Consider the following 57164-nt stretch of genomic DNA (forward strand, 5'->3'; position numbering starts at 1 on the left):
GAAATGAACACCGACCAGCCAAAGGCCCATTGCGCATCCACCAGCCAGTTGATGCCCCCCGCCCCGGTCCAGTCAAGAAAGGCGTTCAAAACGCCCTCGCGCTGCAAGATCCATTTCCAGATCAAGGCGACGACAACCGGCGACAACAGCACCGGAAAGAAGAACACAGACCGAAAGAACCCCCGCGCCCGGATATCCCGGTTCAGGATCACGGCGGTCAACAGCGAAAAGCCGACCATCACCCCGACCTGAAGCACCACAAACCAACAGGTGTTCCAAACCGCGCGCCAGAACTTGTCCTCGCGACAGGAATTGGGGTCGAGAAAATTCGAGCAATCCATCAGGTTTGCGAAATTCCGCGCGCCCACATATGGCCGGTCCGACAACAGCACGTTGTCGCCGCCGGTTGATGCGTAAAACATGTTCAGGATCACTGGCAGGAACGCAAACAGGCCGAACAACAAAAGGTTGGGAAACAAAAACACCCAAGCCAGTTTGTTGATCCCCAACATGCGCTGTAACGCCAGCATCGGGATTTCGATCACGCGCATGATCGGTGTCAGGATGTGCAGCATCGGCCCCTCCGAATTGGTTGGCCCCGCGCACATGTCGCGCGCAGGGCCCTGTCAAGGAAGAGTGCCGCTTACTTGGTTTCGGCCATCGCCAATTCCAGATCAGAGGCCGCGCGTTCCATCGCCTCGGCCACTGTCAGCTCGCCGACAATTGCCTGGCTCAGACGTTCAACCGTGATGCCGAACATCGCGCGGTTGCCCGCATAGCCCTGATAGGCAAAGGCAATCGGCGACACATCCGGCAGCGCCCCGGCAAAGCCGTTCAGCGCAGCCTGTGCGGCGGGCGATGCATTTTCGAACTCGACACCGGCGGATGCGACACCCAAATGGGCGGGCAGATTGCGGGTGCGTGCCGCAGCTTCGGCATACATTTCTTCCTGCGCAAGGAAGTCGATCACCTTGGCCACGATTTCGGGATGTTCGGTCTGTTCAAACCCGACAACCCCCGCGCCACCCGGCATGCCGGAACAGGCGCCTGCCGGACCACAGGGCGAACCGACGACCTGCCAGTCAAAGAAATCGCCAACCTGTTCGTCCATGCGGCCGACCTGCCAGGAACCGGAGTAGTAGAACACCACTTCGCCGTTGATGAATTCCTGCGCCGCATCGGCATAGGTCGCACCACCCTGGCTGGCCCAGACATCGCGCGCCATGGTGCCGTCTTCGTTCCAGCCGACAAAGGCCTCGGCAAAGGCATCAAAGCCGTCAAAAGATCCGTTGCCTTCGGCGTCAAAGTATTTGGCACCATAGGAAATCGCCGGACCCGCCACGCGGTGGCCCGAACGGTCCATCGCCATCGGGAAATCGGCATCGGTCGCTTCGACAACCGCACGCGATGCGGTGGCCCAATCATCCCATGTCGCGCCTTCGCCCGGCATGTCGACCCCGGCCTGTTCGAACAGGGTGGCGTTCACGAATGGCCCGGTAATGGTCAGCTGGGTGTGCAGGCCATAATATCCCTGACGGTCGCCGACGCGATACCAGTCAAGTGTGCCGCCAAACGAGCTGTCCCAATAGCCGGTGTCGATATACGGCGCGAGATCGAGATAGAATTTGTTCAACCCGCCAAGGTCCGTGACCTTTGCCAGATCCGGGCCGGTTCCAGCGGCCAGCTGCACCGGCAGGTTTTCCAGGATCGCCTGATAGGGCACCACGTCAACCACGACGTCAACGCCTTCGTTTTCGGCTTCAAAACGGCTCAGCAGGTCTTCGTAGACCTCGCATTCATTGCCGTCGGAATAGCACATGAAACGAATTTCCTGGGCCGAAACGGCACCCGCCGCCAGCCCCAGTACCGCCGCTGCGGCGGTTGTTTTCAGGATTGTTGTTTTCTTCATTTTAGGTTCCTCCCATTGGTCCCCGAGCTTGTCGAAATCACTGTCGAAAAATCAAGTGTCACCCTGCGGCATCCACCCCGTATAGCCATCAAAACTTTTGTCCAACGGCAGACGAATAACCTCCTGATTGCGCGCGGATGCATATATCGCGCTCACCAGTTCAATTGAGCTGCGACCCTCGGCCAGGGTCACCGCCCCGGCCCCGTCACCCTGCAACGCATTTGCAATTGCCGCAAGGAATCCTGCGAAGCCTGACGGGCCTTCCCTTACGTCAGACAGCACTTTGTCGACCTGATCCTGGGTCACCGGCGCGCGTGCCGTGAACGTCCAGATGTCCTGGGCCGGTTTATAGGCGGATGTGCCGCTTTCGGCGGTCAGCCCCGCAAAACAGAAGCGCAGGCGCGTGGTGTCATCACCCGCCCCCAAAGTGACCGAACTGGTGGCCAGCGCGCCGTTTTGCATTCGAAAACTCAGCGCGGCGCAATCCTCGGTCTCGATCGGATTCACCCGGGTGTCGGTGGCGGCAAAGACCTCTGCCACTGGGCCAAACACATGACACAACAGATCATGCGCGTGGATCGCATGGCTAAGAAGCGAGCCGCCGGCCTCTCCCTTCCAGGTGCCCCGCCAGGGCACGCCATAATAATCTGCGCCGCGATTCCAGTGGGTCTCCAGGCTGGCGACAAACGGCTTGCCCGTCAGCCCGGCATCCATCAACGCGCGCAGCTGGCGCATGGCCTTGCCGAACCGATATTGAAACACCGGAAACACCTGTTTTCCGGCCGCTTCAGCAGCCGCGCCCAGCGCATCCGCTTCGGCCAGCGACCGCACAATCGGCTTTTCACAGATCACATGTTTGCCCGATTGCAGCACCTTGACCGACACGGGAAAATGCAGATGCGGCGGCAGGCAGACATCCACCAGATCGACCGACGGATCGGCCAGAACATTGTTCAGGTCACCCTCGACCCGGATCGTGGCATCGTCACCGACCACACCCCGCGCCCGGTCCAGATCCATGTCACACAGGGTCACAACCTGAAAGTCCTGCGGCAGGGCGCGATAGCCTTCCAGATGCTCGGCCCCAATCCCGGCGCCGATAATGGCAACCCGGATCAAGTTTGCGCGCCTTCGGCCATCGCCTGGGCCTGAAGGGCAAGATCACAGACGGTAAACACATGGTCCTGCCGGTTGGCGGTTTCCGTTCGATTGCGAATGTCGTCAATCAACCGGCCAAAGAACGGCAACCCCGCGTCCGAGGCATCCATTCGTTCGCAGCGCGTGCCATTGACCAGGATCAAATGATCCGTGCCCTCATGGCCGACATCGACATATTTGCGCAGCTCGATATAGCCTTCGGTGCCAAGGATCGTAAGCCGCCCGTCGCCCCAATTCGGCAAGGCATCCGGCGTGTACCAATCCACGCGGATATAGCCGTGCCCCTTGTCGCTGCGCAGCGCAATTTCGCCAAAATCCTGCATGCCGGGATCATCGGGATTGTTGTAATTGGCGGCGCTGGCCATTGTGACCTCGGCGCTTTCGGAACCGGTGAAAAACAGGAATTGGTCGATCTGGTGGCTGGCGATGTCGGTCAGGATTCCGCCATAGGCGTTGCGATCAAAGAACCAATCCGGCCGCGTGGGCCGGTTGAGCCGATGCGGCCCCATGCCCAGCGTCTGAATCACCCGGCCAATCGCGCCGTCGGCCACCAGTTCGGCAGCACGGGTCACGGCCGGCACTTCGAACCGTTCCGAGAAATTCACCGACCAGATCCGGCCGGTTTCGGCCACCGTGGCGCGCAACTCGGTCAGTTGGTCCCGCGTGGTGCAGCCCGGTTTGTCGCTCAGCACATCCTTGCCCGCCTGCATCGCCTTGACCGCCCAACCGGCACGGTCACAGGGCACGCTGGCCAACAGGATCAGATCAATACTGTCATCAGCCAAAAGATCCTCGCCACGGGCGGCGCGGGGCACATCGGGAAAGCGTTTGACGAACCCGTCTTCGGTCTCGGGGTGGCCTTCTGTGGTCCAGCCGACAAATTCGGCACCAGCCGCAACCATATTGGCCGACATGCCATAGATGTGGCGGTGGTCGATGCCAATGGCGGCAAAACGAAGCGGGGAAGTCATTGGGAAATCTCCTCAATCTGGCCATTGCGGGCCGAACGCAGGGTTGCGTCAATCAGGTCATGTGCGGCAAGCGCCGCCTCACCGGTCACCACGGGCGCACGGCCCTCGGTCAGGGCGGCGGCGAAATCTTCGATAATGGATTGGTGCCATTCATGGGTAAAGGCCATCGGGTCCGCACCACCGCCGGTGCTGCCGGCCGCGCCGACCAGTTCTTCGCGGCCATCCCGCCACCGGATCTGCAATTGCCCAGAAGCAAGATGCAGGCTGGCGGCATCAAAATGCAGGGTGATGGACTCTGCCCCGCCCGGAAAGCTTGCGGTGCTGGCCACCATCGACCCGACCGCGCCATTGGCAAATTGCAGACCGGCGGTCACAAAATCCTCTGACTCCATTTGATGGAACCGGCTTGTCGCGGCCATGGCGCGCACCGATGTGACCGGCCCGGCCAGCGACAACGCAAGGTCAATGGTGTGGATCGCCTGTGAAATCAACACGCCGCCGCCATCGCGGGCATAGGTGCCCCGGCCCGGTTCGTCATAATAGCTTTGATCGCGCCACCACGGCACCGCAATCTCGACCAGACCCAGCGCGCCAAAAGTGCCGGCGGAAATCATCTCTGTCGCCGCGATGGAGGCCGCGCGCATCCGGTGCTGAAACACCACGCCAAGGGTCACACCCGCGGCGCGACAAATGTCGACCACCTCTCGCGATTCGTCGGCGTTTCGGCCCATCGGCTTTTCCAGAAGGATATGTTTGCCCGCCTCGGCCAGCGGGCGAATGACCTCGGCCCGCACATTGGGCGGCGTCAGGATGATGGCGAAATCGACCTCTGGATCCTGTGCCAGCGACATCACATCCGTGGTCGCGGCGACCGGTGTGCCCATCAAACGCTCGGCCTCGCTGGCCAATGACTGGGCCCGTTCCGGTGCACGGCCGCAGATCGCCTTCAGCCGCACCGCGTCACTGTCCGCAATGGCAGCGACATGGGTTCTGGCCACCATCCCGGCACCAATTATCACCGCTGTCTTTTGCATCGCATTCCCCCCAGAAACAATCACCGCATCGGCTAGGGTTCATTTGGTGGCATGTGAGCAGGTCGACTGTCAATCACTTGGTATACCAAACTTTGGCACGGGGTGCGGTCCGGCCATCTCTTTCAAAGGTCCGGGCCAATAAAACACAGGTGTTTGAAAGCTTTGTGACGTTTGTGCCGTCCTAGTTGCGCAGGCCTAGTCGCGCAGGGCCACCCGCAGGAAATCCAGCACGGCGGCGCGCATGGCCGGGGTTTCCTGATGGCCGAAATCCTGTGCCACATGGAACGACAGACGCTCTGGTGCACCCAAATTGTCAAAGGCGTTTTCGACATCCCGGCGGGCCAGCGCAAAGGCCTCTGGCGGGGTCGACCAATCCTGAAGCCCCACCGCAAATTGCAGCGCGCGCGGCGCGACCAACCCGGCGATCTGGCCGCTGCGCGCCACAGACAACAGCCCCGGAACATTCATATAGATGCCATGCCCGTCATGCGCCCCGCTGTCCACCAGCGTGCCAAGATCGGCAAAGGAACACAGGGCCGATGCGGCGCGAATACGCGGGTCCAGCGCCGCCAGCCACCAGGCAAGCGTGCTGCCCATGGAAAAGCCCAAAGCGCCAATCCGATCCTGCGCAATCACGGGCTGCGCTGCGAGGTAATCCACGCCGGCGCGCTGTTCCGCCAGCATTTGCCCGAACAGGGTCTGCCCCCGCCAGAAATGCGCCTTGGCGCGTGCGCCCTCGGCCGGATGCTGCCGCGCGCCGAAACAGGGCATTTCAAGACAGAGCGCCGCAATCCCCAATTGTTGCAGATCCGGCGCATATGGCCCGACCAGCGCCGGGCGCCCCTCGGTCAGCTCGTCCCGGCCCATCTCATAGCGGTTGCCGTGCGCATGGGCATAGATCAGCGCCGGAACCGGCGGATGACCATCGGCGGGACGCAGGAAACGGGCCGGGATGCCCTCGCCTTCTGAATTGGTGAACAACAGATCTTCCAGCAACCAATCCCGAAACCCCAGACGCCCCCGCACCGTGACCGATGTGAACCCTGGCCCCGGATACCCCGGCCCCAACAGGGCGGTGATCTGATCACGCAGTTGATCCGGGTCATGGGTTGTCATGGCGTCACCTTGGCTGGGAACATGCCGCGATGATGGCCCGTGCGCCGGGCAACGGCAAGTGCCGCGCGAACCGGGCAAGGACAAGCGCCGGGCTAACCGGCCATTGCCATGGCGGCGGTCTTCTGGGCCTTTCCGGCGACATAGACCTGATCAATTGCGCGGTCATCGCCCATGATTTGCAGGATGAACAATTCCTCGGAAAGGCTCTCTGCTGCCTCGGCCCGCAGGGCCATTGCATCGGTGGCGCGGCTGTTCAACACCACGACATCGGCCTCGGTCCCGACGTCCAGCGTTCCGATGCGATCCGCCTGCCCCAGCGCCACCGCATTGCCACGGGTGATCCAATGGAACGCCGCCAAGGGGTGCAGTTTCTGACCCTGCAATTGCAGCACCTTGTAGCCTTCGTTCAGGGTTTGCAGCATGGAATAGCTGGTGCCCGCGCCTACATCGGTGGCAATCGCCCCGGCAATGCCGCGTCCGCGCAACCCGACATCATCATAAAGACCACTGCCAAGAAACAGGTTGGACGTGGGACAAAACACCGGCTTGGCCCCGGTTTCGGCCAACACATCAATTTCGCGCGGTTCCAGATGGATGGAATGCCCCAGCAAGGCGCGTTCATGCAACAGCCCGTATTTTTCATACACCCCCAGATAGTCCGGCGCGTCGGGGTAGAGCGATTTGGTAAATGCAATCTCGTCGTGGTTCTCGCTCAGATGGGTCTGAAGGTAGCAGTCGGGGTGTTCAGCCACCAGCGCTCCGGCCATTTCCAATTGCTCCGGGGTCGAGGTGATCGCAAACCGCGGGGTGATCGCATATTGTGCCCGGCCCTGTCCGTGCCATCTGTCGATCAGCGCGCGGCTCTCGTCATAGCCCTGTTGCGGGGTGTCGGTCAGCCCCTCTGGCGCATTGCGGTCCATCATCACCTTGCCACCGATCATCCGCATATCGCGGCGCGCGGCCTCGGCGAAATAGGCTTCTGCCGATGTCGGATGCACCGAACAAAACGCGACGGCGCTGGTGGTGCCATGGGCAATCAGCTGGTCATAGAACCGGGTTGCCATCGCCGCGCTATGGGCGGGATCGGCAAATTTGACCTCTGCCGGAAAGGTGTAATTGTTCAGCCAATCCAGAAGCTGCGCCCCCCAGGAGGCAATGACCTGCACCTGCGGGAAATGGATATGGGTGTCGATGAAGCCGGGCAGCAACAGGTTGGGCCGGTGGTCGGTCACCGCGACGCCGGGGGCTGTGGCCGCGACATCGGCAAAATCGCCCATGGCCTCGATGACGCCGCCCGCCATCAGGATCGCGCCATCGGCAAAATAGCTATAAGCGGCGGTGTCGCTCTCATCCGTTGGGGCGGCGTGAAAGGTCAGAACCCGGCCACGCAAAAGGGTCTTGGTCATGGTTTGAAGCATCGTGATCGTCCGATTGAAACATGGTTGCGCGGGACATGAGGGGAGAAACCAAATGCCCCGCGCCTTGGCGGTCTTGGGGAAAGACCGGTTATTCGGCGGGGGTGCCTTGGCTGTCGCCCAGGGGTAATGCGTCTTCGGCCCGCTTGTTTTTGCCCCGCGTGTCTTCGGCCCCGACGTCGTCGCGGTGAAAGATCGGGTAGATGAACAGAAACGCCGCAACGATCGCATAGCCCATGGACACGCCGTTGAAGTCCGGCCAATGCAGGCTGGCACCGTGGATCACCCCAAAGAGCGACATGATGGCCGCGGCCAGCGCAAAGCCGCCGGCATTGCGGAACCGTCCGTCAATGACGCTGGCCACAATCGCGCCCCAGATCAGCCCGGTCAGGATCGCGCCCTGTGACAGCGCCAGATGCCCCTGATAATGCGCGCCCTGTTGCAGCAAGGCAGCGGTCAGTGCCGGGTCACCCAATTGCGGCAGCCCCTCGGCCCCCGATGCGCCCAGCGCGCCCATCAGCGAATTCCATTTCACCATCAAAAAGGCCGAGACATGCGGCATCATCGCAAAGGTGACGGCCGCCATATGTTCGGTCTTGACCGAATGCGCGGTGTTGGTGATCAGGCTCAGCGCCACAAACACCAGCACCGGCGCGGCGGCGGCCACCGGGATCAGGTTGTTCAGGAACGCCAGCAGGCCAAAGAACGCCGCCAGCGGGATCACCGCGCCCACACCAATGATATACCCGGCATGTGCGCCCATGCGTTTGTACGCCGGGTGGCCGATATAGGCCGTGGTCGGAAAGGGCGAGCCAAAGACTGCGCCGATCATCGTGCCGACGCCATCGGTGATCTGACAGGTGGCAACCGGGTAATGATCGCCTGCGGCCTCGGCGCTTTCGACGTTGTTCATGGTTTCGATGAAATTATAGATCTGCACCGGCACCAGCACGAGGAACAGTTCCGGGTTGTTAAAGAGGTGCTGGATTCCGATGATCAGGTCGCCAAAATAGGGCAGCGGCGGATAAAACCCGACGCCTTCGAAACTGAAGCTCGACTGCCCCAGCGCAATCGCCACCACGGTGCCGATGATCAGCGCCAGAAGACCGGCCGACATATTCCACGGCAAACGAAACTGCCCGACCAGCCCCCAAAGGATGATGATCAAAGAGGCAAATCCGACAAAGGGATTTTCGAAAACCGTGGCCAATGGCACGGTACCGATGAACACCAGCGCAATCCCGCAGAGCGTGCCCAACATGCCCGCGCGCGGTGTCACCCGTTTCAGCCAGGGACCGACAAGCGCGCCCATCCCGGCAACAATACCGCCCATGAACCCCGCGCCAATGCCGACCTGCCAGGCCAGCACCGGATCATTGGTGGCCCAGTAAATCGGCCCGATCACCCCGAAGAGATAGACAAACATCACCGGCGTCGAAATGCCATAAGGCAGCGCCGTGACATCACGACCGGCCTTTTCCGCCGCGCGTTTGGCCAGCAGCACATAGACCGCGATACCGGCCAGAATGGCCACGCCCGCGCCCGGTACGATACGGCCAAACACGATCTCGGCCGGCATCTGAAAGACAAACTGACAGATCCCCGCCAGCACCATCAGGTTGATCAGGTTGTCGGTAAAAAGCGCCCAAAACGCGCTGAAATCGCTGCGGTCAAACAGCCTGTAGGTGTAACTCGCATCCCGCATCGGGATCTCCTCCTTGTTGGCATCTGCCGCACCACTCCTCCCGATGCGTCAGATGTTGTGTTACTCCGCCGCGACCTGTGACATGGGCCGTCCCAAAGACCCGTCTGCGCCGGGCCGTTGCGCCGTCAGCGCCGCAAGCACATCCGCCACCACAAAGGCGGCAATCACCGCCGGTCGCTTGTCACCGCTGCCCCCCGCCCCGATTGGGCAGACCAGGCTGTCGATTTCCAAACCATCACATTGATCACGGCACCAATTGCGAAACTTGACCCGTTTTGTGGCGCTGCCGATCAGCCCCACATAGGCCGCATCGCCGCGCTCCAACGCGGCGGAGGCCAAAAGAAAATCCAGCCCGTGATCATGGGTCAGCACAATGAACGCACTGCCCGGCGCGGCAGTCATGATGTCGACCTCCGGGATGGCACTTTGGCGATGTTCGACTTCGGCCTGGCTTTGCGCCAGCTCCTCGCGCCGTTGGTCGATCAGGATGGGTTTCACCGGCAGGTGTTGAAACAGATTGGCCAACGCGCGACCGACATGCCCCGCCCCCAGAATATAGACCGCAGGCTCTGCTGCCTCCTGTGCCCTGGCCCCGGCAATCGCGTCCTGTTTGTCGGCGGCGGACATGCGGTGCAGCGTGACCTCGACCCGCCCGCCGCAGCATTGGCCAATTTCCGGCCCCAAAGGCACATCCAGCACCTGCGCCAGATCCCCGGCCCGCAACAGATCACGCGCCGCATTGATTGCGATATGTTCCAGCTGGCCGCCGCCCACAGTGCCAAACAGCCCCTGCGCGGTGACAAACATCTCTGTCCCCGTATCGCGTGGCGATGATCCGCGCACCCGGGTCAGCCGAAGGCGCACCGCAGGCTCATTCGCCAGAAAATGCGCAAGCTTTTCCGCCGTCCGCATCAGCCCCGCCCCCGCAGACGCTCTATCGCCATCAACACCCGTTCCGGCGTGGCAGGCGCGTCCAGACGCGGGCATTCGCGGTACTCTGCAACGCTTGCCACCGCCATCGACAGCGCCTCGAACACGGAAATCCCCAGCATGAACGGCGGCTCGCCCACCGCCTTGGACCGTTTGATCGTGCGTTCGCGGTTGACCGACCATTCGGCCAGATCGACATTGAAAATCCGGGGTCGGTCGCTGGCCAGCGGGATTTTATAGGTCGATGGCGCATGGGTGCGCAGCCGCCCGGCATCGTCCCACCAAAGCTCCTCGGTTGTCAGCCACCCCATGCCCTGGATGAACGCGCCTTCGACCTGGCCCTTGTCCAGAACCGGGTTCAGCGAGCGGCCCACGTCATGCAGGATATCCGTCCGCTCGACCCGGTATTCGCCGGTCAGCGTGTCCACCGAAACCTCGGAACAGGCCGCGCCGTAAGCGTAATAGAAAAACGGCCGCCCCTGCCCCTTGGCACGGTCCCAATGAATATCGGGGGTCTTGTAGAACCCGGCCGCAGACAGATGCACCCGCGCCATATAGGCGGCCTTGACCAATGCGGTGAAGCTGACGATTTCCTCGCCGATCTTGACCTCATTCGGCAGGAACACCACCTCGGCCTCGGCGACATCCCAGTGTTCCGCCGCAAAGGCCACCAATCGCGCCTTGATCTGATCCGCGGCGTCCAGCGCCGCCATGCCGTTCAGGTCCGATCCCGAAGAGGCGGCGGTGGCCGAAGTATTCGGCACCTTCTCGGTGGTGGTCTTGGTGATCTTGATCCGGTCGAAATCGACCTGGAATGCATCGGCGACCACTTGTGCGACCTTGGTGTTCAACCCCTGCCCCATCTCGGTGCCGCCATGGTTCAGATGAATCGAGCCGTCGGAATAGACGTGGATCAGCGACCCGGCCTGGTTATAGTGGGTGGCGGTGAACGAGATGCCGAATTTCACCGGCGTCAGCGCGATGCCGCGTTTGATGAACCGGCTCTTGGCGTTGGCCTCAATAATCTCGGCCCGACGCACGCGGTAGTCTGAGGTATCCGTCAGCTCTGTGATCAGCCGGTCGAGGATATTGTCGGTAACCTCCTGATGGTATGGCGTCAGGTTCCGGCCCGCGCCGCCATAGAAATTGGCGATCCGCACATCGAGCGGGTCGCGACCCAGCTTGTAGGCGATTTCTTCGATCATCCGTTCGGCGGCGACCACGCCCTGCGGCCCGCCAAAACCGCGAAAGGCAGTGTTGGAGACGGTGTTGGTCTTCATCGGGCGGGATGTCAGCCGGACATGCGGATAGAAATAGGCGTTGTCGGCATGAAACAGCGCCCGGTCGGTGACCGGCCCGGACAAATCCGAGGACCAGCCACAGCGCGCGGCGAACTCACCTTGAACCGCCTGAATACGGCCCGCGTCGTCGAACGCCACGTCATAGTCGATGACGAAATCATGCCGCTTGCCGGTGGCAGTCATGTCCTGATCGCGGTCGGGGCGAATTTTCACCGCGCGGTTCCATTTCTTGGCTGCCATCGCCGCGACGCAGGCAAAGAGGTTCATCTGGCTTTCCTTGCCGCCAAACCCGCCGCCCATACGCCGCACATTGACCGTGACCGCATTGGACGGCACGCCCAACACATGCGCCACCATATGCTGCGCCTCGCTCGGGTGTTGGGTCGAACAATGGACGATCACATCGTCATCCTCACCCGGAATGGCAAAGGCGATATGACCCTCCAGATACATGTGATCCTGGCCGCCGACGGTCATCCGCCCTTTGATGCGGTTGGGCGCACCGGCAAACCCGGTCGCCACATCGCCGCGTTCCAGCTTCAACGGGTCGGTGACATGCGGATAACCGGCCTCCTGCGCCTTGATCGGGTCAAGCGCGTGGGGCAGCACGGTGCAGTCGATCACCGCCCGTTCCGCCGCACGCCGCGCCGCATCGCGGCTCTCTGCAATAACGGCAAACAGCGGCTGGCCGTGGAATTCGATCTTGTCGGTGGGAAACACAGGTTCGTCGTTGCGGCCCGTGGGGCTGATGTCATTTGCACCGGGAATATCAGCCGCGGTCAGCACGCCAATCACGCCGGGCGCCGCGCGCACCGGGCCCAGGTCGATGCCATTGATCCGCGCATGGGCCACATCCGACACACCAAGATAGGCATGCAATGTGCCAACAGGTTCCGGGATATCGTCGCAATATTCCGCCCGCCCGGTCACATGTTTGATCGCGCTATCGTGGCGCAGGTCAGTATTGACGGCCCCTTGAATTGTCACTTGATCTTTCATGGTCCTACCCTCCCCTTATGCCACGGCCAGCCGCACCGGCGTTTCGCCGGAATGTTCGTGGAAAAACCGGCGCAGCAGGTTGGCGGCGGCGGTCGCGCGGTAATCCGACGTGGCGCGCCAATCCGTGAGCGGTGTGAAATCCTGTGCCATGTGATCGGCGGCGGCGTCGAATGTTGCCTCGCACCAGGGTTGGCCGATCAAGGCCTCTTCGGTCCTTGCGGCCCTCTTCGGCGTCGCAGCCATACCGCCAAAGGCCAGTCGCGCGGCGGTGATGACGCCCCCCTCAACGGTCACGGCGAACCCGGCCGCCACCGAGGAGATATCCTCGTCCCGCCGCTTTGAGATCTTGTAGGCGGCATACATGTCGCCCGGTTTCGGCAGCGGCACGCGGATTTCGGCGACGAATTCACCCGGCGCACGATCCTGCTTGCCATAGTCGATAAAGTAGTCGGCCAGCGGCAGAACCCGTTGCGCGCCCCCCCGGCGCAGCACCACCTCGGCCCCCATGGCAATCAACACCGGCGGCGTGTCACCAATGGGCGAGCCATTGGCGATATTGCCGCCAATCGTGCCCATGTTGCGCACCTGCCAACCGGCAATACGGTTCCAGTATTCGGCCAGATGCGGGAAATGTTCCGCCACCACCGGGCCGAATTCGGAATAGCTGACACCGGCGCCAATCCGCACGTCGGCGTCCAAGACCTCGATCCCCTTCAACCGATCAAGATGGCCGATGAAGATCGCCGGGCCGATGAGTTTCAGGAACTTGGTCACCCAAAGCGCCACATCCGTCGCCCCGGCCACAATGGTGGCATCCGGCATCCCGGCATAGACTTCGGCGAAATCATCGACACTGCCGGGCAGGATGGCGCGGTTGTCCTCTGGCCCTGTCACCACCCGGTTGCCATCCTGCATGGCGGTCAGCGCCGCCGTCACCCGGTCGCGTTCCTGCATCAGCAGATCGGCGCTTGGCGTGCCATACCGGCTGGCGGCCACCGCGGCGCGGATGATCGGCTCATACCCGGTACAGCGGCAAAGATTGCCCTGAAATCGCGGTCTCGACCTGTGCCGGACTTGGCTCCGGCACCTCCATCCACAGCGCATAAAGCGACATGATGAAACCCGGCGTACAAAAGCCGCATTGCGAGCCGTGGAAATCGACCATCGCCTGTTGCACCGGATGTAATCCGCCCCCTGATCCGCGCAGATGTTCAATCGTGACCACGTGACAGCCATCAAGCGTCGCCAGGAACCGAATGCAGGCATTCACCGCCTCATAGCGCAGAACGCCCGCTGCCAACCGACCAACCAGAACGGTGCAAGCGCCGCAATCGCCCTCGGCGCAGCCCTCTTTGCTGCCGGTCAAACGGCGATTGATCCGAAGGAAGTCCAACAGGGTCTGCGACGCGCCCACATCAGGCAGCGAGACCAGTTGGCCGTTCAACAAAAAGTGGATTTCATGGCGTTCCTGCATCTGGCGTCTCCCGCTGGTGTGCTTGGCCTTGCGGTGGTTTTACGCCCATTTTCGTTCAACAAATACGGTCGCAATTGGCAAATACTTTCAACAGATCGTTGATAAACGGCCCGCCTTGGGGGTAGACTTCGGAAACCTTCCGGGAAATTGAGCCACGCAAATGCCTTATGTCGAAAGCCTTCGAGTCTTTGTGCGCGTGGTGGAATTGGGGTCGATCACATCGGGCGGCCGCGATCTTCGCCTGACGCCGGCTGTGGCCAGCAAACGGATCAAGGAACTGGAAAAACACCTGGGCGTGCGGCTGTTCAATCGCACGACAAGATCCCTGACCCCGACCGAGGTGGGCCGGGTGTTCTACGACCACGCGCGCCAGGCGCTGGCCGCGCTGGAAGACGCCGAAGCGGTGGTGGCAAATTTCTCGGACACACCGCGTGGCGTGATCCGGGTAACAGCACCGCTGGGGGTCGGACGTCGGATCATTGCGCCACTGGTGCCAAAATTCACCGACCTCTACCCGGAATGCCAGGTTCAAATGCGCCTGTCGGACCGGCAGGTGGACATTCTGGGTGAACGTCTGGATGTCGCGTTCTTTATCGGCATTCCAAAAGAGAGCAACCTCACCCTGCGCAAAATTGCAGAATGCGACCGGGTCCTATGCGCGGCCCCTGACTATCTGGCGCGCCACGGCACACCGCAAAACGCCGACGCCTTGCTGTCGGCGGATCACAATTGTCTGTTGCTGCGCTATCCCCGCTCACCAGAATATTTCTGGTTGTTGGACACAGCAGACGGACCTCGCAAAATGGATGTAGCCGGTAAATTCGACGCCGACGACACCGATGTGCTGATCAATTGGGCCCTTGCGGGGCAAGGGATTGCAAATGTGCCGCGTTTCCTGATCACGGGCCATCTGACAGCAGGAAATTTATGTGAGGTGCTTCCCGCCACACCGCCACATCCCTCAATTTTCGGCTGTCTCTACCCACACCGCCGCTTGCAGGATCCAAAGATCCGCCGATTTGTCGAATTCATGACCCAGCATTGCAGGTCAGGGATTGCCGATATGGCCCAGACCTACCCGATTTAACCGCCTCAACCCTATATTGTGGTCTCGTCGCGCCGGGGCGCGCCGACAGGCTGGGGGGCTAGCCCCCCAGACCCCCCAGGATATTTTCAAACAGAAGAAGAGACCAACGAGCTACGACTTTCATCTGACCGGAAATATCCCGGGGGTGAGGCCAAAGGCCGAGGGGGCTGGCCCCCTTTTGCAGGTTCAGTGAACATTGCCCCCTGGCGCTTGCCAGGGTCAGCCGGGAATGATCTCGAATTTCACCACATCCACCATACCGCGGTCGGTGATTTTCAAGGCCGGGATAACCGGTAGCGCAAGAAATGCCAGCTGCAGGAAAGGTTCTTCCAGAACCACGCCAAGCGCGCGCGCGGCGTCGCGCAGCGAGATCAAATGCTGATGCACCACTTCGAAGGGTTCAAGGCTCATGAGTTCCGCCACCGGCAGGGCAAGTTCTGCCTGCACCTTGCCCCCTTGCACCACGACGAACCCGCCTTCTATTTCTGACAGGCGGTTTGCCGCGATTGCCATATCGGTATAATCCATGCCAACGCAGGCGATATTGTGGTGATCGTGGCAGACGGTCGAGGCAATAGCCCCGTCCTTCATTCCGAAGCCGCGCACGAAACCCGTGGCGATATTGCCGTTTTTGCCATGGCGTTCGACCACCGCGATGCGCGCCAGATCGCGCGCGGCGTCTGGGCGTTTATCGCCGTCTTCGATTGCTATTTCCTCTGTCAGGTGTTCGGTGATGATCTTGCCTTCGATAATGCCGATCACATCGGTGGCGCTGCGGTTGCCGGTGGCGCGGAAATCGGCGGCGCTGACGCGCGGTGCTTTGACTGAGTTGCGCCCCACAACATCGACATGGCCACGGGCCGCAAATGCCGCATCATCAACGCGTTGCCCGGCACAGAAAACCATCTGCGCATGGCATCCCTCGAGGGTGTCGATTGCAACGATATCCGCGCGCAGGCCCGGCGCGATCATGCCGCGATCCTTCAGGCCGAAGGCTTCGGCGGCAGACAGCGATGCGGCGCGATAGGCGGCCAGTGGCGGCACGCCGCGTTCGATCAGCCGACGGATCATGTAATCCAGATGGCCATGATCCGCGATATCCAGAGGATTGCGGTCATCGGTGCACAGGCACATATAGGCGCTGGTCCGTTCGGTCAGCAGCTCTGCCAGCGCCTCGAGATCCTTGGATACCGAGCCTTCGCGGATCAGCACCCGCATGCCTTTTTGCAGCTTTTCACGCGCCTCTTCCGCCGTGGTTGCCTCATGCTCTGTTCGGATACCTGCCGCGACATAGGCGTTCAGATCCTTGCCAGAGAGCTGCGGGCAATGGCCGTCAATATGGGCGTTCTCAAACAGGCGCAGTTTGGCCATGGCGCGCGGATCGCGAAAGATCACGCCGGGGTAATTCATGAATTCCGCCAATCCGATAGCGGACGGGTGCCCCATCACCTCGGCCAGATCATCGGCTTCGATCCTGGCGCCTGCGGTCTCCATATCGGTTGAGGGCACGCAGGATGACAGCTGCACGCGAATGTCCATCAGCGTGTGCTCGCTGGCTTTCTGGAAATAGCGGATTCCGTCAAGCCCAACGACATTGGCAATTTCATGCGGATCACAAATCGCCGTGGTTACGCCGCGCGGGGCAACACAGCGGTCAAATTCAAAGGGGGTGATCAGCGAGCTTTCGATATGCAGATGCGTGTCGATGAACCCGGGCACCAACGTCAGGCCCGAGACATCGACCACCTCGCGCCCATCATATTCTGCGCCGATGCCCACGATCCGGTCGCCACAGATCGCCACATCCCCGGTGATGAAGTCACCGGTCACAAGGCAGAACACCTGCCCGCCGCGCAGGACCAGATCCGCCGTTTCATCCCCGCGCCCCTGCGCGATGCGTTGTTCCAGATTGCCCATGGCAGCCCCCTAAGTGATCACTTTGCTGCTGATCATAGGGCGGTGCATGACGGTGTCACCCAGGGAAACGACGGCGCGGCGCAGGGGGAGTCCCGGACATGATCCGGGACCTCATGAAATTGGGCGAGAGGTCCCGGATCACGTCCGGGACCGCGTCGCAGTTACTTGACCGGGGCCAGTTCGCCGTTGTCGATCTGTTCCTGTTCGATGCTTTCAAACAAGGCTTTGAAATTGCCTTCGCCAAACCCATCGTCGCCTTTGCGCTGGATGAATTCAAAGAAGATCGGGCCAATCACCGTCTTTGAGAAGATCTGCAACAGAATGCGGGTTTCGCCACCGTCGACCACGCCTTCGCCGTCAATCAGAATGCCATGTGTCTTCATCCGATCCAGCGGCTCATCATGGCCTTTGACCCGATCATAGGACATTTTGTAATAGGTGTCGGGCGGGCCCGGCATGAACTTCACACCTTTGGCCGCAATCGCATCGGTCGCGTCATAGATATCATGTGACCCGACGGCGATATGCTGAATGCCCTCGCCATTGTATTTCTTGAGGTAGGCAACGATCTGGCCGGTTTCGCCGCGATCTTCGTTGATCGGAATGCGGATGCGGCCACAGGGCGATGTCAACGCACGGGAAAACAAGCCGGTGAATTTGCCCTGAATGTCAAAGAACCGGATTTCACGAAAGTTGAACAGATCGCCATAAAAGCCGAACCATTTGTCCATATTGCCCTTGAACACGTTATGGGTCAGGTGATCGAGGTAGTAGAAACCCACGCCGCGCGGCTTGGATTGTGCGATCCAGTTGAAGTCTTCGTTGTAGGGCGAAGTTTCATAATATTGGTCGATGAAATAGATCAGGCTGCCGCCGATGCCCTTGATCGCCGGGACATCCATGGTCTTGTCGTTGCCTTCATAGGGTTCGGCCCCCTTGGCCACCGCATGATCAAACGCGTGTTGGGCGTCGACAACACGCCAGCCCATCGACGGCGCACAGGGTCCATGCTCCTCGACAAATTTGGCGGCGAAACTGCCCGGTTCGGCGTTCAGCACATAGGTGATGTCGCCCTGCTGCCAAAGCTCGATCGCTTTGGATTTATGGGTGGCCACATGTTCGTAACCCATGCGGGAAAACAGGTCGCGCAGCTCTTGTGGTTCCGGGTGGGCAAATTCGACAAATTCGAAACCGTCGGTGCCGGCGGGGTTTTCCGCGGTGATGGTCGATTTCGGGGCTTCGTGCGGGAACGGTCCCATAGCGCGTCTCCTGATATCCTGTTTTGATATGTGGAGTGTAGCGTTGACCAATCCGGGGATGTGCGCATAATTCGGCATGACCTTTTATAATTTCGCGGCAGAATTACGATTCCTGCCCAAAAGATGCGGGAAGCACGCATATGCTCGATTCTTCTGACCGCAAGCTGTTGCGGCTGTTACAGGAAAACGCCCATCTGACCGCCAATGAACTGGGCGAGGCGCTGAACCTGTCGCCAAGTCAGGCCGGGCGGCGCCGTCAAAGGCTGGAGGCCGAGGGATATATCCGGGCTTATGGTGCCAAATTGGATGCCGCGCGGCTTGGGCTTGGGGTGCAGGCCTTTGTGCAGGTCCAATTGGCCAGCCAGCGCCCCGAAGACGGCGAGAGTCTTTCGAGATTGATGCAATCCCAGCCGGAAATCGTCAGCACCTGGACCCTGACCGGAGAGGCGGATTTCCTGCTCCGGGTCTATTGCCGCGATTTGGCGGCGTTGAACCGGTTGATCCATGACGTGTTGCTGCCGCATCGCGCGGTGGCCCGCATCCAGAGCCAGATTGTCATGGATCAGCTGAAACAGGATGCGCCGCTGCCACTTTAGGCAGCTGACGGCACAGATCATGCCAAGCGGGCAATGGCCGCTTGTTCATCCCTGCCCCGCCCTGCACAATGGCCGCAATCAGCAGGAATTTATCTATGGAAAGTTTTCTTTTTCAGGCCACCGTGTTTCTCGCCGCTGCGGTGATCGCCGTGCCGATCGCGTCGCGGTTTGGGTTGGGCTCGGTGTTGGGCTATCTGGCGGCCTGGCATCGTGATCGGGCCGATATTCGGCTTTGTCGGCGGTCATGAAACACAGGAATTGCAGCATTTTGCCGAATTCGGCGTGGTGATGATGTTGTTTCTGATCGGTCTGGAACTCGAACCCCGCACCTTATGGGACATGCGTCACAAATTGATCGGGTTGGGCGGGTTGCAAATCACCCTGTCGACCCTGTTGATCATGGGCGGCGCGATGCTTTTGGGATTGGTCTGGCCGGTGGCGCTGGCGGTGGGGTTGATCTTTGCCCTGTCGTCCACCGCAATCGTACTGCAAACCCTGTCGGAAAAAGGGTTGATGCAGACCGGCGGCGGTCGATCTGCGTTTTCCGTGCTCTTGACCCAGGACATCGCGGTCATCCCGATGCTGGCGCTTTTGCCGCTGCTGGCGGTCATCCCCCAGGCGGCGATTGCCCCGGACGGCGCGATCATACTGCCCTCGAACGAGGCCAAGACGGCGGCGGAACATTCGATGTCACTGGTCGAGGGGCTGCCGGGTTGGGGTGTGACCCTTGTCACCCTGGGCGCGGTGGCGGCGATCATCCTGGCGGGGATCTACCTTGTGCGGCCGGCGTTCCGCTTTATCCATGCGGCGCGATTGCGGGAATTGAACACCGCCCTCGCCCTGCTGATTGTTGTCGGCATCGGCACTTTGATGATCCTGGTCGGCCTGTCGCCTGCGCTGGGCACCTTTCTTGCGGGGGTTGTGCTGGCGAACTCGGAATTTCGGCACGAGCTGGAAAGCGATATCGAACCGTTCAAAGGCCTACTGCTGGGGTTGTTTTTCATCACCGTGGGCGCCGGGATCGACTTCCCCACCCTGTTTGATGCCCCGCTGAAAATCCTTGGGCTGACGCTGGCGGTTATTCTGGCCAAGGGCGCGGTGCTTTTCCTGCTCGCGATCCTGTTCAAATTGAAGGGGCGAAACCGCTGGCTGTTCACGCTCAGCCTTGCCCAGGCGGGGGAGTTCGGATTTGTGCTGATCTCCTTTTCGGTCAACCAGCACATTCTGGCACCGGAATTGTCGCAAACATTGCTGCTGGTGGTGGCGCTGTCGATGCTGATCACACCGCTGCTGTTCATCCTGTATGAATATCTGTCGCGCCGGATGCACGACGGGGCCGAAACCTATGAAGAGGATGTCATTGACGAAAAGGGGCCGGTGATCATTGCCGGGGTTGGCCGTTTTGGCCAGATCGTCAACCGTTTGGTGCAATCCTCGGGGTTCAAGACCGTGGTGCTCGACAACAACATGAAGACAATCGAGCTGATGCGGCGTTTCGGGTTCAAGGGCTTTTATGGGGATCCCACCCGCCCCGAGCTGTTGCATGCCGCCGGTCTGCGCGAGGCACGGGTGCTGGTGGTGGCCTTGGATAACCCGGCGGCGGCCACCGGGCTTGTCGCGCTGGCGCGCCGCGAACGGCCTGATTTGCATATCATTGCCCGCGCCCGTGATCGCACCCATGCGTTCAAACTCTATCAGGCCGGGGCGAATGACATCGTGCGGGAATTGTTCGATTCCTCGCTGCGGGCGGGACGTTATGTGTTGGAAAACGTCGGGTTGACGGAATACGAGGCCGCAGAGGCGGAGAAAGTGTTCTATCAACATGACCGTCATTCCGTGGCCGAGCTGGCCGCGCTGTGGCGCGATGACATTCCTTCGATTGAGAACGAGCCCTACATCGCCCGCGCCAAAGAACTGGAGGCCGACCTCGGGGCGCTTCTGTTGGCGCAATTGCAAAAGGATGACGCGGCTTAGGGCCGCGTCCCCCCCTAACCGGCGGTCAGATGTTGCACCAGAATGACCGATCCCAGCGCGATCAGAATGCTGCCGCCGGTGCCTTCGGCAATACGGCCATGCCGTTGGCCAATGAAGCGCCCAAGCAGGACACCGGATGTGCTGGTCACCAGGGTGGCACAGCCAATGGCAGCGGCGACGACCAAGATATTGACGTCCAGAAACGCCAGCGACACCCCAACCACCATGGCATCAATCGAGGTGCCAAAAGCCGTGGCCAGGGTCATCCAGACCGATACCCGTCCCGTGACGGCATACCCCACACCCCGGGGGCGACAGGCCTGAACCAGCATATGCAGACCAACCGCCACCAAAAGCACAAACGCGATCCAATGATCAAAGGCCGCGATAAACGGGCTGGCGGATTGCCCCAGCGCCCAGCCAATCAACGGCGTCACCGCCTCGACCGCGCCGAAAATTGCGCCGGTCCTGAGCGCAAAGCCAAGGCTCGGGCGATTTCCACCCTCTGACCCACCCTCGGTCCCTGCCCCGGATTTTGCGCCTTTTCCCAACGCCGCAACAAAGGCATCCACCGACATCGACAAAGCAAGCACGCCAATTGCAATTGGGGACATTGGTTTTCCTAACCAGCATTGCGGGCAGACGGCACCCTGGGCATGCACCTAAACGCACGGTTTGGAAAAATCAAGAAAATCATATAGTTACAAATGACTTTCATTCGCAACTTGCCGCGATGCAAGCATGAAAAAGGCCCGCGCGATCGCTCGCACGGGCCTTGGATAGGATTGTATCAGGCTTCGCAGATCAGGCCGCGCGCGACAAAAGCACCTCGTCCACCTGTTTGGCGGCTGCCACTTCGTCGCCACCGGCCACAGCGGCCACTTCGCGTGTCAGACGTTCCAACGCGGCTTCATAAAGCTGACGTTCGGAATAGCTCTGCTCGCGCTGTTCATCGTTGCGGTGCAGGTCGCGCACCACTTCGGCGATGGAAATCAGATCACCAGAGTTGATCTTTTGCTCGTATTCCTGGGCCCGACGGGACCACATGGCACGTTTGACACGGGCCTTGCCCTTCAGCGTGGTCAGGGCGCGCTCGATCACATCGGGCGAGCTGAGCGAACGCATGCCGATTTCAGTGGCTTTGTTGGTCGGCACGCGCAGGGTCATTTTGTCCTTCTCGAAGGAAATCACAAACAACTCCAACGGGATACCGGCAATTTCTTCCTTGTCGATCGACAGGATCTGGCCCACGCCATGGGCGGGATAGACCACATAGTCGTTCGGGCGGAACTCATTTTTCTTCGATTTGGTCATGCAGTCCTTCCTCGCATGTCCCCATGCATCAAACGACAAAAAAGACCGCACGGGGAACAATCCTCTCCGTGTGCCGGTTTTCTATGAGCCGCTGTCAGCTGATCAGGTGCAGACGAACCTGATCTAAGTGGGGAATGTAAATCATGTACAGGGCAATATGCCACAAAACGGATACGATTTCCAGCATATTAACGCGAATGCCGGGATAGCTGTTGAAAATTCAACAGGTTAGATCGAAAATCCGGGCCTGTTTACCCGGATTTATCGCCTTTGACCGCGAATTCATTTCCGTCGGGTCAACCGCCCTCGCCCGGTGCTTCCGAGAAATATTTCTCGAGCTTGCCAGTTTCGCCATCGCGTTCTGCGGCTTCGGGCAATTGGTCTTTCTTGGTGATGATGACCGGCCACAGTTCAGAGTATTTCCGGTTGAATTCCACCCATTTTTCCATGTCCGGCTCGGTGTCCGGGCGGATGGCGTCGGCGGGGCATTCCGGTTCACACACACCGCAATCAATACATTCATCCGGGTGAATCACCAACATGTTCTCGCCTTCGTAGAAGCAATCCACCGGGCATACTTCGACACAGTCGGTGTATTTACAGGCGATGCAAGCATCGTTGACGATATAGGTCATGGGGCGTCTCTTTCATGCTGTCGCAGCGGTAGGTAATCCAGCAGGCCGGATCATTCAAGCGGGCGAAGCCGGTTAAGATCGAGGTTTCGCCGATCCCGCTTTGTCGGACGCCCCTTTCCTTCAAATGCCGGATTTCTGGGCGGCTTGTCCTCGGATTTCGGCTCCGGCGGGGACAAATCTTCGTAAAGCGCCTGTGCCTCAGAGGCCGGACCACGCCGATCACCCAACGTCACAACCCGCACCACCCGGACGCGACGGGCCTGCACAAATGTCAAAACATCCCCCGGGCTGATGGTGCGGCTGGGTTTGGACACACGAACACCATCAACACGCACCCCCTCGGTCGAGATGATGCGTGCCGCCAATGTCCGTGTCTTGAAAAACCGCGCCTGCCACAGCCATTTGTCCAGGCGCAGTTTGTCGTTTGCGGCCAAAGTCTAACCCTTGTCCTTCAGCCCCATAAGCGCCGCAGCAAAAGGATTGTCCGGGTCGATCCGGTCCTTTTTCTCTGGTCGTGCGCTGAATTTGCGCGGGCCATTGTCGTTTTTCTTGCTGCCTTGACGGTCGCCCTTGCGGCCGCCCGCCTTGTGGCCGGGTTTGCCGCCCGGTTTGCCACCGTCGCGCGCGGGGCGCTTGCCACGCGGTTTGCCGTTGGATTTACCATCCTGCGCGCCGGCATCACCGCCCGCGTTGTCGCCACGCCCAGCACCACGATTGCGCTCGCCGCCGCGATTGCGATCACCGCGCGGGCGACCCCAACGGAAGGTATAGAACACTTCGACTTCTGGTGCGGCTTTTTCGGCATCCGCGGCCTCGCCCGGGGCGATTTCACCGGCCTCGACATCAACCGTAGCTGCGGTTTCGCGCGCGGCAACCTCGGCCTCTGGCGCGATGTCGGCGACGGTTTCGGCCTCCGGCTCGGCAACGTCTGCGGCGATATCCGGTGCAGTGTCCGCAGGCGATTCGGCCAGATCCGGCGCAGCCGCATCCATGATCGGCGCATCTGCGGCCGGGACTGTGCCCTCGGCGGTGTCTTTGACCGCGACATCTGCGGCTTTCACCTTGCTGCGTTCACCGCGCTCGGCCTGATAGCCCAGTCCCATCATCAGATCGGAAAACTGTTCCAGCGTCATGCCGGTGATCGACAGCATGTCCGGTTTTGCTTCGAATCCGCCACGGGTGTCCTCGGATCGCAACATATCCGCCAGACGTTCCAACATGTCGATGCGAATCGAGCGGGCCCCGGATTTGCGGTAGCCCGACATCGTGTCGGCCCCATCCGCCGCACCCACATCGGTTGGCACAGTGACCAGACCGGGCGGCGGTGCTTCGGGGAAAATATCAAGGTTCTGCCACAGCGACCACAGCACCAGACGCAGACGCGTCGGGGCAGGTTTCAGCAACAGCGGCATGAAGATCGTAAACTGACCGAAACGCACGCCATGTTTGCGCAGAGCGCCACGGGCGTCCTGATCGAGTGCCTTGACGTCATCCGCGACCGTTGCACGCGGCAAAACGCCAAAACCTTCGACCATGCGAAAGGCAAAGCCCTTGGCCAACCCGCTCAGCGCCTCGTCACGGCCCAGCGCAACAAGCGGTTCGAACAGCGTCGACACCTTGCGATCAATGAAGTGCTGCAAACGCCGCTGCACCTTCTGTGCCACATCCGGTCCGGCTTCGTCATCGACGAATGCCTTGACCTCGGGCTTCAGCGGATCCGCGCCTTTGACAAGTTTGCCAACCGCCTGATCGCCCCACATCAACCCACCCTGTTCGGTAAAGTCGATTTCGGTATCAGGCGCATTATAGAACCGGTCCGCGCGCAGATGGAAATGCGGGCTCAATGCCTGAAGCGACGCGGTTTTCAGCGTTTTTGCCTCCTGCCCGGTCGCATCTTTGTCCTGCCGGAAGCGGAACCCCTCAAGACGGCCGACGAATTCGCCCTCGACCGTCACTTCACCATTTTCATTCACTTCGGCCAAGAGGGCCTCCTTCTGCTTCAACCGCCGCAACAACACAGATGTGCGCCGATCAACAAATCTTTGGGTCAGGCCGGCATGTAACGCGTCCGACAGCCTGTCTTCTACAGCGCGAGTTCTCGCCGCGCCAATGGCTTTCGTCACTGACCCAGCCCTTACGCTGTGCCACATAGGTCCATGTGCGGATATATGCCAATCGTTTCGACAATGTGTCGATATCACCATCAATGCGGTCAATGCGGCGAATTTGCCGCGCCAGCCAATCATCGGGCATGGTGCCGCCCTGATGCAGGAAGCCGAAAATCGACGCCAGAAGCCCGGAATGTTCGGCCGCACTGATGCCGCGAAAATCGGGAATACGACAGACATCCCACAGCAATCTGACCGCATCGGGGCTGGATGCGCGGGCAAAGACCTCATCCTCTTGTGCCAGAGTGCGCAGCGCCCGCAGGTCGTCGGATTCGCGTGTGCGCACAAGGATGTCATCCTCGGTCGGGCGTTCCAGCGATGCGATCAACCGGTCGATCGTGCCGAATTCCAGCGCCGCATTGCGCCATTGCAGTTTTTTCAACGGGGTAAAGCGGTGGTCGCAAATCGCATTTGCCACCTCTTCATCCAGCGGCGGCGCTTCGCCGGTGACACCAAAGGTGCCATCGCGCATCCCGCGCCCTGCCCGCCCGGCGATCTGGGCCAGTTCATTTGGCGCCAGCGCCCGCACCCGTCGCCCGTCAAACTTTGACAAGCCCGAAAACGCAACGTGATGCACATCAAGGTTCAGCCCCATTCCGATGGCATCCGTCGCCACCAGAAAATCAACATCGCCGTTTTGATAAAGTTCCACCTGGGCATTGCGGGTCCGGGGCGACAAGGCCCCCATCACCACCGCTGCACCGCCCTTTTGTCGCCGCAACAGCTCTGCGATGGCATATACATTTTCAACAGAAAACCCGACAATCGCGCTGCGAGGTTGCAGTCTGCTTATCTTTTTCGAACCAATATAGCTTAATTGGCTCAGACGGTCGCGGCGGGTAAATTCCACCCCCTTGACCAATGCGGCAATCGGGCCGCGCATGGTTTCGGCCCCAAGGAACAGCGTCTCATGGGTGCCACGCATCCGCAAAAGCCGGTCGGTAAACACATGGCCCCGTTCGGGATCGGCACAAAGCTGAATTTCGTCGATCGCCACGAAATCTGTGCCCATGCCTTCGGGCATGGCTTCGACCGTACAGACCCAATATTGGCTGCGCGGCGGCACAATCCGTTCCTCGCCGGTGACCAGCGCGACCACAGAAGGCCCGCGTGCGGCAACGATCTTGTCATAGACTTCGCGCGCGAGCAGCCGCAGCGGCAGGCCGATAATGCCTGTGCGATGCCCCAACATGCGCTCAATTGCGTAATGCGTTTTGCCCGTATTGGTGGGGCCAAGGACCGCAACGGTCCGTCCACTGGTCGCCATCCCGCGTCCTCCGGGTCTTGTTCAGAGATCACGGCCGCGGGCCGCGACCAACAGCCGCTCGACACCCTTTTGCGCTTCTTCATCGTTGGGATGCAAGCGCAAGACCATTTCATATCCGTCCAATGCGCGTTTCTTGTCGCCAAGAGATTCGAAAATCACCGCAAGCCCGCGCAGGGCGGCGAAATGGTCCGGGTTCAACCGCAGCGCCATTTCCAGATCCCCGAGTGACGGGCCAACCAGATCCGCATTGTAATACGCCATGGCCCGCATGTGATAGCCTTCGGCAAAATCCGGCGCATGGTCGATCAGGGCGGTCAAATGTTCAATGGCGGCCGGAAAATCCTGCACATCCATCGCGTCCTGACCGCGTTTCAGCAACAAATCCATCGCGCCAGAGCCAGAGCGCGACCAAAGCCGTGCAATCTCGGCTTCAATCCGTGCAGCTTCGACCGGCTCAGCCTCGCGCAATTGATTCAAAAGCGCGTCAGTTTCCGCCGCTTCGATAACCGAAGGTAGGGAATACATGACTATGAGCGAAAGTGCCGCAACGCTACGTTTGATGTGTTGTCTGATCGTATCCATAGTTATTCCAATGTAACGCGGCGGGATCGAAATACTACCCGCGATCAGACTTAGGAGAACGCAAATGAGTGATGTGGTGACCGCAGCGGTCAAGGCGCTGAACGAAAAGCTCGACGATGGCTTTGACGGCAAAGCAAAATTCGTCATCGACGGCGAGGGATCTATCCTGGTCGATGAAAACGGCGCCAGCGCATCGGACGAGGATGGCGATGTGACCCTGACCGCGGATGCCGACACATTCGAGGCCATTCTTGCCGGTGATCTCGATGCGACCAGCGCCTTCATGAGCGGCAAGCTGACGGTTGATGGCGATATGGGACTGGCCATGCAACTGGGATCGGCCTTGTCCTGATGACACTTTTGCCAGCCCCGTATTTCAACGACATTGCCCGCGGTCCCGACAACGGCCAATGTTACTGGCTGACCACCGATGACGGAAAACGCATCCGTATCGGCCATTGGCCTGCCGTCGGCACCGCAGAAGGTAAGCCACTGGGAACATATCTTATTTTCCCCGGTCGCACGGAATATGTCGAAAAATACGGGCCGCTGGCAAAAAACCTGACCGCTGTCGGATACGAGGTGATTGCCATCGACTGGCGCGGTCAGGGGTTGTCGGATCGCATGCTGGCCGACGAACGGGTCGGCCATGTGGATGTGTTTGCCGATTATCAACGCGATGTGCAGGCTGTCCTGGCCGCATTGCCCAAGTTGGGCGCACCGAAACCGCTGTATCTGCTGGGTCATTCCATGGGCGGCTGCATTGGCCTGCGCGCCCTGCACAACAAGATTCCGGTTATTGCCGCGGTCTTTACCGGTCCGATGTGGGGCATTCGCATTTCGACCCCGGTGCGCCCCGCCGCATGGGCCGTGGGCTGGACCAGCAAAATCCTGGGCCTCAGCCATCATTACGCGCCCTCGACCGGGGCAGACAGCTATGTCGCCACCGCGCCCTTTGAAGACAATCTTTTGACCACGGACCGCGACATGTTCGATTTCATGCGCGATCAGGTGGTCACACACCCGGAATTGCAACTGGGCGGACCTTCTCTGCATTGGTTGCATGAGGCGCTGCGCGAATGTCGCCAGCTGGCGGCGATGCCCTCGCCCGACCTGCCCTGCCTGACCTTTATCGGCAGCAATGAACGCATTGTCAGCGTGCCGGATATTCAAACCCGCATGTCCAACTGGCCCGGGGGCAAGCTGGAGGTGCTGGAAAATGGCGAACACGAAGTCTTGATGGAGGCCCGGGAAATGCGGGCGCGGATATTCGAACTGACCTGCGCCCATTTCCACGCCGCTTTTGAACAGGAAAATCAGGTCCGGGTCACGGCGTAACACAATCCGCCACCGGGCGGCGGCGCGCCCTCCCTTGAACCTTGGACCTTGCCGGGCTTATCTGTGGGCAACCAGAACAGAAGGCCAAATTCATGCTGAACCTCCCCTTTCCCGTGCGCGACGCCAATTCCGGTGCGGGCACCCGCGATCTTGGCGATTTGCCGGAATGGGATCTGTCCGATCTCTATGCCGGGGAAGATGCCCCCGAACTGGCCCGCGATCTTGACTGGCTTGCCACGGAATGCGCCAGCTTTGCTGCCGATTACGAAGGCAAGCTGGACGGTCTGGATGCTGCCGAGCTGTTGAAATGCGTGCAGCGCAACGAAAAGATCAGCTCTGTTGCCGGGCGCATCATGTCCTATGCCGGGCTGCGCTATTACCAGCTGACCACCGACGGTGCGCGGGCGAAATTCATGTCCGACGCGCAGGAAAAAATCACCAATTTCACCACACCGCTGGTGTTTTTCACGCTGGAACTGAACCGGCTGGGTGATGATCATTTCGAACGGCTTCTGGCCGAAAGTGGCGATCTGGCGCGCTATGCCCCGGTGTTCCGGCGCATTCGGGCGATGAAACCCTTTCAGCTTTCTGATGAGTTGGAAAAATTCCTGCATGATCTGGGGGTTGTCGGCGATGCCTGGGAACGGTTGTTTGACGAAACCATTGCCGGGCTGACCTTTGAAGTTGACGGCGAAGAGCTGAACATCGAGGGCACGCTGAACCTTTTGACCGAACAGGACCGGTCAAAGCGCGAGGCCGCCAGCGTCGAATTGGCGCGGGTGTTTGCCGAAAACATTCGCATCTTTGCCCGCGTGCACAACACGCAAGCCAAGGAAAAGGAAATCGTCGACCGTTGGCGCAAGATGCCCAGCGCCCAGACCGGTCGCCACCTGTCCAACGATGTCGAGCCAGAGGTCGTCGAAGCGCTGCGCAATGCGGTTGTTGCCGCCTATCCCCGGCTGTCGCACCGCTATTATGCGTTGAAAGCCAAATGGTTGGGCCTGGACCGGATGCAGGTCTGGGACCGCAATGCGCCCCTGCCGATGGAAGAAACCCGCACCGTTGGCTGGGACGAAGCACGCCAAATCGTGACCGAGGCTTATGCCGGATTTGATCCGCGCATGGCAGAATTGGCAGAGCCGTTTTTCGAAAAAGGCTGGATCGACGCGGCGGTAAAACCGGGCAAAGCGCCGGGTGCTTTTGCCCATCCAACCGTGACCGACGTACACCCCTATGTGATGCTGAACTATCTCGGCAAGCCGCGCGATGTGATGACATTGGCGCATGAATTGGGCCATGGCGTGCACCAGCGTCTTGCCGCCGATCAGGGCGAAATGCTGTCCTCGACCCCGCTGACATTGGCGGAAACCGCATCGGTGTTCGGCGAAATGCTGACCTTCCGCAAGATGTTGGAGGGCGCGAAGACGAAAGAGGCCCGCAAGATCCTGTTGGCGGGCAAGGTCGAGGACATGATCAACACCGTGGTGCGCCAGATCGCGTTCTATGACTTTGAATGCAAATTGCACGCGGCGCGCCGGGAAGGTGAACAAACCCCCGACGACATCAATGCGCTCTGGATGTCGGTACAGGCCGAAAGTCTCGGGCCGGTGTTCGACTTCATGGAGGGGTATGAAACCTTCTGGGCCTATATTCCGCATTTCGTGCATTCGCCGTTCTACGTCTATGCCTATGCCTTTGGCGATGGTCTGGTGAACGCACTTTATGCCGCCTATGAGGCCGAGCCGGAGGGGTTCCAGGAGAAGTATTTCGACATGCTGAAGGCCGGCGGATCGAAACACCACAAGGAACTGCTGGCCCCATTTGGCCTTGATGCATCGGACCCTGCGTTCTGGGACAAGGGCCTGTCGATGATCGAAGGTTTCATTGACGAGTTGGAAGCGCTGGAAGACTAGGCGCCAATGATCTGGCGGTTCGGGTATTTGCAGCCCGAGCCGCCAGATTGCGCATAACACATGCTGACATTTGAAAACATCCTGACCGACCGCGGATCGAAATATGCGGTATCTGGCGCGCCCTGTGCGTCGGACACCGAGGCAAAAGAGCTGCTCAAAGCGCTGAAGACGCAAAAGAAATTCGCCAAGGCGACGCATAATACCTGGGCTGTTCTGCTCGACCACGCGCCCATCAAGAACGACGATGGCGAAAGTGGCGCGGGCAATGTGATCCTGAGGATGCTGGAACGTGATGACATCCGCAACCACCTGGTGATTGTCACGCGATGGTACGGCGGCAAACATCTGGGCGGGGATCGGTTCCGGCACGTGCAAACTGCGGTACGTCATTACCTTCAGGCGGCGAATTTGCTCTGAAATCTATTGCAGGACAAAGGGTTGTTTCTGCCAATCCCGCAGCGCCTCAATGACCGCTTCGGGCTGTTCCATCGGCGACATATGACCGGCGCCTTCGATCACCTTCAGCCGTGCATAGGGGATCAGGGTCGACAGAAATTGATGCCGTTTGACCGGCAGGGCCACGTTTTCCGCGCCACACATCACCATTGCCGGCACTTTGCATTTGCGCATCACCGCTTGTTGATCGCGGCGGCGCACTGCGGCACGCGTCTGGCGGGCATAGACCTCTGCCCCCAGGTGCAACCCCATGTCCAATGCCATGGCCCTGACCTCTGCGCTGTCGGGCGAGACAGCAAGACCAGACAATCGCAACTCTTCTTCCAACGCTTCGGCCAAGCGCCCCGTGCGGGCCTTGACAAGCCGCGCCTCGCGCGCGGCGGCCTCTTGTGGCGTTTCGGCCAGGGGGGTTGTGTCCATCAGCGCCACGCGCAACACCCGCTCCGGGGCACGGCGCATCACTTCCATGGCGACGATGCCGCCAAATCCCAGCCCCGCCAAGGCAAATTTGGCGGGCAGCGCCGACATCAAGGCCGACGCAATCTCTTCGACGCGTTCGCCAATTGTCACCGGGGCGACCATCACAGGTGTATCCGCGCTCAGCGCCAGAACCTGCGGCCCGAACACCCGTGCGTCACACATAAAACCTGGTAAAAAGACGAGCGGCTCGCGCATTTCGACCCAAAGGCCCCCAATTTGTCCCCACTATTGCTGTGGGATTTGCGGCCACAATATCGAATGCCAGCGCAAAGGAAAGTGCGGAAACGCGGGCCGGGGCAACCGGGCGGATTGTTGAACATCACGGTCGGAAACCGCCCAAGAATTCACCCCGCGCGGCCCCGAAATGGCGGAAAATCCCGATAAAGCTGCTGGCGCGTGGAAAGCGCCATGTCCGGGACGGCCCCGCGTTTCAATAACGTGCCGCGCGGCGCGATGTAGCTGGAGATCTGCCGCCAGGGCTCTGGCCGCCAGGAAATATTGAAGGCGCAGAGTTTTGGAAAGAACCACAGCTCTGAAAACGGCAGGTGATCGTGAATCCACCAAGCAAGATCGCGCCAATCGCGGCCGCGATCATACTGGTCGGCAAACCACGGAATGACGATGCTGGCCCCGGCCACCGGAACATCGGGAAAATCCCAGATATGGCATTCCTGGGGATAGTCATTGCGGGCGCAATTCAGTTTATTTTCGTTGCCATAGCGGTTCAGCTCTGGCGATCTATATCCGGATCGCACCGCGACCCGACCAAAGGTGTCCTGCATGGGATCCAACAGCGCCTCGCAAAAGGACCGCCCGCGTGAAATCGCCAGATCCGGGTATTCCGGGATATTGGCGATGCCGTGGAAATTGCCGATTTCTGAATACAGAAATTCGCGCATATAAAAATGCTGTCCCAGCCGCACCCGGCCCAACGTTTCCAGGCTCCACATGCTGGTCGGCTTGCGCATCACCCTGCCCTGTGGTGTCGGCCCGGCCCACCGCAATGGCAGGCCGCTCCGGGTCGGGGGTCAGCCATGACCGTTCCAGCGAAACGACCCATCCGCAGCCAAGGGCGAAAACGGGTTATGCGCCACTTCCCAGATGTTGCCTTCTGGATCCGAGAAATACGCGTGATAGCCGCCCCAGAACACCTCTTGCGGCGCTTTCAGGATCGTGGCGCCGGCAGCTTCGGCCCGTTGCACCAGCGCATCCACGGCGGCACGATCCGCCAGATTATGCCCCAATGTCATCGCGCCATGCCCCAGGCTGGCTTCTGCGACGCCAATATCCTTGGCCAATTCCGCAAGCGGATACAGACCCAATGTCTGACCAATCAGATCAAACGCAATCACGCCCTCCTGTGTTTCAACCCGGCGCCAGCCAAGCTGTTCATAAAATGCCGCGACCGCCGCCATGTCGCGCACGCCCAATGTAATCAGCGAAATTCGTTGTTCCATCATGACCCTCATTGATTAACTGAACGTGAACATATAGCGAACATCATCGCAACACCAGTTACAACAGGCTGCCCTGTTCCGGGGGCGCTTTTGCCGGTTTGACCTTGGTTTTGGGCTGCGCGCCGATTTTCAAACGCCCATCTGCGAATTCTATTTCCAATCCGGTTGCGTTTTGTGCCGCAGATTTTGTTGTGACAACGCCCGCTTCGCCGCGGACAACCGCGTAGCCGCGCGCCAGGGTCGCTTTGTACCCCAATGTTTCACGCAGGCGTTCCGCCGCAGCCAGTTGATCCCGCCAGCCAGACACCTGCCGCTGGGCACTTCCTTCAAAACGTGAAGAAAGCGATACAAGCCGCTCTTTTTGCGATTTTAAATCCCGTTCGATTTGGCGCGTAGATACCCGAATTGCATTCAATTTTTCGCGTTTCCGGGTGACCGATGCCGCCAGAACCGGCGCCAGTCGGGCCGCCAGTTTTTCGGTGCGCTGTTTGTCATTGCGCAGCATCCGGCGGAGCGACGACAATTGCAAAGCACCCGATTGTTCCGACAGGATCACGCGGCGCCGTTCGACCCCACGCACCAGCGCCACTGGCAGACGCTCGCCCCAGGTGTCCAGCCGCTGGCGCGGCCCCTCGGTCAAAACATCCGGCCGTGGCAGGGCACGGGACAGATCCCTAAGCCGTTGCTTGCGCTGGGAAACCCCGCCCGTCAGCGCCTGGGTCAAACGGCCGCCCTGACCATCCAGCCAGGCAAGAAGTTCCAGCCGCACCGGCACCGCCATTTCCGCCGCCGCTGTGGGCGTGGGCGCCCGCCGATCCGACACAAAGTCGATCAGGGTCGTGTCGGTTTCATGCCCAACCGCCGAAATCAACGGAATTTCCGACGCCACAACAGCGCGGGCAACGATTTCCTCGTTGAAGCCCCAAAGATCCTCGATCGAACCGCCACCACGCGCCACAATCAACAAATCAGGTCGCGGCAAGGCACCCCCCGGCGTCAGAGCGTTAAAACCGGCAATGGCCTTGGCCACATCCGGGGCGCATCTTTCGCCCTGAACCGCCACCGGCCAGATCAGCACCTTGCGCGGGAACCTATCGCGCAATCGATGCAGGATATCCCTGATCACCGCACCACTTGGCGAGGTCACAACCCCAATTATTTCAGGAAGATACGGGATCTCCTTCTTGCGATCCGGCGCAAACAGCCCCTCGGCCTCCAGCGCCTTTTTGCGCTTGTCCAGCATGGCCATCAGGGCCCCGACGCCCGCCGGTTTGATATCCTCGATGACAATCTGATACTTCGATTGCCCGCCGAATGTGGTCACCCGACCAGTGGCCACAACCTCCATGCCTTCTTCCGGCATGGTCGCCAATCGCGCGGCGACACCTTTCCAGATCACACCAGAGATGACCGAACGATCATCCTTCAAATCCAGATAGATATGACCGGATCTTGGCCTGGAGACCCGCCCCACTTCGCCCTTGATGCGAATATGGGAAAACTCGCCCTCGATCACGCGTTTGATCGCGCCAGAGACCTCGGTCACCGAATATTCCGGCGCGTTCCTGCCCGCTTGGGACTTGTCGATCAGGTCTGACATCTCACCTCGCTTGTATCTGCTTGGGCCAGACCCTAAAACGCCGGGCAACAAAGTCCAAGCGGAGACCCCCATGAATATCCTCATCCTCGGCAGTGGCGGGCGCGAACATGCCCTCGCCTGGGCGGCCCTTCAGAACCCGAAATGTGACAAGCTGATTGTGGCACCCGGCAATGCCGGCATTGCGCAAATCGCCACCTGTGCATCGGTGGATATCGAAAACGCCGGGGCGGTTTTAGCGCTGGTCGAGGCCGAAACAATCGACTTTGTGATTGTCGGCCCGGAAGCGCCACTGGCGGCCGGGGTGGCGGACCGGCTGCGGGATGCAGGTTTGCTGGTGTTCGGCCCCTCGCAAGAAGCGGCGCGACTTGAAGCCTCGAAGAAATTCACCAAGGAAATCTGTGACGCGGCCAATGCGCCAACCGCAGCTTATGGCCATTTCACCGACCCGGATCGCGCCAAGGATTACATCCGCGCCCAGGGTGCCCCGATTGTGGTAAAGGCCGATGGCCTTGCGGCGGGCAAAGGCGTGATTGTGGCGATGGACGAAGCCACGGCGCTGGACGCGATCGACGATATGTTTGGCGGCGCATTCGGCGCGGCCGGGGCCGAAGTGGTGATCGAAGAATTCATGGACGGCGAAGAGGCCAGCTTTTTCGTGCTCTGTGATGGCAAGACCGCCCTGGCCATTGGCACCGCACAGGATCACAAGCGCGTCGGCGAAGGGGACACCGGCCCGAACACGGGCGGCATGGGCGCCTATTCCCCTGCCCCGGTCCTGACAGAAGCGCTTCAGAAACAGGCGCTTGATGAAATCATCAATCCGACATTGGCCGAAATGGCGCGGCGCGGGACGCCGTATCAGGGCGTGCTCTATGCCGGGCTGATGATCAAGGATGGGCAGGCGCGTCTGGTCGAGTACAACGTGCGGTTCGGCGATCCCGAATGTCAGGCCCTGATGCTGCGCCTGGGGGCACAGGCACTGGACCTGATGCATGCCGCAGCCGAGGAACGGTTGCACGAGGCACAGGTGACCTGGGGCGATGATCACGCGATCACCGTGGTTCTGGCCAGCAATGGCTATCCCGGCGCTTATGAAAAAGGCAGCGTTATCAAAGGGCTGGAAGCATTGCCCGAGGATAGCAGCAATATGGTGTTCCACGCGGGCACCACCGCGGTCGACGGCGCGATCACAGCAACCGGCGGCCGGGTTCTGAACGTGACTGCGCGCGGGGCCACGCTGGACGAGGCGCGCAAGCGGGCCTATGCGATGATCGACGGCATTGATTGGCCAGAAGGCTTCTATCGCAAGGACATCGGCTGGCGCGCGCTTTGACCTCAGGGGGCACCCTGGGGCTGCCGGTCACAAGGCCCCGGGTCAGGCCCGGGGCCGGTCCACAGCTGGATCACATGTGTCCGGCACTGCCCCGGACTTGATCCGGGGCCTCCCGGACCACATGAAACGGACCACGTGCAAGTGGCCTAGAATGGTTTGGTGACCACCACCCAAAGGATGGCGATCACGCCCAGAACACTGATTTCATTGAATATCCGCAAGAACCGGTCACTTTCGCGGAATTCACCGCGCCTTGCGCGGGCCACCATGCGACCGGTCATCACATAATGGGCGACCAGCAGGGACACCAGTCCCAGTTTTGCCCACACCCAAAGCGGAAAATCCCAGCTCACACCCAGCCACAGCCCGGTGATCAGGGCAACAACGCCAAGGCCCGCCGAAAACCGGTAGAGCCGAAATGTCAGATCACCGGTGGGCCCGGGCGCGCCAAGCTGCGCCCATTCCCGTTTCCAGAAAATCAATGCGCGCGGCACGGCAAAGATCGACGTCATCCACCCCATCACGCACAGCAGATGTATGATCTTGACCCAATCCATGCCGTCCAGCCCCCGTATCAGATCAGGTCATGCCCAACGCTTCTTTGTACATTTCCAACACCGCTTCTTCTTCGGCGATGTCGTCCTTGTCGCGTTTGCGCAGCGCGATCACCTTGCGGATCACCTTGGTGTCGTATCCACGCGCCTTGGCTTCGGCCATCACTTCTTTTTGCTGTTCGGCGATGTCTTTCTTTTCCTGATCCAGCCGCTCGAATCGCTCGATGAACTGGCGCAGTTCGCCTGCGGTCACTTTGTAGCTGTCGGGAATTTCGTTTTCGGTCACGTCCATGGATGCTCTCCTGCCTTTTGCAACGTAGCTAGCTTTGCCGCGCCCGTACCGCAAGACCCTTGCGATGACGGGCCGCTTCGATTACCGAACCGGCGAAGGCAGTAAGGGGTTTCATCATGGATTGGCTGGTCTGGGGCGGCGCGTTGGTGTCGGTTGTCGGTGTCGTCGGATTGATCTGGTGCATCACAACCGTGATGCGTGCCAAAAAATCGGCACTGTCGGAAGAGGCCATGCGCGCCGTGATGCACAAAGTCCTGCCGCGCAATCTGGCGGCCCTGTTCCTGTCGGTGATCGGGTTGATGATGGTGATTCTCGGAATTTCATTCGGGTGATGGGCGACGTGCCCGGCCCCGACCGGACACATCAATCAGATTTCAGGCCGACCTCTCTGGTCAAGCGCAGGAACCTGCGCCAAAGCGGCAGCGTCTAGACCGGCAGATTGTCGAACTGTGCCTCGACGGCATCGTCGATGCGGTCTTGTTCGGCACGCGCACAGCGGGGGTCGGACACGCGGACCCCCTCACTATCAGCTTTGCGTTGCAGTTCGAGCCGATGCTGGCGCAGCACCTGACGGTCCGCGACACCGCTGGCCGCGATCTGTGCGTCAATATCAGCAAAAAGGCGTTGGTATTGTGATCTATGCATCTTGGTCCTCCCCTGTCCAAGATCCTAACAGCATCTGAGATTCGGGGAACCCGGCAATACAAGCTCAGGTTGCGTTTTTTCGGATAATTGAAGCGCCGCACAAACCGCGCTGAAAAATTCGGCACTATGCCCTGCCCCGCCTCAATCAGCATCAAATTGCGAGTTTTCTGTCATCGACCTTCGGGGCGGCGCGGGCAGAATTTTGCCACTTGATACATATTCAGATATTGCTATATGAATATTGAAACGGCGGCGCCCTCATCAGGGGCCGGAATCGGGATCATAGTCATCGGGGATTACACCACATGCAGGCAGATTGGATTTGGGGGCTGATTGGCGGCTTGCTGATTGGCACAGGTGGTGCGGTCTACCTCTTGGGGAATGGCCGCATCATGGGGGCCAGCGGCATCATCGGCGGTCTTGTCGACGGCAGCGGCCGGGCAACGGCGCTGGAACGGTTGATTTTCCTCGCTGGTGTGGTGTTGGCCCCGATCGGCATTCTGGCGTTCACCGGCCCGGCGCAATCCCATTTGACTGGTAATCCGGTCATCCTGATTGCCGCCGGTCTACTTGTCGGTGTCGGCACCAGATTGGCCAATGGCTGCACCTCGGGCCATGGTGTCTGTGGTATTTCGCGCCTGTCGCTGCGCGGCATTGTCGCGACGGTGTTTTATATCGCGGCTGGCGGGCTCACCGTTGTTCTGTTCCGTCATATCCTGGGGATCATTTGATGCGCAATTTTCTGGCATTTATCGCGGGTGGGCTGTTTGGCGCCGGACTGTTGGTGTCGGGCATGACCGACACGGCCAAGGTCCAGGGCTGGTTGGATGTATTTGGCGATTGGGATCCGACCCTGGCCTTTGTGATGGGCGGCGCGATTGTCCCGATGGCGGTGGCCTGGCGGCTGACGTCTGGCCGTATCCCCTTGGTTGGAGGGGCATTTCCACCGCCACCGGACCAAAAACTGGGGCGCAATCTGGTGATTGGGTCGGTGTTGTTCGGGATGGGATGGGGGTTGGTCGGGCTCTGCCCCGGCCCGGTCGTCGCCTCGTTGGGATTTGGCAATTGGGGCCATTACCTGTTTCTTGCTGCGATGATTGTCGGCATGATCTTGGCCCCGGGACTGCGGTCACAACTGGACAGATCGGCCCGCGCAGCCTAAGGAGATATTATGGATATCAGGCATATTGACGAGACATATCATGTCTCCCCCCAGATCGCGCTCGAAGACCCTGCGGCCATTGCTGCCGCCGGGTTCAAAGGCATTATCTGCAACCGGCCCGACACCGAAGTGCCACCCGCGATTGGAGCAGAAAACATGCGCATCGCGGCCGAGGCCGAGGGGCTGGTGTTTCACGTTCTGCCGCTGACACATCAGACCATGACGCCCGACAATATCGCGCTGCAAATGCAATTGGTGGCCGAGATTGACGGCCCGGTTCTGGCCTATTGCGCCTCGGGCACGCGCTGCACGGTTATCTGGTCAATGGCCAAGGCGATGGACGGCGCGATGAGCCCGGATGACATCCTGGCCAAGGCGGCAGCGGCGGGCTATGCTCTGGACGGATTGCGCCCACAGCTGGAACTTCTGAGCCAGAGCTAGGCAACCACAATTGCCCAAATCCAATGCAGAGCCGCTAGCCAAGCGGTTCATTGGTCTTGGGCAAATCTCCGATTGGCAGCGCCCCTTCCCCCGCATCGAACGGTGGTAACGGACCGGGTCCGGCAACCGGATCGTCGAAATCCAACGGTGGAAGATCGGGCAAGGTTTCCGGCAGATTGCGATCTGGCTCGTTCCCGATCGGCTGATGAGAGGTCTGTGCAGGCGGGGCAATTTCCACTGGCGATGGCGCGGGGGCCGCTGTGGTCATCCCGGACGTAGTGGTCGTGCCTTCGACCTTGGCGCTTTTGCTCTGTTCAACCATCAACTGCGCAGCCGCCTCGGGGGCCGTGCCAGAGAACCGAACAGCCCAGTGATCCCCCAAACGCCCCAAGCGCGCTTTGCCAACCATTTTCCCGTCGACCGCCCGCAATTCCGCGCGGTCCATAAACATCTCATCAAGCGGCAACACATCCCCCGCCCGCAACGATCCGGCCCGCGACAAGGGAAGGCTCAGCCGCCCGGCGACCACCCGCATTTCCGCCGGGATCGCTAGAAAGGCCTCCTCTGGCGTGTCACGCGGCGTTTTGACCGGCGCCTCGGGCTTGGCCATGAACGGCAGCAGCAACAGCAAATCCCCACTCCGCCGCCCAAGCGCCACATCCAGCGTCACCCGAATCAACCGGAATTGTGGTGATTCCAGCGCCAGCACCAGCGCCCGGCCATCTTCGGCCATTGCACCAAACCGATAGCCAATCAGCCAGCTATTGTCCTTGCCCTCGATCGTGTCGCCGGCACCTTCCACGGCATCGCCATCCGCATCCTGACAAAGCGCCACATCGACCCGTTCCAGCGCCGCATCCAGCCAAGGCGCCACCATGGCGGCATCCGTCGGCGTCAACCGCCGGTCACTGACCGCAAGGTTAGACACCGTTCCCATGGTTTGCACCTCGATCAACGAGGTCACCAAAGCCCGGTCCATGCCCACCGCCCCACGCGCGCCATCCGGCCCGTCCAGAAGCGCCAGCAACATATCAGGCGGCAGCGTCTGACCCAGCCCCTCAAGCCCGGTATCGGAAATTTTCAGGTCACTGACCTGTAACGGCAGGTCAAGCAATTGTGCCGCCGCCCGCGCAAGCCCCAGCCGCAGCGCACGCGCTGGGGACATGATGCGCGTTTCCTGTTCCCTGCGTGCAGCAGAGGCCAGATCGCTCAGCAAATTTTTGCGCTGTGTGTCCGCCATAGATCCCGGTCAGCAATGGGCCGGTCTGGCCCGTTAAGCATACAGAACGATCTATGAGGTCAATTGGTTACCATAGGCTTACCGCTTGCCGTTTCTCCTGATCGGGTGGACGGCAATGTCACGCGAAAATGGGTTTTCCCCTCACCCGGAACATAATCAATTGCCCCTCCCAAACGATCCATAATCTGGCGGCAAATCGACAGCCCAAGCCCCGCACCGCCTGCCCGCTGCGGGCTGACACGGGAAAATTTTTCGAAAATCAGATCGCGGGCCTCCGGTGGAATGCCACTGCCATTGTCGACGAAATCCACCTGCACCTCGCCCCCCTCCTGGACAGAGGCATGAATGGTCAATTCCGGCGATGCCGCATCGCAATACTTGCGTGCATTGGCGATCAGATTGATGAACACCTGGCCCAGACGGTCGAAATCGGTTTCCAGCAGACATTCCTCGGCCTCTGTATCGCGGCGGATCACCAGGGTCGCATCCTCCTCGCCTGCCGCGGCGGCGGCCACGGCCTGATCCAGAGCGCTGCGCAGGGTGCCTTTGCGCAGGTTCAAATTCACCTGGCCGCTTTCCAGAACACTGAGATCCAGAAGGTCATCCAGCAAACGGGTCAAGCGCACCGATTTGTCATGAATGATCGAGGAATATTTGCGCTTTTCCTCGGTCGACACGTCGCGTGTATCCCGCAGAATTTCCGAAAAGGCCCGGATCGACGTCATCGGCGTGCGCAGCTCGTGGCTGATCTGGCTGAGAAATGCGTCCTTTTGCACCGACAACCGGGTCAATTTGTCATTGGCTTCGCGCAGTTTGGCCGCCGTCGCCGCCAATTCACGCGACTGTGCCTCCAGCTGGTCGGAATATTCGATCATCTGCGCGGTTTCATCCGCCACAGCCAGCAATTCCCGCACCGAGACCGAGGCCCCGCCGACAATCTGCGCCACCATCGCATGGGCGGTTGCCGCCCCGACCGAACCGGACAATTCACGCTCCAGCCGTTGCAGGAAATCCGGGTTCGGATCCGGCAGATCCCCCGGCCGGGCGGCCCGCCCGCTTTGGCGCGCGGCCTCTTGTTCGAAAAAGGACTGGGCTTCGTCGGCGCCCAGAATCCGCTGCGCCATGACCATCAGATCTTCGGCCTGGGCGGCACCGGCGGTCCAGCCCCGTGCATTTGTCGTATGTTGCAAGGCATTGACGAATTGCGCGCCTTGCAACCGCTCCAACGGCGCCGGGAAAGACGCGAGAGAGACCACAAGAAAGGTCACCGCATTCAGCGACAGCGACCAGAACACCGCATGCACCAACGGGTCCAGCCCCTCGATCCCAAACAACGCCTGTGGGCGCAACCCGCTAAGGCCGAAGGGCCCATTGTCCAGCAGGGACTGCGGCATCAACATCCCGGTCCCGAGGCTGGGCAGAAACAGGGTATAGCCCCACAGCGCAAAACCCACGGTCAACCCGGCCAGCGCCCCGATCCGGGTCGCGCCGCGCCAATACAAGCCGCCAATCATCACCGGCAGCACCTGGCTCAACCCGGCAAAGCTGACCAATCCAATGGCCGCCAGCGCCGCACCGCCGCCGGATACGCGGAAATAAAGGTATCCCAGGAACACAATGGCCGCGATAGAGATCCGCCGCGACAACAAGACCACATGCCGGACATCCCCCGACACGCTGGCACGCGTACCCGATTGGCGCAGCCACAACGGCATGACGATGTGGTTTGACACCATGGTGGACAAGGCCAGCGCCGCCACAATCACCATCGACGTGGCCGAAGAGAACCCGCCAAGAAAGGACAGGATCGCCAATGCGGTCTGCCCTTCGGCCAAAGGCAGGGTCAGGACAAAAAGATCCGGGTTGGCCTCTGGCGGCAATCGCTCCAATCCCATGACGGCAATCGGCACCACAAACAGGCTCATCAACAACAGATAGCCGGGAAAGGCCCAGCTGGCGGTGCGCAGATGGGCCTCATCGGCGTTTTCCACCACCATGACCTGAAACATACGCGGCAAACACAAAAGCGCCGCGCCGGACAAAAACGTCAATGCGGCCCAGCGGCCACCATCCATCTGCCAATGGCCGATCTTGGAGGCATCGATCCGCGCCAGCGTCTCGGCCACCCCGCCCGACAATCCCCAGACCACGAAAATGCCAACCGCCAGCAACGCCATCAGCTTGATCACCGCCTCGACCGCGATGGCCATGACCACGCCGTGGTGGCGTTCGTTGGCATCCAGATTGCGCGTGCCGAACAACACCGTGAACAAGGCCAACCCAAAGGCCACCCAAAGCGCGGTCGAGGTGCGCCCGCCATCCCCTGGCCCCGGCTGCCCGACCGCATCAGCAAAAGTGGCAAAGGACAGCGTCACCGATTGCAATTGCAATGCGATATACGGCGTGGTGCCCACCACGGCCAGAATGGTCACCCCCACCGCCAGAAGATTGGATTTCCCGAAGCGCGATGAAATCAGATCCGCGATAGAGGTCACCCGCTGGCTCCGCCCCACCCGCACCAATTTGCGCAGCACCCACCACCAGCCGATCATGACAATCGTCGGCCCAAGATAGATGGTGATATATTCCAGCCCCGATCGCGCCGCATAGCCCACTGCGCCGTAAAACGTCCAGGCCGTGCAATAAATCGACAGCGACAGCGTATAGACCACCGGCGAGCGCAACCACCGCCCCCGCCCCTTTCTGGCACTGCGCTCGGCGACAAAAGCCACAAGAAACAACAAGGCCACATAGATTGTGCAGACCATGATCAGCAGATTGACGGTGTTCATGGCTCTTGTTTCGACCCGGCTGGCGGGGCCCCGGGCCCATTTGGGTCACGCTCTGCATCATTGGCCGCCCGCGCCGCCCGCGAGGCCGGGTCATCTATATCGGCCTCATTGTCGTCCCGCAGATAGAGCGACAACACCATCGCCACCGCCACCAATGCCGCCCAAAGCAGAAACAGATAGAGAATCGCGCTGGACATGCTGACGCCCCCGGCGCCCTCTGCCCACAACAGCGGCACCATCACCAGCATGATGCCCAGCACCGGCAGAAACCGCGCCCCATCCTCAAGCCGCCGCCGCCGATAAGTCTGGCGTTCAAGAAATAGATGTTTCGGCCGATCGGTCATGCGGCTGTCATCGGTCGGTCATGGGCGGGCCAATTCGCGAACCGCCTCCAGGATGTCATTGTTCGAAAACGGCTTTGTCATGAATCGGTTGGCGCAGGCGGCTTTCGCCATATCGCGGTCTTTCGCCTGTCCACGTGCGGTCAGGATCAGCACCGGCAGCGCGGACCATTTATCGCAGGCACGCAGATCGCGCAGGATTTCATAGCCCGACCGCCCCGGCAGCATCACATCAAGAATCACCAGATCCGGCGCACGACGATCCACCACCTCCAATGCATCATGGCCATTGGAATGGGTAAACACCTCCCACCCGTCACGCGACAGAAAGAAGCTGATGGCTTCGATGATATTTGGCTCATCCTCGATCACGAGAACACGTTTGCCCATCGCATCCCCCTCCCAAAGTCAGCGCAAAGCAATAATATTACGCCGACTTTTATCGGCGGTTTTCACGGGGAAGTCAAAATGCTTTGTGCGTTTATGAATTTCGACGCGCGACAAAGGCCCCGCAAACCTCAATGCCGCAACACTTTTCGCGTTCCGCATCAAATCCGGGCTCTTCAGATCTTTCATCTGACCAAAAATATCCCGGGGGGGTTCCGGGGGCTGGCCCCCCATCTATCCTGTGGTTTGGGGGGCTGGCCCCCCATCTGTCTTGCGGTTTGGGGGGCTGCCCCCCCATCTATCCTGTGGTTTGGGGGGCTCCCCCCCCCATCTATCCTGCGGTTTGGGGGGCTACCCCATCTTCCCTGCGGTTTGGGCCCCCCCCATCTATCCTGCGGTTTGGGGGGCTACCCCATCTTCCCTGCGGTTTGGGACCCCCCCCAACCTGTCGACACGCAACAGCGTGGCGAAATCAAATCGGCGGGACCGGTAGTCACAAACCGGCGGTCAGGACCGAAGGCTCGCGGCGGGCGCTGCATGTCTCCCGCGTACAGATCCGACAGGACACCCCGACCGGAACCGGCGCATGTCCTGTGCCGTCGCCCGCATCGCTCGCCGGGAACAACCGCACCAACATCGCGGCTTCGATCCGGGCCACATCGCCAAATCGCATGCCCCCGGTCAGTTCGGCAATCGAAAAGGTCTCGAAACGCCGGGCTTCACGCGCCGATTGTTCCACCAGCCGATAGACAGGTTGGGCCGGACGGGTCAGCGCGGTAAACAATGGCCAGAGCGCACAGGACGCCCCGAACCGCGGCAGCGGGAATTCATCCAGCGGCTTGCGAAACAGCAATGTCCCGGAGGCATCACAGATCACCAATCCAAGCGGCCCCACCCCGGCGCTGTCCGGCAGAATGGCCAATCGGTGCAAGGCGCTGCCCAATGGCGCATCAAAATCGCGCGCCAACCCGGCCGGATCAAACCCGTTTGCCGCGACATAGGCCAGCAGCGGGTCCAGCGGAATGCGCCCGGCGTCGCGGGCATAACGTTCCAGATAGCGCAACATCGCATCGCGCGAGGCCGCCATGGTCAACCCCTCTGCCCCGGCCACGATCTCGGCCACCGTCTGGGTGCCGGATTCCAGAGTTTCAAACTGATAGGCATGCCCTTCGAGAAAGGCTTCGACCTCTTCCTGGGGGGACGTCAGATTGGCCTGGGCATCCGCCGAATCCAGATAGCGCACCAATGCGGTCGAGGTATCCGCCAGCCGCCGGGCATCTTCGTTGATATTGCGGTGAAAGCGGTCCTGCCACTCTGGTTCGATTTCGCCGCTGTCGGCCAGAATGCCTGGCGGTCGACCGGATCGAGGTCACAGTGGACAACATATCATGCAATGACGCGGCCAGATGCGGGTCGTGGGTCAGCCGGTCGGTCAGGGTTTCAACCGTGCGTTCCAACGCATCCACCCGGCGACGGTTGGCCGCCAAAAGCGCCGCCCAGCCCGGAAAGCGGCCGGCAAATTCGTCAATGCGATCCAACTCTGCCCGAAGGTCGGGCTGCGCCGCCGCCGCTTCGCGCAGGGTGGAAATCAGCGCCGCCTCCGCCCCCTCGATCAGCGCCGAGGGCTCGACCTCCAGAATCCTGGCCAAAGACAGCAACAGCTTGCCGCCGATCCGGCGACGATTGTGTTCGATCAAATTTAAATAACTGGCCGAAATTCCGGCGCGCGCCGCCAGTTCAGCCTGTTTCATGCCGGTGGCGGTGCGCCGCTCTCGGATCCGGCTGCCTGTCAAAGTGTCGCGGGCCATTGGAATTTCTCCGGCAATTTCAAAGACGCTCTGCATCGCAGAATAATTTCTTTACACATTCCCCCGCGTCATTGTCCATAAATTTACAAGAAAATCATTAGGCCAAAAGCCTTTGTTGCGAAGTTTTCGGTAACCACGCGATAATGTTTTTGCACGAAAAGTGCGCGTGTCCCGGGTGGAGGAGCCCGCGAGACACATTCATGAAACGGGAGGATACCATGTCCAAATCGAATTTCACGCGTCGTGGCGTGCTGAAGACCGGTGCGATGAGCGCCGGGGGTCTTGCGCTGCCCACCATCCTGACCGCCGCCAGCCATGCAGGCTATACCAATGCGCCGACCGGCTCGACTGTGACGCTTGGTTTCAACGTGCCCCAAACCGGCCCCTACGCCGATGAAGGCGCGGACGAGCTGCGTGCATATGAACTTGCGGTGGAACATCTGAACGGCGGTGGCGACGGCGGCATGTTGTCGACATTCTCGTCCAAAGAGCTGGACGGTTCCGGCATCCTCGGCAAGAAGGTCGAATTTGTCACTGGCGACACCCAGACCAAATCCGACGCCGCCCGCGCATCGGCAAAGTCGATGATCGAAAAAGACGGCGCTGTCATGATCACCGGTGGCTCGTCCTCGGGTGTGGCTGTGGCGGTTCAGGGTCTGTGCCAAGAGGCCGGCGTCATCTTCATGGCTGGTTTGACCCACTCGAACGACACAACCGGCAAGGACAAGAAGGCCAACGGTTTCCGCCACTTCTTCAACGCCTATATGTCGGCGGCGGCCCTCGCGCCGGTGCTGCAGAAACTCTACGGCTCGGACCGCAAAGCCTATCACCTGACAGCTGACTATACATGGGGCTGGACGCAGGAAGAATCGATTGCGGCCGCCACCGAAGCGATGGGTTGGGAGACCGTCGAAAAGGTCAAAACCCCGCTCGCGGCGACCGATTTCTCGTCCTATATCGCACCGGTTCTGAACTCGGGCGCGGATGTTCTGGTCCTGAACCACTACGGCGGCAACATGGTCAACTCGCTGACCAACGCGGTGCAATTCGGTCTGCGAGAAAAGCAGGTGAACGGCAAGAACTTCGAAATCGTTGTGCCGCTCTATTCGCGTCTGATGGCCAAAGGTGCCGGTGAAAACGTGAAGGGCATTCACGGCTCCACCAACTGGCATTGGTCGCTTCAGGACGAAGGGTCCAAGGCGTTTGTCAAATCCTTCGGCACCAAATACGGCTTCCCGCCGTCCCAGGCCGCACACACATGTTATGTGCAGACCCTGCTTTATGCGGATGCGGCGACACGGCAGGCACGTTCAACCCCTGTGGCATTGCGGAAGCATTGGAAGGGTTTGAATTCGACGGTCTCGGCAACGGCCCGACATTGTATCGCGCCGACGATCACCAGTGCTTCAAAGATGTTCTGGTGGTGCGCGGGAAAGAAAACCCAACATCCGAGTTCGACCTTCTTGAAGTGGTCGAAGTCACACCTGCGGCACAGGTCACCTATGCCCCCGATCACCCGATGTTTGCCGGTGGTCAACTGGGATCATGTAACCCCGGCGCATAACCGGGCGGCATGATACGGGCGCCTATTCAGGCGCACAGATCCAAAATCAACTTGGGTGGGCAATTTTGTCCACCCAAACCCTATCGCCTGGGCCTCTCTGTCCACGGCGCAAAATAGTCATTTTCCGCAAGGGGTGGGACAATGGACGCAATCATTCTGCAAATTCTGAACGGCCTGGACAAGGGCTCTGCCTATGCGCTGATCGCGCTGGGGCTGACATTGATCTTTGGCACGTTGGGCGTGGTCAACTTTGCCCACGGCGCGCTGTTCATGATCGGGGCCTTCTGTGCCGTCACGGTCCAGCGCATCCTGACCCTGAGCTATGAGGTCGTCGACGAGACACAGACCGATTTCCTTGGCAATCCGCTAAAGGTCAAAGTGCCCTATGTCGAAAGTTGGTTTGGCCCGGAAACCGGTGCCGCGATCATCGACTGGGCGGTCCCATTGGCGATCCTGTTTGCCATCCCGATCATGATCGCCATCGGTTTCATCATGGAACGCGGGTTGATCAAGCATTTCTACAAACGTCCCCATGCGGACCAGATCCTTGTGACCTTTGGTCTGGCGATCGTGCTGCAGGAAGTCATCAAATACTTCTATGGTGCCAACCCGATCCCGACTGGCGCACCGGATGTGTTCCGCGGATCGTTCGATTTCGGCGTGCTGCTGGGGTTTGATCCGAATGCGATCATCTATCCCTACTGGCGGCTGGTCTACTTCTCTTTTGCGGCTCTGATCATTGGTGGCGTGTTTGCCTTCCTGCAATTCACCACCTTTGGCATGGTTGTGCGTGCCGGCATGGCGGACCGGGAAACCGTCGGCCTGCTGGGGATCAACATCGACCGTCGGTTTACCATCATGTTCGGCCTTGCGGCCGCGGTGGCGGGGCTGGCGGGCGTGATGTATGCGCCGATCAACTCGCCCAATTATCACATGGGTATGGATTTCCTTGTGCTCAGCTTCGTGGTCGTCGTCGTCGGCGGCATGGGCAGCCTTCCGGGTGCTGTACTGGCGGGGTTCCTGCTGGGCATCCTCGAAAGCTTTGCCTCGATGAACGAAGTGAAATCCATCCTGCCCGGCATTGACCAAATCATCATCTACCTGGTTGCCATTATCATTCTGCTTACCCGTCCTCGGGGCCTTATGGGCCGCAAGGGCGTGATGGAGGACTAACGCCATGTTCGGACTGGACAAAAAAGACTTTAACCTGTTCCTGGTAGTGGCGGCCATGGCCCTCTTGGCGCCCTTTATCCTGAACCCGTTTCCCACCGACAGCGCACTTGCGCAGTTTAACGCCGGTTATCCGGATCTGATGCAGCGTTTTGTGATCTTTGGCATCTTTGCCATCGGGTTCAACATCCTCTTTGGCCTGACCGGATATCTGTCATTTGGTCACGCCGCATTCCTGGGGGTGGGCAGCTATTCCGCCGTCTGGGTGTTCAAGCTGCTGGGCATGAATGTTCTGCCCGCCATCGCATTGTCTGTTGTGGTCGCCGGGTTGTTCGCGCTGTTGATCGGCTTTGTCAGCCTGCGGCGCTCTGGTATCTACTTCTCGATCCTGACGCTGGCCTTTGCGCAGATGTCGTTCAACCTGGCCTATTCGGTGCTGACGCCGATCACCAATGGCGAAACCGGTCTGCAACTGACCTTGAACGATCCGCGCATTCTTGGATCTTCGGCCACGGCGGATGGCTCTATCCCGGTCACCAACCTTCTGCCGGGTCTGGAAATCCGATCCGCCTATGATCTGGTGATCGGACCGTGGAGCTTTACCTTCAACGTCGGATACTACCTCTGTGCCCTGTTCCTGCTGCTCGCGTTTTATCTGTCCGTGCGCATCTTCCGCTCGCCCTTTGGCATGATGCTGCGGGCGGTGAAATCGAACCAGCAGCGGATGCATTACACCGGCCTCAACACCCGCCCCTACACCCTTGCGGCTTTTGTGATCTCGGGCATGTATGCCGGTCTGGCAGGCGGTCTGATGGCCTCGATGGACCCTCTCGCCGGTGCGGAGCGGATGCAATGGACCGCCTCGGGCGAGGTTGTGCTGATGACCATCCTCGGCGGCGCAGGCACGCTGATCGGCCCGGTTCTGGGCGCAGGTTTCATCAAGTATTTCGAAAACATCTTCTCGAAGATCAACGACAACGTTCTGCACGGCTGGTTTGCCTTCATGCCGGATGGGCTTGAGGATTTCATCGTCACCATCATCCACCCCTTCATCGGCAAGGGCTGGCACCTGACGCTGGGTATCCTGTTCATGCTGGTTGTCATCTTCTTGCCCGGCGGGCTGGTCGAGGGCGGACAACGGATTGCAAAAATGTTCCGTAAGAAATCCGAAGGCACCGACACACATGTCGACGCCAAACACCCTGCTGAATAAGGAGCGACGAGATGGGAATTCTTGAAGTCAAAGACGTCAACAAGCGCTTCGGTGGGCTACAGGCGCTGGGTAATGTGAACCTGAGTGTGGAGGAAAACACCTGCCACGCCATCATCGGCCCAAACGGTGCCGGGAAATCCACCCTGCTGAATTGTTTGATCGGCAAGCTGATCCCCGACACCGGTTCGGTGATGTTTGACGGGCAATCGGTGCTGGGCCGCACGCCTTATCAGATCTGCCAGATGGGGATTTCACGCGTGTTCCAAACGCCAGAGATCTTTGGCGATCTGTCCGTTCTGGAAAACATGATGATCCCGATTTTTGCCAAACGGGATGGGGCGTTCGAACTGAACGCGTTGTCCAATGTGTTTGGCCAGCGCGACATCCTGGAACAGGCAGAAAAGATGCTGGAAGAAATGAATATGGCGGACAAACGCCATATGCATGCGGCGTCGATGTCGCGCGGCGACAAACGGCGGCTGGAAATCGGCATGTGCCTGTCGCAGCAACCCCGCCTGCTGTTGCTGGATGAACCAACCGCCGGCATGGCACGCGCCGACACCAACAACACAATTGATCTGCTGAAACAGATCAAGGATGAGCGCGACATCACCATCGCGATCATCGAGCATGACATGCATGTGGTGTTCAGCCTGTCTGACCGGATCACCGTTCTGGCCCAGGGCACGCCGTTGGTCGAAGACACCCCCGACAAGATCAAAGGCCACCCCAAGGTGCGCGAAGCCTATCTGGGCGAAACCGCCTGATCGTTGAACCAAACCTGCCCCGGACGTGATCCGGGGCCTCCCCCTATGAGGTCCCGGTTCAAGCCTGGGACAGGGGCAGCACATTGGGAGAGCACTATGAACGTCAAACCCGAATTTTCCAAGAACGCCAACGTCGCCGAAACCGCACCGGCCTTTTTGTCGGTCTGGGATGTCCATGCCTCTTACGGCGAAAGCTATATCGTCCAGGGCATCAGCTTCAACGTGCATGAAGGCGAGATCCTGGCACTTCTGGGCCGCAATGGCGCGGGCAAGACATCGACCCTGCGCGCGATCGCGCGGATCGGCTCCCCCTTGGTCAGCCATGGGGAAATCTGGCTTGATCACAAGCCGTTGCACCTGATGTCCAGTCACGAGGCCGCCGCAAATGGTCTGGGTCTGGTACCGGAAGATCGCCGCATCATTCCCGGCCTTACGGTCGAGGAGAATCTGCAATTGGCCCAGATCGCGCCGCCCATCGGCTGGTCGATCGACCGGCTCTATGATCTTTTTCCCCGCCTTGGCGAGCGCCGCAAGCAAGAGGGCGTGACCCTCTCGGGCGGCGAACAGCAAATGTTGGCAATTGCCCGCGCTTTGGCCCGCGATCTTAAGGTTTTGTTGCTGGATGAACCTTATGAAGGTCTGGCACCGGTGATCGTGGATGAGATTGAAAGAACTTTGAAGCTCATCAAACAACAGGGCATGACCACAATTCTGGTGGAACAAAATGCCGTGCGCGCGCTGCAACTGGCGGATCGGGCCGTGATTCTGGACACCGGTGGCATTGTGTTCGACGGAACCGCTGCCGAGGTTCTGGAAGACGAAGCATTGCGGGCCGAATATCTGGCGATCTGACGCCATTCCTGGCGAACCGACCCTTGTGGCACAAGCCATTATTGCCAGGCTTACCCGCACCTCAAAAAGGTGCGGGTATTGCATTTTTTGCCGGCCACCTGCTGGCCACCTGTCGGTCATCTACGGGTCATCGAAAATTGTCGGAATATCACCGGCCGCGCGTATGGATACCTTAAGACCGCGTTAACCTGTGTGCTGCATCCTTTTGGGGATGTAATTCTAGGTAAGCTTTGGAGCAAAGGATGTTCTTGTCTGCCATACCCGCGCCCTTGGCGCCGCAAACCACGGGCCATCCGGCGGCCCTGCCCCAGGACATGCGCAAAACGGACCCCGACACACGGGTCAGCGCGGTCAATTCCGGTGCATCCACTGATCTGGTGCGGGATGACCATCCGCGATCATCCCAGCAGGCCAAATTGGCTGGACATCTGGATCAAAAGGAAACCGCCCCGCCCACCATCCTGCAATTGAAAATCAATCGGATGTTGGCAGAGCAACAAGAAAAGCAATCAGAACAAGCCCAGACCGATCCCGACATTGGACAGGCCGAAAAAGCCGACACCATGTCGCAAACCCCACAAGCGGCCCGGAACCATGACGACGCCAGAATTGCCGAAAACATGTTTCAGGAACCGCCATCACTTGGGAAACCGGCTGAATTGACGGCGACGGCAAACAGCGCGGAAAAAACCTCCGCTACGGGACACGCCCCCGCAGCGAAAGAGCCGCAACCACGGCTCAACGGGGCCTATATGCCACCGGCCACCGACGAAGGGCACCGTGGCATGCAGGTTTCCTTTTCCGCCTAGGGCCTCTTTTCGAGACGTCTGAAATCAACCACGGCTATTCGCCAGTGGATTTTGTGTTTTCAAAACATGCAGAGGGCATAAAACTTTCCCTGCAACCCGCTGGTCACCCGCGCCATGCCGCCCCCTCCGCCCGCAAAGTTTACCATTAAGGCACTGAATTGGCGCGCAGTTCCCGTGCCTTCCACGCCGAATGTCGCGCATTTGACCATTTCCTTGTTTCTCGCACAGCTTTTGCATGCTTTTCACTGCCGCCATGCTGGCATATAAGCAGCCGCGGGCGCTGTGGCGTAATACGTCCTGCGAGGCAACAATTTATAGGTGAAACAGGAATGACCAAGACCAAGCATGACGCCGATGTGGCCTTTATCGAGGCGCTTGCGAAACTTCTTCGCGACAATGATCTGACCGAACTACAGGTCAAACGCGATTATGCCCAGGACGACAGCCTCAATGTCCGTGTCAGCCGCATGACCGCGCCCGCCGCCCCGGCCCAGCAAACCTTTGCCGCGCCCATGGCCGCCGCGCCGTCACCGGCAACTGTGACACCGGCCGCCGCACAAACCGATTCCGATCCTGCCAATCATCCGGGTGCGGTATCGTCGCCCATGGTCGGCACGATCTATCTTCAGGCAGAACCCGGCGCCGCCCCCTTTGTCAGTGTTGGCGACACCGTCGCCGAAGGCGACACGCTTCTGATTGTCGAAGCCATGAAAACCCTGAACCACATTCCTGCCCCGCGCGCGGGCAAAGTGACCCGCATTTTGGTGGCCGACACCGACCCGGTCGAATTCGGCACGCCGCTTGTGATCCTCGAATAGGGGCACAGCACATGTTCGACAAAATCCTGATTGCCAACCGGGGCGAAATTGCCCTGCGTGTCATCCGCGCCTGCCGTGAAATGGGCATCGCCAGCGTCGCCGTACATTCGACCGCTGATGCGGACGCAATGCATGTGCGCATGGCCGACGAATCAATCTGCATTGGCCCTGCACCTTCTCCGCAAAGCTATTTGTCGATCCCATCGATCATTGCAGCCTGCGAAGTGACCGGGGCCCAGGCAATCCACCCCGGCTATGGTTTTCTTTCCGAAAACGCCAATTTTGTTCAGGTGATCGAAGATCATGACCTGACCTTTATTGGCCCCACCGCCGAACATATTCGCGTCATGGGTGACAAAATCACCGCCAAGGACACGATGAAGGCGCTTGGCGTGCCCTGTGTGCCCGGCTCTGACGGGGGTGTCGCAACCCTGGAAGAGGCGCGCAAGCTCGGCCAGGAAATGGGATACCCCGTCATCATCAAGGCCACCGCTGGCGGCGGCGGCAAGGGTATGAAGGTCGCCACCTCCGACAAGGATATGGAAAAGGCCTTCATGACGGCCCGGGCCGAAGGCAAATCGAACTTCGGCAATGACGAAGTTTATATCGAAAAATACCTGCAAAAGCCGCGCCATATCGAGGTGCAGATTTTTGGCGATGGCAAAGGCCGTGCGGTGCATCTGGCGGAACGTGATTGCTCGCTCCAACGGCGGCATCAAAAGGTCTTTGAAGAGGCCCCCGGCCCCACAATCACCGCGGAAGAACGTGCACGCATTGGCAAGATCTGCGCCGATGCGATGGCCAACATCAACTATATCGGCGCTGGCACCATCGAATTCCTCTATGAAGACGGTGAATTCTATTTCATTGAAATGAACACCCGGCTTCAGGTCGAACATCCGGTGACCGAGGGCATCTTCGGCATTGATCTGGTGCGCGAACAAATTCGGGTGGCGGCCGGTCTGCCGATGTCCTTCGAACAGGATGACCTTCAGATCAACGGCCACGCGATCGAAGTGCGAATCAACGCCGAAAAAGTGCCGAACTTTTCACCCTGCCCCGGTAAGATCACCCAATACCATGCCCCTGGCGGCCTGGGGGTACGGATGGATTCCGCTCTCTACGACGGCTATTCCATCCCGCCCTATTACGACAGCCTGATCGGGAAATTGATTGTACACGGGCGTGATCGCGACGAGGCGCTTGCCCGTCTCAACCGCGCGCTTGGTGAATTGATTGTTGATGGGATCGACACCACGATTCCCTTGTTCCACGATCTTTTGGCCGAACCAGACATTCAATCGGGCAGCTATAATATCCATTGGCTGGAAAAATGGCTGGCGCGCAAATTCGGCTGATGAGATGACCGATGCCGGTGCAGCGCTGGATCCCGATCTCGTCCTGCGGGCCTATTCTTCGGGCCTTTTTCCCATGGCGGAACATCGCGACGACCCAGAAGTATTCTGGGTCGATCCGCGCCGCCGGGGTATTTTTCCGCTAGAGCGGTTCCATATCTCTCGGTCGTTGGCCCGCTCCATGCGCCGCCTTCCACATGATATGCGGATCAATACCGCATTTCCCGAGGTCATGCAGGCCTGTGCCGACCGCGCAGAAACCTGGATCAACCCGTTGATCTTTGATGTCTTTCAGAAATTTCACGCCCGTGGACAGGCCCACAGCCTGGAAATCTGGCAGGACGGCACCCTGGTTGGTGGTGTCTACGGGCTGACACTTGGTGCGGCGTTCTGCGGTGAATCCATGTTCTCGCGCCGCACAGACGCGTCGAAAATGGCATTGGCCTATCTTGTTGATCGGTTACGTCAAGGCGGGTTCACCCTGTTTGACACCCAGTTTCTAACCGAACATCTGGCGTCCCTAGGCGCGATAGAGATCCCGCGCGCGCGCTATCAAAAGCATTTACAAGAGGCATTGCAGCGCGACGCAGATTTCCTTGCACCGCCGCTGGCGCGGGCTCAGGACGTTCTGCACCGCAGCACCCACACGTCGTAGCGTGAATGGTCCAGGGCGTTCAACGCCGGGGATGACGCGATCATCCAGCCGGAAAACATCGGCTGAGACGCGCCTTTTTCCCAGATATTAAGAAAGGCAAAGGCATCCCCCGCTGGATTGCCTTCGGGGTAGCGGCATTCCGCCAGATCAATCCGCAGATTGCCAAAATTGGCAAGCCCGCCATTGGACAATTCGAAATCGGTCACGTCGCCCGACACTTTATCCAACCCACGCAGCACCGCGCCATTGCCTCGGCTGACCGCCTCTTGCGCCATCGCCGAAGCGGCAGCACAGGTCAGAAAGGCCCAGAGAATGGCGCGTATCATTCTTCGCTGTCCCCGCCGCCACCGACAAATTTCAGCAAAAGCGAGATCAAGCTGACGGCGCCCTGGGTATCTTCGATTTCCTGGCCGGGATCAAAATAGAACGGTGATCCCCCCGGCACGATTTCGACGAAATTGCCGCCCAACAGCCCCTCAGAGCTGATGGAAACCGCGCTGTCATCCGGGATCAGGATGCCATCCTTGACCGTAAAGACCGTGTCTGCGCGGTAGGTGTCGACGTTCAACGCCACATCGGTCACGGTTCCGATTTTGACCCCGGCGAGCCGAACATCCGTGCCGATCTGCACCCCTTCGAGCGAACGAAACGACGCTGTCAGCGGATAGCCCGCACTGGAATGCGACAATCCGGTTGCTTGCCCGGCGTAGACGACAAAACCGATAGCGGCGGCCAATACAGCGCCGCCGACCAAAACTTCTGTTGTATTTTCAGACATCTCGCGGCCTTATTCCGGCGTCCAAGCCTCATAATCCTGGCGCGCTGCGGGCTCTGGCGGCGCAAAGAGCCGGCAGGCGCATAGGCAAGCGGCGTGCCGGTCAGGTTTTCCTGATGCGGCTTTTCCCAGGTTTTATGCGTCAGGGGGCGTTCGGTTGGCGGTTCTTTCATCGTGTGATGCAGCCAGCCATGCCAATCGGCATTCACGCGGCTGGCTTCAACCTCGCCATTGAACATGACCCAGCGGCGTTTGCCGTCGCGGGTTTCGTAATACACGTTGCCCTGATCGTCATCGCCGACTTTGACACCTTTGCGGTTGGTATAAAGCGCGGTGTTCAGGGTCGATCCGTCCCACCAAGTCACAGCCCGTAAAAGCGTGTTCAGAATACCCATGGATGCCTCCGATATTTTCATCTTCGGTATGGACCAAGTGCACAAAAAGGTCCAGCGACAAGCGCCCTATCAAATGCGGCAGCGTCAAAAGAAAAAGGCCGGTCATCCCGGCCCTTTTCACAGATTATTTCTTGGGCCTTATCCCGCGGTTGCCGGGGTTTTTTCGGCATCCGCATAGATCATCAACGGGGCCGCGTCGGACATTACCGCCTCTTCGTTCACCACAACCTCGTCGACGTTTTCCATTCCGGGCAGGTCGAACATGGTGTCCAGCAGGATGTCTTCCAGAATCGACCGCAGACCACGTGCGCCGGTTTTGCGTTCAATCGCGCGTTTGGCGATCGAGGACAGCGCCTCATCCGTGAAGGAAAGCGACGTGTCTTCCAGTTCGAACAGACGCTGATACTGCTTGACCAATGCGTTTTTCGGCTGGGTCAGAATGGTGACCAACGCGTCCTTATCCAGATCTTCGAGCGTGGCCAAAACTGGCAGACGGCCGACAAATTCCGGGATCAGGCCGAATTTCAGCAGGTCCTCTGGTTCCAAATCCTTGAAAACCTCGCCAACGCCACGGTCATCATTGTCGCGCACATCGGCGCCAAATCCCATAGCGCTGCCTTTGCCGCGCTGCGCAATGATCTTGTCCAGACCGGCAAATGCGCCGCCGCAAATGAACAGGATGTTGGTGGTATCCACTTGCAGGAATTCCTGTTGTGGATGTTTACGCCCGCCCTGCGGCGGTACACTGGCAACTGTGCCTTCCATCAACTTCAACAGCGCTTGCTGCACACCTTCGCCCGAAACGTCACGGGTGATCGATGGGTTTTCCGATTTGCGGGTAATCTTGTCGACCTCGTCAATATAGACGATGCCGCGCTGCGCACGTTCGACGTTGTATTCGCTGGATTGCAGCAATTTGAGGATGATGTTTTCCACATCCTCGCCCACGTAACCCGCTTCGGTCAGCGTGGTGGCGTCCGCCATGGTAAACGGCACATCCAGAATACGCGCCAAGGTCTGCGCCAGCAGAGTCTTGCCGCAACCAGTCGGGCCAATCAGCAGAATATTGGATTTCTGCAATTCGATGTCGCCCGATTTCGCCGCGTGGTTCAACCGCTTGTAATGGTTGTGCACCGCAACCGAGAGAACCCGTTTCGCCACGGCCTGACCAATCACATAATCGTCCAGAACCTGGCAGATTTCTTTGGGCGTCGGCACCCCTTCCGAAGATTTGAGACCGGCGCTTTTGGTCTCTTCTCGGATGATGTCCATGCACAGCTCGACACATTCATCACAGATGAAAACGGTCGGTCCGGCAATCAGCTTACGAACCTCATGCTGGCTCTTGCCGCAGAAGCTACAATAAAGGGTGTTCTTGCTGTCACTGCCGGTCGTCGTTGCCATATCTCACCTTTCGCAGCTATTGTCTGCTTTTTTTGGCGATGTACCTAACATCACCACGGGCCTTCCACCCAACTTAGGGCAGGCAGCAGGGGGTCACAATTGCAAAATCGCCCCTGCTGCAACTCGCTTAGCTTTCGTCGCCTTCTCGGGCACGATTTTCGACGATTTCGTCGATCAAACCCCATTCTTTGGCGTCTTCGGGCGACATAAAGTTATCGCGCTCCAATGCAGCCTCGACTTTTTTCAGGGTTTGCCCGGTGTGGCGCACGTAGATCTCATTCAAGCGGCGCTTCAATTTCAGCGTTTCTTCTGCATGGATCATGATATCCGTCGCCTG

At 59.8% G+C, this 57164-nt stretch carries 54 protein-coding genes and 5 pseudogenes (2 of these 59 cut by a window edge); 21 read left to right on the forward strand and 38 right to left on the reverse strand.

What is annotated here, in order from left to right:
• The 11 genes and pseudogenes from AC0L4F_RS20920 to xdhA all read right to left on the reverse strand — a co-directional run.
• Positions 1–575 carry the 5' portion of a carbohydrate ABC transporter permease gene (locus tag AC0L4F_RS20920; protein WP_244691312.1) on the reverse strand. 394 nt of this gene lie to the left of the window's left edge, so 575 of the gene's 969 nt are visible here — the first part of the coding sequence; the start codon lies at positions 573–575; its stop codon lies beyond the left edge, outside the window.
• A gap of 68 nt (positions 576–643) precedes the next feature.
• The gene (locus tag AC0L4F_RS20925; protein WP_244691313.1) at positions 644–1909 is read right to left on the reverse strand and encodes an ABC transporter substrate-binding protein; all 1266 of its coding nucleotides are present in this window, start codon (positions 1907–1909) and stop codon (positions 644–646) included.
• Positions 1910–1960: 51 nt separating this feature from the next.
• Entirely contained in the window at positions 1961–3028 is a 1068-nt protein-coding gene (locus AC0L4F_RS20930) for a Gfo/Idh/MocA family protein (protein WP_244691314.1), read from the reverse strand.
• On the reverse strand, positions 3025–4038 hold the full coding sequence (locus AC0L4F_RS20935; RefSeq protein WP_244691315.1) for a Gfo/Idh/MocA family protein: 1014 nt from the start codon (positions 4036–4038) through the stop codon (positions 3025–3027). Before AC0L4F_RS20935 ends, AC0L4F_RS20930 begins: the two co-directional genes overlap by 4 nt.
• Positions 4035–5072 carry a Gfo/Idh/MocA family protein gene (locus tag AC0L4F_RS20940; RefSeq protein WP_244691316.1) on the reverse strand — a complete coding sequence of 346 codons (1038 nt, stop codon included), beginning with the start codon at positions 5070–5072 and terminating at the stop codon, positions 4035–4037. Before AC0L4F_RS20940 ends, AC0L4F_RS20935 begins: the two co-directional genes overlap by 4 nt.
• Before the next feature lie 195 nt (positions 5073–5267).
• Positions 5268–6188 carry a dienelactone hydrolase family protein gene (locus tag AC0L4F_RS20945; protein ID WP_244691317.1) on the reverse strand — a complete coding sequence of 307 codons (921 nt, stop codon included), beginning with the start codon at positions 6186–6188 and terminating at the stop codon, positions 5268–5270.
• A gap of 92 nt (positions 6189–6280) precedes the next feature.
• Entirely contained in the window at positions 6281–7594 is a 1314-nt protein-coding gene (guaD, locus tag AC0L4F_RS20950) for a guanine deaminase (protein ID WP_244691318.1), read from the reverse strand.
• Between the two features lie 100 nt (positions 7595–7694).
• Positions 7695–9308, reverse strand: coding sequence for a xanthine/uracil/vitamin C permease (locus AC0L4F_RS20955; RefSeq protein WP_244691319.1), 1614 nt, complete (start codon positions 9306–9308; stop codon positions 7695–7697).
• A 60-nt stretch (positions 9309–9368) separates the two neighbouring features.
• Positions 9369–10220, reverse strand: coding sequence for a xanthine dehydrogenase accessory protein XdhC (xdhC, locus tag AC0L4F_RS20960; RefSeq protein WP_244691320.1), 852 nt, complete (start codon positions 10218–10220; stop codon positions 9369–9371).
• Positions 10220–12538, reverse strand: a complete 2319-nt coding sequence (xdhB, locus tag AC0L4F_RS20965) for a xanthine dehydrogenase molybdopterin binding subunit (protein ID WP_244691321.1) — start codon at positions 12536–12538, stop codon at positions 10220–10222. Before xdhB ends, xdhC begins: the two co-directional genes overlap by 1 nt.
• A 15-nt stretch (positions 12539–12553) precedes the next feature.
• A pseudogene (xdhA, locus tag AC0L4F_RS20970) lies at positions 12554–14012 on the reverse strand (xanthine dehydrogenase small subunit).
• A gap of 160 nt (positions 14013–14172) precedes the next feature.
• On the opposite strand from xdhA, the gene AC0L4F_RS20975 reads away from it, so the two are divergent.
• Complete coding sequence (locus AC0L4F_RS20975) at positions 14173–15099, forward strand: LysR family transcriptional regulator (RefSeq protein WP_244691322.1); 927 nt, start codon at positions 14173–14175, stop codon at positions 15097–15099.
• Between the two features lie 219 nt (positions 15100–15318).
• Here AC0L4F_RS20975 and ade read toward each other — a convergent pair whose 3' ends face one another.
• On the reverse strand, positions 15319–17016 hold the full coding sequence (ade, locus tag AC0L4F_RS20980) for an adenine deaminase (RefSeq protein WP_244691323.1): 1698 nt from the start codon (positions 17014–17016) through the stop codon (positions 15319–15321).
• A 161-nt stretch (positions 17017–17177) separates the two neighbouring features.
• Positions 17178–18275, reverse strand: coding sequence for a 4-hydroxyphenylpyruvate dioxygenase (gene hppD / locus AC0L4F_RS20985; RefSeq protein ID WP_244691324.1), 1098 nt, complete (start codon positions 18273–18275; stop codon positions 17178–17180).
• 140 nt (positions 18276–18415) lie between these two features.
• Between hppD and AC0L4F_RS20990 the strand changes: the two genes are divergently transcribed.
• Both AC0L4F_RS20990 and AC0L4F_RS20995 read left to right on the forward strand, forming a co-directional pair.
• A complete protein-coding gene (locus tag AC0L4F_RS20990; protein ID WP_244691325.1) occupies positions 18416–18871 on the forward strand; it encodes an Lrp/AsnC family transcriptional regulator in 456 nt (151 codons plus the stop codon).
• Between the two features lie 95 nt (positions 18872–18966).
• Positions 18967–20845, forward strand: a pseudogene (locus tag AC0L4F_RS20995) (monovalent cation:proton antiporter-2 (CPA2) family protein).
• A 14-nt stretch (positions 20846–20859) separates the two neighbouring features.
• On the opposite strand, the gene AC0L4F_RS21000 reads toward AC0L4F_RS20995, so the two are convergent.
• The 6 genes and pseudogenes from AC0L4F_RS21000 to AC0L4F_RS21025 form a co-directional block, all read right to left on the reverse strand.
• Positions 20860–21459 carry a manganese efflux pump MntP gene (locus tag AC0L4F_RS21000; RefSeq protein ID WP_244691326.1) on the reverse strand — a complete coding sequence of 200 codons (600 nt, stop codon included), beginning with the start codon at positions 21457–21459 and terminating at the stop codon, positions 20860–20862.
• A 190-nt stretch (positions 21460–21649) separates the two neighbouring features.
• A complete protein-coding gene (locus AC0L4F_RS21005; RefSeq protein ID WP_244691327.1) occupies positions 21650–22159 on the reverse strand; it encodes a CarD family transcriptional regulator in 510 nt (169 codons plus the stop codon).
• A gap of 296 nt (positions 22160–22455) precedes the next feature.
• Entirely contained in the window at positions 22456–22794 is a 339-nt protein-coding gene (fdxA, locus tag AC0L4F_RS21010) for a ferredoxin FdxA (RefSeq protein WP_244691328.1), read from the reverse strand.
• Between the two features lie 50 nt (positions 22795–22844).
• Entirely contained in the window at positions 22845–23228 is a 384-nt protein-coding gene (locus AC0L4F_RS21015) for an RNA-binding S4 domain-containing protein (RefSeq protein ID WP_244691329.1), read from the reverse strand.
• Positions 23229–23231: 3 nt separating this feature from the next.
• Positions 23232–26229, reverse strand: a pseudogene (locus AC0L4F_RS21020) (helicase-related protein).
• Between the two features lie 21 nt (positions 26230–26250).
• On the reverse strand, positions 26251–26811 hold the full coding sequence (locus AC0L4F_RS21025; RefSeq protein ID WP_244691330.1) for a tetratricopeptide repeat protein: 561 nt from the start codon (positions 26809–26811) through the stop codon (positions 26251–26253).
• A 64-nt stretch (positions 26812–26875) separates the two neighbouring features.
• Between AC0L4F_RS21025 and AC0L4F_RS21030 the strand changes: the two genes are divergently transcribed.
• From AC0L4F_RS21030 to AC0L4F_RS21045, 4 genes are all read left to right on the forward strand, one after another.
• A complete protein-coding gene (locus tag AC0L4F_RS21030) occupies positions 26876–27163 on the forward strand; it encodes an SCP2 sterol-binding domain-containing protein (RefSeq protein ID WP_244691331.1) in 288 nt (95 codons plus the stop codon).
• Complete coding sequence (locus tag AC0L4F_RS21035) at positions 27163–28149, forward strand: alpha/beta fold hydrolase (RefSeq protein ID WP_244691332.1); 987 nt, start codon at positions 27163–27165, stop codon at positions 28147–28149. The genes AC0L4F_RS21030 and AC0L4F_RS21035 overlap by 1 nt, the downstream gene beginning before the upstream one ends.
• A gap of 92 nt (positions 28150–28241) precedes the next feature.
• Positions 28242–30062: a M3 family oligoendopeptidase gene (locus AC0L4F_RS21040; protein WP_244691333.1), complete on the forward strand. Its 1821-nt coding sequence runs from the start codon at positions 28242–28244 to the stop codon at positions 30060–30062.
• A gap of 60 nt (positions 30063–30122) precedes the next feature.
• Complete coding sequence (locus tag AC0L4F_RS21045) at positions 30123–30479, forward strand: YigZ family protein (RefSeq protein WP_244691334.1); 357 nt, start codon at positions 30123–30125, stop codon at positions 30477–30479.
• 3 nt (positions 30480–30482) lie between these two features.
• Here the strand turns inward: AC0L4F_RS21045 and AC0L4F_RS21050 are convergent, their stop codons facing one another.
• The 4 genes from AC0L4F_RS21050 to xseA all read right to left on the reverse strand — a co-directional run bounded on the left by AC0L4F_RS21050 (position 30483) and on the right by xseA (position 34055).
• Entirely contained in the window at positions 30483–31193 is a 711-nt protein-coding gene (locus tag AC0L4F_RS21050; protein WP_244691335.1) for an alpha/beta fold hydrolase, read from the reverse strand.
• 149 nt (positions 31194–31342) lie between these two features.
• Positions 31343–31948: a hypothetical protein gene (locus AC0L4F_RS21055; protein ID WP_244691382.1), complete on the reverse strand. Its 606-nt coding sequence runs from the start codon at positions 31946–31948 to the stop codon at positions 31343–31345.
• Between the two features lie 78 nt (positions 31949–32026).
• Entirely contained in the window at positions 32027–32455 is a 429-nt protein-coding gene (locus tag AC0L4F_RS21060) for a VOC family protein (RefSeq protein WP_244691336.1), read from the reverse strand.
• A gap of 58 nt (positions 32456–32513) precedes the next feature.
• Complete coding sequence (gene xseA, locus AC0L4F_RS21065) at positions 32514–34055, reverse strand: exodeoxyribonuclease VII large subunit (RefSeq protein ID WP_244691337.1); 1542 nt, start codon at positions 34053–34055, stop codon at positions 32514–32516.
• A gap of 70 nt (positions 34056–34125) precedes the next feature.
• On the opposite strand from xseA, the gene purD reads away from it, so the two are divergent.
• Positions 34126–35388, forward strand: a complete 1263-nt coding sequence (gene purD, locus AC0L4F_RS21070) for a phosphoribosylamine--glycine ligase (RefSeq protein ID WP_244691338.1) — start codon at positions 34126–34128, stop codon at positions 35386–35388.
• A 146-nt stretch (positions 35389–35534) separates the two neighbouring features.
• Here purD and AC0L4F_RS21075 read toward each other — a convergent pair whose 3' ends face one another.
• Both AC0L4F_RS21075 and AC0L4F_RS21080 read right to left on the reverse strand, forming a co-directional pair.
• The gene (locus AC0L4F_RS21075) at positions 35535–35945 is read right to left on the reverse strand and encodes a CopD family protein (protein WP_244691339.1); all 411 of its coding nucleotides are present in this window, start codon (positions 35943–35945) and stop codon (positions 35535–35537) included.
• A gap of 22 nt (positions 35946–35967) precedes the next feature.
• Positions 35968–36234, reverse strand: coding sequence for a DUF2312 domain-containing protein (locus tag AC0L4F_RS21080; protein ID WP_244691340.1), 267 nt, complete (start codon positions 36232–36234; stop codon positions 35968–35970).
• Between the two features lie 116 nt (positions 36235–36350).
• On the opposite strand from AC0L4F_RS21080, the gene AC0L4F_RS21085 reads away from it, so the two are divergent.
• Complete coding sequence (locus AC0L4F_RS21085) at positions 36351–36566, forward strand: hypothetical protein (RefSeq protein WP_244691341.1); 216 nt, start codon at positions 36351–36353, stop codon at positions 36564–36566.
• Positions 36567–36660: 94 nt separating this feature from the next.
• On the opposite strand, the gene AC0L4F_RS21090 is transcribed toward AC0L4F_RS21085, so the two are convergent.
• The gene (locus AC0L4F_RS21090) at positions 36661–36879 is read right to left on the reverse strand and encodes a hypothetical protein (protein ID WP_244691342.1); all 219 of its coding nucleotides are present in this window, start codon (positions 36877–36879) and stop codon (positions 36661–36663) included.
• Between the two features lie 305 nt (positions 36880–37184).
• Here AC0L4F_RS21090 and AC0L4F_RS21095 point away from each other — a divergent pair, with 305 nt between their 5' ends.
• The 3 genes from AC0L4F_RS21095 to AC0L4F_RS21105 are packed head-to-tail and all read left to right on the forward strand — an operon-like array spanning position 37185 to position 38482.
• Positions 37185–37610 carry a YeeE/YedE family protein gene (locus AC0L4F_RS21095; protein WP_244691343.1) on the forward strand — a complete coding sequence of 142 codons (426 nt, stop codon included), beginning with the start codon at positions 37185–37187 and terminating at the stop codon, positions 37608–37610.
• Entirely contained in the window at positions 37610–38041 is a 432-nt protein-coding gene (locus AC0L4F_RS21100; protein WP_244691344.1) for a DUF6691 family protein, read from the forward strand. The genes AC0L4F_RS21095 and AC0L4F_RS21100 overlap by 1 nt, the downstream gene beginning before the upstream one ends.
• 9 nt (positions 38042–38050) lie before the next feature.
• Complete coding sequence (locus AC0L4F_RS21105) at positions 38051–38482, forward strand: protein tyrosine phosphatase family protein (RefSeq protein WP_244691345.1); 432 nt, start codon at positions 38051–38053, stop codon at positions 38480–38482.
• A 34-nt stretch (positions 38483–38516) separates the two neighbouring features.
• Here AC0L4F_RS21105 and AC0L4F_RS21110 read toward each other — a convergent pair whose 3' ends face one another.
• The 7 genes from AC0L4F_RS21110 to AC0L4F_RS21140 form a co-directional block, all read right to left on the reverse strand.
• A complete protein-coding gene (locus AC0L4F_RS21110) occupies positions 38517–39647 on the reverse strand; it encodes a FliM/FliN family flagellar motor switch protein (RefSeq protein ID WP_244691346.1) in 1131 nt (376 codons plus the stop codon).
• A gap of 134 nt (positions 39648–39781) precedes the next feature.
• Complete coding sequence (locus AC0L4F_RS21115) at positions 39782–42514, reverse strand: ATP-binding protein (RefSeq protein WP_244691347.1); 2733 nt, start codon at positions 42512–42514, stop codon at positions 39782–39784.
• On the reverse strand, positions 42511–42858 hold the full coding sequence (locus AC0L4F_RS21120) for a hypothetical protein (protein ID WP_244691348.1): 348 nt from the start codon (positions 42856–42858) through the stop codon (positions 42511–42513). Before AC0L4F_RS21120 ends, AC0L4F_RS21115 begins: the two co-directional genes overlap by 4 nt.
• Positions 42859–42876: 18 nt before the next feature.
• Complete coding sequence (locus AC0L4F_RS21125; RefSeq protein ID WP_244691349.1) at positions 42877–43245, reverse strand: response regulator transcription factor; 369 nt, start codon at positions 43243–43245, stop codon at positions 42877–42879.
• 18 nt (positions 43246–43263) lie between these two features.
• A complete protein-coding gene (locus AC0L4F_RS21130) occupies positions 43264–43431 on the reverse strand; it encodes a hypothetical protein (protein ID WP_244691350.1) in 168 nt (55 codons plus the stop codon).
• A 304-nt stretch (positions 43432–43735) separates the two neighbouring features.
• Positions 43736–44485: a short-chain fatty acyl-CoA regulator family protein gene (locus AC0L4F_RS21135; protein ID WP_348524141.1), complete on the reverse strand. Its 750-nt coding sequence runs from the start codon at positions 44483–44485 to the stop codon at positions 43736–43738.
• Positions 44391–45050, reverse strand: a complete 660-nt coding sequence (locus AC0L4F_RS21140) for a helix-turn-helix domain-containing protein (protein ID WP_348524142.1) — start codon at positions 45048–45050, stop codon at positions 44391–44393. The genes AC0L4F_RS21135 and AC0L4F_RS21140 overlap by 95 nt, the downstream gene beginning before the upstream one ends.
• Before the next feature lie 218 nt (positions 45051–45268).
• Here AC0L4F_RS21140 and AC0L4F_RS21145 point away from each other — a divergent pair.
• From AC0L4F_RS21145 to aat, 9 genes and pseudogenes are all read left to right on the forward strand, one after another.
• Positions 45269–46614 (forward strand): annotated as a pseudogene (locus AC0L4F_RS21145) (substrate-binding protein).
• A gap of 141 nt (positions 46615–46755) precedes the next feature.
• Positions 46756–47787 carry a branched-chain amino acid ABC transporter permease gene (locus AC0L4F_RS21150; RefSeq protein ID WP_244691351.1) on the forward strand — a complete coding sequence of 344 codons (1032 nt, stop codon included), beginning with the start codon at positions 46756–46758 and terminating at the stop codon, positions 47785–47787.
• A 4-nt stretch (positions 47788–47791) separates the two neighbouring features.
• A complete protein-coding gene (locus tag AC0L4F_RS21155; protein WP_244691352.1) occupies positions 47792–48997 on the forward strand; it encodes a branched-chain amino acid ABC transporter permease in 1206 nt (401 codons plus the stop codon).
• A gap of 11 nt (positions 48998–49008) precedes the next feature.
• Positions 49009–49764: an ABC transporter ATP-binding protein gene (locus AC0L4F_RS21160; RefSeq protein ID WP_244691353.1), complete on the forward strand. Its 756-nt coding sequence runs from the start codon at positions 49009–49011 to the stop codon at positions 49762–49764.
• A gap of 96 nt (positions 49765–49860) precedes the next feature.
• A complete protein-coding gene (locus AC0L4F_RS21165) occupies positions 49861–50616 on the forward strand; it encodes an ABC transporter ATP-binding protein (RefSeq protein ID WP_244691354.1) in 756 nt (251 codons plus the stop codon).
• Between the two features lie 242 nt (positions 50617–50858).
• A complete protein-coding gene (locus tag AC0L4F_RS21170; RefSeq protein WP_244691355.1) occupies positions 50859–51425 on the forward strand; it encodes a hypothetical protein in 567 nt (188 codons plus the stop codon).
• Positions 51426–51754: 329 nt separating this feature from the next.
• Positions 51755–52243, forward strand: a complete 489-nt coding sequence (accB, locus tag AC0L4F_RS21175) for an acetyl-CoA carboxylase biotin carboxyl carrier protein (RefSeq protein ID WP_244691356.1) — start codon at positions 51755–51757, stop codon at positions 52241–52243.
• A gap of 11 nt (positions 52244–52254) precedes the next feature.
• Positions 52255–53601 carry an acetyl-CoA carboxylase biotin carboxylase subunit gene (gene accC, locus AC0L4F_RS21180; RefSeq protein ID WP_244691357.1) on the forward strand — a complete coding sequence of 449 codons (1347 nt, stop codon included), beginning with the start codon at positions 52255–52257 and terminating at the stop codon, positions 53599–53601.
• 4 nt (positions 53602–53605) lie between these two features.
• The gene (gene aat / locus AC0L4F_RS21185; protein WP_244691358.1) at positions 53606–54253 is read left to right on the forward strand and encodes a leucyl/phenylalanyl-tRNA--protein transferase; all 648 of its coding nucleotides are present in this window, start codon (positions 53606–53608) and stop codon (positions 54251–54253) included.
• Here the strand turns inward: aat and AC0L4F_RS21190 are convergent.
• The 5 genes and pseudogenes from AC0L4F_RS21190 to AC0L4F_RS21210 all read right to left on the reverse strand — a co-directional run.
• Positions 54217–54579: a DUF2155 domain-containing protein gene (locus tag AC0L4F_RS21190; RefSeq protein WP_244691359.1), complete on the reverse strand. Its 363-nt coding sequence runs from the start codon at positions 54577–54579 to the stop codon at positions 54217–54219. The genes aat and AC0L4F_RS21190 overlap by 37 nt on opposite strands.
• On the reverse strand, positions 54576–55031 hold the full coding sequence (gene mlaD, locus AC0L4F_RS21195) for an outer membrane lipid asymmetry maintenance protein MlaD (RefSeq protein WP_244691360.1): 456 nt from the start codon (positions 55029–55031) through the stop codon (positions 54576–54578). The genes AC0L4F_RS21190 and mlaD overlap by 4 nt, the downstream gene beginning before the upstream one ends.
• Positions 55032–55040: 9 nt before the next feature.
• Positions 55041–55423 (reverse strand): annotated as a pseudogene (locus tag AC0L4F_RS21200) (NADH:ubiquinone oxidoreductase subunit NDUFA12).
• A 138-nt stretch (positions 55424–55561) separates the two neighbouring features.
• Entirely contained in the window at positions 55562–56827 is a 1266-nt protein-coding gene (gene clpX / locus AC0L4F_RS21205; protein WP_244691361.1) for an ATP-dependent Clp protease ATP-binding subunit ClpX, read from the reverse strand.
• A 127-nt stretch (positions 56828–56954) separates the two neighbouring features.
• Positions 56955–57164, reverse strand: partial view of an ATP-dependent Clp protease proteolytic subunit gene (locus AC0L4F_RS21210; protein ID WP_244691362.1) — the end only. The gene runs 420 nt beyond the window's last position; 210 of the gene's 630 nt are visible here — the last part of the coding sequence; its start codon lies beyond the right edge, outside the window — the gene reads right to left on this strand; its stop codon occupies positions 56955–56957.

The organism is Marinovum sp. J2-8 (genome assembly GCF_055808435.1).

Coding starts and splice junctions, on each gene's coding strand:
- AC0L4F_RS21060 (WP_244691336.1), bottom strand. CDS start 32,455: ATGGAACAACGAATTTCGCTGATTACATTGGGCGTGCGCGACATGGCG.
- purD (WP_244691338.1), top strand. CDS start 34,126: ATGAATATCCTCATCCTCGGCAGTGGCGGGCGCGAACATGCCCTCGCC.
- guaD (WP_244691318.1), bottom strand. CDS start 7,594: ATGACCAAGACCCTTTTGCGTGGCCGGGTTCTGACCTTTCACGCCGCC.
- AC0L4F_RS21155 (WP_244691352.1), top strand. CDS start 47,792: ATGTTCGGACTGGACAAAAAAGACTTTAACCTGTTCCTGGTAGTGGCG.
- hppD (WP_244691324.1), bottom strand. CDS start 18,275: ATGGGACCGTTCCCGCACGAAGCCCCGAAATCGACCATCACCGCGGAA.
- AC0L4F_RS20940 (WP_244691316.1), bottom strand. CDS start 5,072: ATGCAAAAGACAGCGGTGATAATTGGTGCCGGGATGGTGGCCAGAACC.
- AC0L4F_RS20955 (WP_244691319.1), bottom strand. CDS start 9,308: ATGCGGGATGCGAGTTACACCTACAGGCTGTTTGACCGCAGCGATTTC.
- xseA (WP_244691337.1), bottom strand. CDS start 34,055: ATGTCAGACCTGATCGACAAGTCCCAAGCGGGCAGGAACGCGCCGGAA.
- AC0L4F_RS20935 (WP_244691315.1), bottom strand. CDS start 4,038: ATGACTTCCCCGCTTCGTTTTGCCGCCATTGGCATCGACCACCGCCAC.
- AC0L4F_RS21055 (WP_244691382.1), bottom strand. CDS start 31,948: ATGTGGAGCCTGGAAACGTTGGGCCGGGTGCGGCTGGGACAGCATTTT.
- AC0L4F_RS21170 (WP_244691355.1), top strand. CDS start 50,859: ATGTTCTTGTCTGCCATACCCGCGCCCTTGGCGCCGCAAACCACGGGC.
- AC0L4F_RS21085 (WP_244691341.1), top strand. CDS start 36,351: ATGGATTGGCTGGTCTGGGGCGGCGCGTTGGTGTCGGTTGTCGGTGTC.
- ade (WP_244691323.1), bottom strand. CDS start 17,016: ATGGGCAATCTGGAACAACGCATCGCGCAGGGGCGCGGGGATGAAACG.
- AC0L4F_RS21090 (WP_244691342.1), bottom strand. CDS start 36,879: ATGCATAGATCACAATACCAACGCCTTTTTGCTGATATTGACGCACAG.
- AC0L4F_RS21120 (WP_244691348.1), bottom strand. CDS start 42,858: ATGACCGATCGGCCGAAACATCTATTTCTTGAACGCCAGACTTATCGG.
- mlaD (WP_244691360.1), bottom strand. CDS start 55,031: ATGTCTGAAAATACAACAGAAGTTTTGGTCGGCGGCGCTGTATTGGCC.
- AC0L4F_RS20925 (WP_244691313.1), bottom strand. CDS start 1,909: ATGAAGAAAACAACAATCCTGAAAACAACCGCCGCAGCGGCGGTACTG.
- AC0L4F_RS21125 (WP_244691349.1), bottom strand. CDS start 43,245: ATGGGCAAACGTGTTCTCGTGATCGAGGATGAGCCAAATATCATCGAA.
- AC0L4F_RS21110 (WP_244691346.1), bottom strand. CDS start 39,647: ATGTCCCCAGCGCGTGCGCTGCGGCTGGGGCTTGCGCGGGCGGCGGCA.
- aat (WP_244691358.1), top strand. CDS start 53,606: ATGACCGATGCCGGTGCAGCGCTGGATCCCGATCTCGTCCTGCGGGCC.
- AC0L4F_RS21080 (WP_244691340.1), bottom strand. CDS start 36,234: ATGGACGTGACCGAAAACGAAATTCCCGACAGCTACAAAGTGACCGCA.
- xdhC (WP_244691320.1), bottom strand. CDS start 10,220: ATGCGGACGGCGGAAAAGCTTGCGCATTTTCTGGCGAATGAGCCTGCG.
- clpX (WP_244691361.1), bottom strand. CDS start 56,827: ATGGCAACGACGACCGGCAGTGACAGCAAGAACACCCTTTATTGTAGC.
- AC0L4F_RS21190 (WP_244691359.1), bottom strand. CDS start 54,579: ATGATACGCGCCATTCTCTGGGCCTTTCTGACCTGTGCTGCCGCTTCG.
- AC0L4F_RS21075 (WP_244691339.1), bottom strand. CDS start 35,945: ATGGATTGGGTCAAGATCATACATCTGCTGTGCGTGATGGGGTGGATG.
- AC0L4F_RS21100 (WP_244691344.1), top strand. CDS start 37,610: ATGCGCAATTTTCTGGCATTTATCGCGGGTGGGCTGTTTGGCGCCGGA.
- AC0L4F_RS21005 (WP_244691327.1), bottom strand. CDS start 22,159: ATGACCAAATCGAAGAAAAATGAGTTCCGCCCGAACGACTATGTGGTC.
- AC0L4F_RS21140 (WP_348524142.1), bottom strand. CDS start 45,050: ATGGCCCGCGACACTTTGACAGGCAGCCGGATCCGAGAGCGGCGCACC.
- AC0L4F_RS21160 (WP_244691353.1), top strand. CDS start 49,009: ATGGGAATTCTTGAAGTCAAAGACGTCAACAAGCGCTTCGGTGGGCTA.
- AC0L4F_RS21025 (WP_244691330.1), bottom strand. CDS start 26,811: ATGGATACGATCAGACAACACATCAAACGTAGCGTTGCGGCACTTTCG.
- AC0L4F_RS21165 (WP_244691354.1), top strand. CDS start 49,861: ATGAACGTCAAACCCGAATTTTCCAAGAACGCCAACGTCGCCGAAACC.
- AC0L4F_RS20975 (WP_244691322.1), top strand. CDS start 14,173: ATGCCTTATGTCGAAAGCCTTCGAGTCTTTGTGCGCGTGGTGGAATTG.
- AC0L4F_RS21105 (WP_244691345.1), top strand. CDS start 38,051: ATGGATATCAGGCATATTGACGAGACATATCATGTCTCCCCCCAGATC.
- accC (WP_244691357.1), top strand. CDS start 52,255: ATGTTCGACAAAATCCTGATTGCCAACCGGGGCGAAATTGCCCTGCGT.
- AC0L4F_RS21130 (WP_244691350.1), bottom strand. CDS start 43,431: ATGAAAGATCTGAAGAGCCCGGATTTGATGCGGAACGCGAAAAGTGTT.
- AC0L4F_RS20990 (WP_244691325.1), top strand. CDS start 18,416: ATGCTCGATTCTTCTGACCGCAAGCTGTTGCGGCTGTTACAGGAAAAC.
- accB (WP_244691356.1), top strand. CDS start 51,755: ATGACCAAGACCAAGCATGACGCCGATGTGGCCTTTATCGAGGCGCTT.
- AC0L4F_RS21000 (WP_244691326.1), bottom strand. CDS start 21,459: ATGTCCCCAATTGCAATTGGCGTGCTTGCTTTGTCGATGTCGGTGGAT.
- AC0L4F_RS21030 (WP_244691331.1), top strand. CDS start 26,876: ATGAGTGATGTGGTGACCGCAGCGGTCAAGGCGCTGAACGAAAAGCTC.
- AC0L4F_RS21035 (WP_244691332.1), top strand. CDS start 27,163: ATGACACTTTTGCCAGCCCCGTATTTCAACGACATTGCCCGCGGTCCC.
- AC0L4F_RS21040 (WP_244691333.1), top strand. CDS start 28,242: ATGCTGAACCTCCCCTTTCCCGTGCGCGACGCCAATTCCGGTGCGGGC.
- fdxA (WP_244691328.1), bottom strand. CDS start 22,794: ATGACCTATATCGTCAACGATGCTTGCATCGCCTGTAAATACACCGAC.
- AC0L4F_RS21150 (WP_244691351.1), top strand. CDS start 46,756: ATGGACGCAATCATTCTGCAAATTCTGAACGGCCTGGACAAGGGCTCT.
- AC0L4F_RS21115 (WP_244691347.1), bottom strand. CDS start 42,514: ATGAACACCGTCAATCTGCTGATCATGGTCTGCACAATCTATGTGGCC.
- AC0L4F_RS21095 (WP_244691343.1), top strand. CDS start 37,185: ATGCAGGCAGATTGGATTTGGGGGCTGATTGGCGGCTTGCTGATTGGC.
- AC0L4F_RS20945 (WP_244691317.1), bottom strand. CDS start 6,188: ATGACAACCCATGACCCGGATCAACTGCGTGATCAGATCACCGCCCTG.
- xdhB (WP_244691321.1), bottom strand. CDS start 12,538: ATGAAAGATCAAGTGACAATTCAAGGGGCCGTCAATACTGACCTGCGC.
- AC0L4F_RS21050 (WP_244691335.1), bottom strand. CDS start 31,193: ATGCGCGAGCCGCTCGTCTTTTTACCAGGTTTTATGTGTGACGCACGG.
- AC0L4F_RS21045 (WP_244691334.1), top strand. CDS start 30,123: ATGCTGACATTTGAAAACATCCTGACCGACCGCGGATCGAAATATGCG.